Source organism: Streptosporangium sp. NPDC051023, assembly GCF_040689595.1.
Lineage (GTDB): Bacteria > Actinomycetota > Actinomycetes > Streptosporangiales > Streptosporangiaceae > Streptosporangium.
The window spans coordinates 13,954-71,624 of sequence record NZ_JBFBCE010000027.1 but is presented as its reverse complement, the minus strand read 5'-3'; the positions used below and the strand labels follow the sequence as shown (position 1 = coordinate 71,624).

Annotated in this window: 48 protein-coding genes (1 of these 48 running past the window's edge); 19 read left to right on the top strand and 29 right to left on the bottom strand. The window is 68.6% G+C overall.

What is annotated here, in order from left to right:
• On the bottom strand, nt 1-178 hold the 5' portion of the coding sequence (locus AB0395_RS19540; protein WP_366282359.1) for a glycerophosphodiester phosphodiesterase family protein. It extends 1,046 nt beyond the left edge of the window; 178 of the gene's 1,224 nt are visible here — the first part of the coding sequence; its start codon is at nt 176-178; its stop codon lies off the left edge, out of view.
• Between the two features lie 167 nt (nt 179-345).
• Here AB0395_RS19540 and AB0395_RS19535 point away from each other — a divergent pair, with 167 nt between their 5' ends.
• Nucleotides 346-1,134: a GNAT family N-acetyltransferase gene (locus AB0395_RS19535; RefSeq protein WP_366282358.1), complete on the top strand. Its 789-nt coding sequence runs from the start codon at nt 346-348 to the stop codon at nt 1,132-1,134.
• A gap of 97 nt (nt 1,135-1,231) precedes the next feature.
• Nucleotides 1,232-2,014 (top strand): methylenetetrahydrofolate reductase, encoded by a 783-nt coding sequence (locus AB0395_RS19530; protein WP_366282356.1) that lies wholly within the window; start codon nt 1,232-1,234, stop codon nt 2,012-2,014.
• On the opposite strand, the gene AB0395_RS19525 is transcribed toward AB0395_RS19530, so the two are convergent.
• Complete coding sequence (locus tag AB0395_RS19525) at nt 1,965-3,437, bottom strand: MFS transporter (RefSeq protein ID WP_366282355.1); 1,473 nt, start codon at nt 3,435-3,437, stop codon at nt 1,965-1,967. The two genes, AB0395_RS19530 and AB0395_RS19525, sit on opposite strands and share 50 nt — an antisense overlap.
• Nucleotides 3,438-3,589: 152 nt before the next feature.
• On the opposite strand from AB0395_RS19525, the gene AB0395_RS19520 reads away from it, so the two are divergent.
• The gene (locus tag AB0395_RS19520; protein ID WP_366282353.1) at nt 3,590-4,609 is read left to right on the top strand and encodes an AraC family transcriptional regulator; all 1,020 of its coding nucleotides are present in this window, start codon (nt 3,590-3,592) and stop codon (nt 4,607-4,609) included.
• Here the strand turns inward: AB0395_RS19520 and AB0395_RS19515 are convergent.
• A complete protein-coding gene (locus AB0395_RS19515; RefSeq protein ID WP_366282351.1) occupies nt 4,592-5,554 on the bottom strand; it encodes a threo-3-hydroxy-L-aspartate ammonia-lyase in 963 nt (320 codons plus the stop codon). The genes AB0395_RS19520 and AB0395_RS19515 overlap by 18 nt on opposite strands.
• A 382-nt stretch (nt 5,555-5,936) precedes the next feature.
• On the opposite strand from AB0395_RS19515, the gene AB0395_RS19510 reads away from it, so the two are divergent.
• Nucleotides 5,937-6,857, top strand: a complete 921-nt coding sequence (locus tag AB0395_RS19510) for a carbon-nitrogen hydrolase family protein (RefSeq protein WP_366282349.1) — start codon at nt 5,937-5,939, stop codon at nt 6,855-6,857.
• A gap of 189 nt (nt 6,858-7,046) precedes the next feature.
• On the opposite strand, the gene AB0395_RS19505 is transcribed toward AB0395_RS19510, so the two are convergent.
• From AB0395_RS19505 to AB0395_RS19495, 3 genes are all read right to left on the bottom strand, one after another.
• Nucleotides 7,047-7,457, bottom strand: a complete 411-nt coding sequence (locus AB0395_RS19505) for a S8 family serine peptidase (protein WP_366282347.1) — start codon at nt 7,455-7,457, stop codon at nt 7,047-7,049.
• Between the two features lie 218 nt (nt 7,458-7,675).
• Complete coding sequence (locus AB0395_RS19500) at nt 7,676-8,560, bottom strand: class F sortase (protein ID WP_366282345.1); 885 nt, start codon at nt 8,558-8,560, stop codon at nt 7,676-7,678.
• A gap of 62 nt (nt 8,561-8,622) precedes the next feature.
• Nucleotides 8,623-9,861, bottom strand: a complete 1,239-nt coding sequence (locus tag AB0395_RS19495) for a hypothetical protein (protein WP_366282344.1) — start codon at nt 9,859-9,861, stop codon at nt 8,623-8,625.
• Nucleotides 9,862-10,277: 416 nt separating this feature from the next.
• Here AB0395_RS19495 and AB0395_RS19490 point away from each other — a divergent pair, with 416 nt between their 5' ends.
• Nucleotides 10,278-11,423 carry an acyl-CoA dehydrogenase family protein gene (locus tag AB0395_RS19490; protein WP_366282342.1) on the top strand — a complete coding sequence of 382 codons (1,146 nt, stop codon included), beginning with the start codon at nt 10,278-10,280 and terminating at the stop codon, nt 11,421-11,423.
• Nucleotides 11,424-11,530: 107 nt separating this feature from the next.
• Here AB0395_RS19490 and AB0395_RS19485 read toward each other — a convergent pair whose 3' ends face one another.
• Together AB0395_RS19485 and AB0395_RS19480 are read right to left on the bottom strand one after the other, a co-directional pair.
• A complete protein-coding gene (locus tag AB0395_RS19485; RefSeq protein ID WP_366282340.1) occupies nt 11,531-12,073 on the bottom strand; it encodes a hypothetical protein in 543 nt (180 codons plus the stop codon).
• Between the two features lie 196 nt (nt 12,074-12,269).
• Nucleotides 12,270-13,166: a helix-turn-helix transcriptional regulator gene (locus tag AB0395_RS19480; RefSeq protein ID WP_366282338.1), complete on the bottom strand. Its 897-nt coding sequence runs from the start codon at nt 13,164-13,166 to the stop codon at nt 12,270-12,272.
• A 118-nt stretch (nt 13,167-13,284) separates the two neighbouring features.
• Here AB0395_RS19480 and AB0395_RS19475 point away from each other — a divergent pair, with 118 nt between their 5' ends.
• Nucleotides 13,285-14,295 carry an aldo/keto reductase gene (locus AB0395_RS19475; protein WP_366282336.1) on the top strand — a complete coding sequence of 337 codons (1,011 nt, stop codon included), beginning with the start codon at nt 13,285-13,287 and terminating at the stop codon, nt 14,293-14,295.
• Nucleotides 14,296-14,372: 77 nt separating this feature from the next.
• Here the strand turns inward: AB0395_RS19475 and AB0395_RS19470 are convergent, their stop codons facing one another.
• From AB0395_RS19470 to pdxH, 5 genes are all read right to left on the bottom strand, one after another.
• Nucleotides 14,373-15,146 (bottom strand): alpha/beta fold hydrolase, encoded by a 774-nt coding sequence (locus AB0395_RS19470; RefSeq protein WP_366282334.1) that lies wholly within the window; start codon nt 15,144-15,146, stop codon nt 14,373-14,375.
• A gap of 81 nt (nt 15,147-15,227) precedes the next feature.
• On the bottom strand, nt 15,228-17,456 hold the full coding sequence (locus AB0395_RS19465; RefSeq protein WP_366282333.1) for a SpoIIE family protein phosphatase: 2,229 nt from the start codon (nt 17,454-17,456) through the stop codon (nt 15,228-15,230).
• Nucleotides 17,457-17,576: 120 nt separating this feature from the next.
• Nucleotides 17,577-18,281, bottom strand: coding sequence for an iron dependent repressor, metal binding and dimerization domain protein (locus AB0395_RS19460; protein ID WP_366282332.1), 705 nt, complete (start codon nt 18,279-18,281; stop codon nt 17,577-17,579).
• Nucleotides 18,282-18,440: 159 nt separating this feature from the next.
• A complete protein-coding gene (locus tag AB0395_RS19455) occupies nt 18,441-19,688 on the bottom strand; it encodes an MFS transporter (RefSeq protein ID WP_366282330.1) in 1,248 nt (415 codons plus the stop codon).
• A 59-nt stretch (nt 19,689-19,747) separates the two neighbouring features.
• The gene (gene pdxH / locus AB0395_RS19450; RefSeq protein WP_366282328.1) at nt 19,748-20,401 is read right to left on the bottom strand and encodes a pyridoxamine 5'-phosphate oxidase; all 654 of its coding nucleotides are present in this window, start codon (nt 20,399-20,401) and stop codon (nt 19,748-19,750) included.
• A 168-nt stretch (nt 20,402-20,569) separates the two neighbouring features.
• Here pdxH and AB0395_RS19445 point away from each other — a divergent pair, with 168 nt between their 5' ends.
• Together AB0395_RS19445 and serC are read left to right on the top strand one after the other, a co-directional pair.
• Complete coding sequence (locus AB0395_RS19445; RefSeq protein ID WP_366282326.1) at nt 20,570-21,676, top strand: citrate synthase 2; 1,107 nt, start codon at nt 20,570-20,572, stop codon at nt 21,674-21,676.
• Nucleotides 21,677-21,879: 203 nt separating this feature from the next.
• Nucleotides 21,880-22,989 (top strand): phosphoserine transaminase, encoded by a 1,110-nt coding sequence (gene serC / locus AB0395_RS19440; protein WP_366282325.1) that lies wholly within the window; start codon nt 21,880-21,882, stop codon nt 22,987-22,989.
• Nucleotides 22,990-23,104: 115 nt separating this feature from the next.
• On the opposite strand, the gene AB0395_RS19435 is transcribed toward serC, so the two are convergent.
• From AB0395_RS19435 to AB0395_RS19380, 12 genes are all read right to left on the bottom strand, one after another.
• The gene (locus AB0395_RS19435; protein ID WP_366282323.1) at nt 23,105-23,962 is read right to left on the bottom strand and encodes a UTRA domain-containing protein; all 858 of its coding nucleotides are present in this window, start codon (nt 23,960-23,962) and stop codon (nt 23,105-23,107) included.
• 109 nt (nt 23,963-24,071) lie between these two features.
• On the bottom strand, nt 24,072-24,716 hold the full coding sequence (locus tag AB0395_RS19430) for a rhomboid family intramembrane serine protease (RefSeq protein ID WP_366282321.1): 645 nt from the start codon (nt 24,714-24,716) through the stop codon (nt 24,072-24,074).
• A gap of 145 nt (nt 24,717-24,861) precedes the next feature.
• Nucleotides 24,862-25,626, bottom strand: a complete 765-nt coding sequence (locus AB0395_RS19425) for a crotonase/enoyl-CoA hydratase family protein (RefSeq protein WP_366282319.1) — start codon at nt 25,624-25,626, stop codon at nt 24,862-24,864.
• A gap of 9 nt (nt 25,627-25,635) precedes the next feature.
• Nucleotides 25,636-26,409: an SDR family NAD(P)-dependent oxidoreductase gene (locus tag AB0395_RS19420; protein WP_366282318.1), complete on the bottom strand. Its 774-nt coding sequence runs from the start codon at nt 26,407-26,409 to the stop codon at nt 25,636-25,638.
• Nucleotides 26,410-26,442: 33 nt separating this feature from the next.
• Complete coding sequence (locus AB0395_RS19415; protein ID WP_366282317.1) at nt 26,443-26,796, bottom strand: STAS domain-containing protein; 354 nt, start codon at nt 26,794-26,796, stop codon at nt 26,443-26,445.
• Between the two features lie 320 nt (nt 26,797-27,116).
• A complete protein-coding gene (locus AB0395_RS19410; RefSeq protein ID WP_366282316.1) occupies nt 27,117-27,848 on the bottom strand; it encodes an ABC transporter ATP-binding protein in 732 nt (243 codons plus the stop codon).
• Nucleotides 27,845-28,633: a cobalt ECF transporter T component CbiQ gene (gene cbiQ / locus AB0395_RS19405; protein ID WP_366282314.1), complete on the bottom strand. Its 789-nt coding sequence runs from the start codon at nt 28,631-28,633 to the stop codon at nt 27,845-27,847. The genes AB0395_RS19410 and cbiQ overlap by 4 nt, the downstream gene beginning before the upstream one ends.
• On the bottom strand, nt 28,633-29,685 hold the full coding sequence (locus AB0395_RS19400) for an energy-coupling factor ABC transporter permease (protein ID WP_366282313.1): 1,053 nt from the start codon (nt 29,683-29,685) through the stop codon (nt 28,633-28,635). The genes cbiQ and AB0395_RS19400 overlap by 1 nt, the downstream gene beginning before the upstream one ends.
• A gap of 69 nt (nt 29,686-29,754) precedes the next feature.
• A complete protein-coding gene (locus AB0395_RS19395) occupies nt 29,755-31,854 on the bottom strand; it encodes a glycosyltransferase family 2 protein (protein ID WP_366282311.1) in 2,100 nt (699 codons plus the stop codon).
• 184 nt (nt 31,855-32,038) lie between these two features.
• Entirely contained in the window at nt 32,039-32,887 is an 849-nt protein-coding gene (locus AB0395_RS19390; protein ID WP_366282310.1) for a hypothetical protein, read from the bottom strand.
• Nucleotides 32,888-33,060: 173 nt separating this feature from the next.
• Nucleotides 33,061-33,588 carry a hypothetical protein gene (locus AB0395_RS19385; protein ID WP_366282308.1) on the bottom strand — a complete coding sequence of 176 codons (528 nt, stop codon included), beginning with the start codon at nt 33,586-33,588 and terminating at the stop codon, nt 33,061-33,063.
• Nucleotides 33,589-33,816: 228 nt separating this feature from the next.
• A complete protein-coding gene (locus AB0395_RS19380; RefSeq protein WP_366282306.1) occupies nt 33,817-34,416 on the bottom strand; it encodes a flavoprotein in 600 nt (199 codons plus the stop codon).
• A 178-nt stretch (nt 34,417-34,594) separates the two neighbouring features.
• On the opposite strand from AB0395_RS19380, the gene AB0395_RS19375 reads away from it, so the two are divergent.
• The 4 genes from AB0395_RS19375 (at nt 34,595) to AB0395_RS19360 (ending at nt 38,511) form a co-directional block, all read left to right on the top strand.
• Nucleotides 34,595-35,206, top strand: coding sequence for a hypothetical protein (locus AB0395_RS19375; RefSeq protein WP_366282305.1), 612 nt, complete (start codon nt 34,595-34,597; stop codon nt 35,204-35,206).
• Between the two features lie 773 nt (nt 35,207-35,979).
• Complete coding sequence (locus AB0395_RS19370; protein WP_366282303.1) at nt 35,980-37,020, top strand: hypothetical protein; 1,041 nt, start codon at nt 35,980-35,982, stop codon at nt 37,018-37,020.
• A 40-nt stretch (nt 37,021-37,060) separates the two neighbouring features.
• Entirely contained in the window at nt 37,061-37,711 is a 651-nt protein-coding gene (locus AB0395_RS19365) for a hypothetical protein (RefSeq protein WP_366282302.1), read from the top strand.
• A gap of 11 nt (nt 37,712-37,722) precedes the next feature.
• A complete protein-coding gene (locus tag AB0395_RS19360; protein ID WP_366282300.1) occupies nt 37,723-38,511 on the top strand; it encodes an inositol monophosphatase family protein in 789 nt (262 codons plus the stop codon).
• On the opposite strand, the gene AB0395_RS19355 is transcribed toward AB0395_RS19360, so the two are convergent.
• Together AB0395_RS19355 and AB0395_RS19350 are read right to left on the bottom strand one after the other, a co-directional pair.
• Nucleotides 38,485-39,144, bottom strand: coding sequence for a DUF1045 domain-containing protein (locus tag AB0395_RS19355; protein WP_366282299.1), 660 nt, complete (start codon nt 39,142-39,144; stop codon nt 38,485-38,487). The genes AB0395_RS19360 and AB0395_RS19355 overlap by 27 nt on opposite strands.
• Nucleotides 39,145-39,186: 42 nt before the next feature.
• Nucleotides 39,187-40,383, bottom strand: a complete 1,197-nt coding sequence (locus tag AB0395_RS19350) for an SLC13 family permease (RefSeq protein ID WP_366282432.1) — start codon at nt 40,381-40,383, stop codon at nt 39,187-39,189.
• A gap of 75 nt (nt 40,384-40,458) precedes the next feature.
• Here AB0395_RS19350 and AB0395_RS19345 point away from each other — a divergent pair, with 75 nt between their 5' ends.
• Nucleotides 40,459-46,164 (top strand): TIR domain-containing protein, encoded by a 5,706-nt coding sequence (locus AB0395_RS19345; RefSeq protein WP_366282298.1) that lies wholly within the window; start codon nt 40,459-40,461, stop codon nt 46,162-46,164.
• Nucleotides 46,165-46,223: 59 nt separating this feature from the next.
• Here AB0395_RS19345 and AB0395_RS19340 read toward each other — a convergent pair whose 3' ends face one another.
• Nucleotides 46,224-46,622 carry a RidA family protein gene (locus tag AB0395_RS19340; RefSeq protein WP_366282296.1) on the bottom strand — a complete coding sequence of 133 codons (399 nt, stop codon included), beginning with the start codon at nt 46,620-46,622 and terminating at the stop codon, nt 46,224-46,226.
• Between the two features lie 448 nt (nt 46,623-47,070).
• Here AB0395_RS19340 and AB0395_RS19335 point away from each other — a divergent pair, with 448 nt between their 5' ends.
• The 3 genes from AB0395_RS19335 to AB0395_RS19325 all read left to right on the top strand — a co-directional run bounded on the left by AB0395_RS19335 (nt 47,071) and on the right by AB0395_RS19325 (nt 49,512).
• Nucleotides 47,071-47,346, top strand: coding sequence for a hypothetical protein (locus AB0395_RS19335; protein WP_366282294.1), 276 nt, complete (start codon nt 47,071-47,073; stop codon nt 47,344-47,346).
• Between the two features lie 370 nt (nt 47,347-47,716).
• Entirely contained in the window at nt 47,717-48,880 is a 1,164-nt protein-coding gene (locus AB0395_RS19330; RefSeq protein ID WP_366282292.1) for a PQQ-binding-like beta-propeller repeat protein, read from the top strand.
• Between the two features lie 167 nt (nt 48,881-49,047).
• On the top strand, nt 49,048-49,512 hold the full coding sequence (locus AB0395_RS19325; protein ID WP_366282291.1) for a GNAT family N-acetyltransferase: 465 nt from the start codon (nt 49,048-49,050) through the stop codon (nt 49,510-49,512).
• Between the two features lie 149 nt (nt 49,513-49,661).
• Here AB0395_RS19325 and AB0395_RS19320 read toward each other — a convergent pair whose 3' ends face one another.
• Nucleotides 49,662-52,859, bottom strand: coding sequence for a S8 family serine peptidase (locus AB0395_RS19320; protein ID WP_366282290.1), 3,198 nt, complete (start codon nt 52,857-52,859; stop codon nt 49,662-49,664).
• A 344-nt stretch (nt 52,860-53,203) separates the two neighbouring features.
• Between AB0395_RS19320 and AB0395_RS19315 the strand changes: the two genes are divergently transcribed.
• The 3 genes from AB0395_RS19315 to AB0395_RS19305 all read left to right on the top strand — a co-directional run.
• Nucleotides 53,204-53,668, top strand: a complete 465-nt coding sequence (locus tag AB0395_RS19315; protein WP_366282288.1) for a hypothetical protein — start codon at nt 53,204-53,206, stop codon at nt 53,666-53,668.
• Nucleotides 53,669-53,746: 78 nt separating this feature from the next.
• The gene (locus tag AB0395_RS19310; protein ID WP_366282287.1) at nt 53,747-54,409 is read left to right on the top strand and encodes a methyltransferase domain-containing protein; all 663 of its coding nucleotides are present in this window, start codon (nt 53,747-53,749) and stop codon (nt 54,407-54,409) included.
• An 816-nt stretch (nt 54,410-55,225) separates the two neighbouring features.
• Nucleotides 55,226-57,671 (top strand): tetratricopeptide repeat protein (locus AB0395_RS19305; protein ID WP_366282286.1); only part of this gene is annotated, 2,446 nt, incomplete at its 3' end.

The window sequence follows — 57,671 nt, the reverse complement described above, 5'->3', positions numbered from 1 at the left end:
CGTCTGTAGCTGCGTCTGTAGCTGTGTCCGTCGCCGTGTCCGTCGTGCCCGTGCCGCCCGCCGTACCGGCCGGGCCCGGCACGCTCGCCGGCTGGAGCCCGGCGAACGCCGCCCCTCCCACGAGCACGGCTCCCACGAGTACGGCGGGCACACCGGCCCACGCCATCTTGATCAACACCTGGGTACCCCCGCCGCTTTCCGGTCTCGCGGGGGGCACGCTGAACATCGCCATATGTACCCGAATGGGCAGGAAAGACTCTTGCCTCCACACTCCACTCTCGAAGGCGTGACTACCACTACCAATCGGGAAAACCTATGGACACGGCCCATAAGGTCCCCTTTGTGATGAGTAGCGATGCCCTGCTTGCGACCTACGACGAGCAGGTACGAGGAATCTGGCCCACTCCGCTCCCGGGCGTCACGCACGAACGGGACGGCTCGCTGCTGCGCATCGTCAGCCGGTTGCGCGGCGTGGTCATCGCCCCCCGCGACGTGGGGGTGCGGGGAGCGGAACTCGACCGGCTGATCGCCCGGCAGCGTGACCGCTTCGCCGAACGAGGGCAGGACGTCGAGTGGAAGACCTGGGGTCACGACGAGCCCGCGGATCTCGTCGACCGCCTCCGTGACGCGGGCTTCGTCCCCGAGGCGCAAGAGACGGTGCTCATCGGGCTCGCGGAGGAACTGGCCGGTGAGCCCGTCCTGCCGGACGGCGTTGTGCTGCGCGAGGTCACCGCGCACGACGACCTGCGCGCGATCGCCGCCATGGAGTCGGCCATCTGGGACGAGGACCTGAGCTGGATCGGCGAGCACCTGATCGAGCAGGTCACCCACACACCCGACGAGATCACCATCCTGGCCGCCGACGCCGGAGGTGTGACCGTCTCCGCGGCGTGGCTCGCCTACAGAGCCGGAACCGAGTTCGCCGGGATGTGGGGCGGCTCGACGTTGCGCGAATGGCGGGGCAGGGGAATCTACCGCGCGCTGGTCACCCAGCGCGCCCGGCGGGCCGTCGCGCGCGGCGTCCGGTACCTGCACGTGGACGCTTCGGACGACAGCGCCCCGATCCTGCACCGCCTGGGTTTCCAGGCGGTGACCACCACCACCCCGTACGTGTGGACCCCGCCGCGGCCCTGACCCGGACTGCACACTCCGACCGGGGCCGCGTCGTGCCCCGAGGAGCGAACCTCGGCATCCGATGGAAACCGTCCCGAGGATTTTCTAGATTTGCCCCATGACCAATCGCCCGTTCCAAGTGATCTGCGAGATCGAGCCGCCGACCCGGCCCGACCTGATGCACGTCCGGCACCAGATCGGGACCCTGAGCAAGGTGGCCGACACCTTCCTTGTGCCCGACAACCACATAGGCCGTGCCACGGTCTCCAGCGTGGCGGTCGCGCACGAGGTCGAGGCAATGGGAGGCCGCAGCATCGCGTGCCTCAACTCCCGCGACCGCAACCTGCTGGGGTTCCGCCGCGACCTGCTGACCGCCGCGGCGTACGGCGTCGACCGGTTCCTGTTCGTCTACGGGGACAAGCCCGCCTCGGGCAACCGCACCGGAGACCTGAACGTGCGGGCGATGATCGAGGAGGTTCGCACCCTCCCGCAGGACGCCGCGTTCGCCGGCACCCCGCCCTTCCAGGTCGGCACGGCCGCGGGACTGCGTCCGCTGCCCGCGTGGAAGCGGGCGGCGGACTTCGTGTTCGTCCAGGTCAGCTTCTCCCTGGAGGCCCTGCTGAGATGGCGGGAGGCCAACCCCGTCGATGTCCCCGTCTACGCGGGCGTGATGGTCCTGGCCAGTGAGAACCACGCCCGGCGTCTCGCGGCCGCCATCCCGGACATCGACATCCCCGGTGAGCTGGTGGAGAAGGTCGCCGCCGACCGCGACGCCGGGGTCGAGGCCACCTGCGAGCAGATTCTCCGGATCAGGGACTCCGGAGCGTTCGACGGGGTGCACCTGATCCCGGTCACCCGCTACCGCCAGGTGGCGGCCCGGCTGGAACACCTTCTTCGCTGACAACGGCGGCGGCGGTGGCGGTGAGCAGGAGGCCGACGCCGACGGCGAGGGCGGTGAGCAGAAGCCCTGTGCCGACGGCGAAGGCGAGGTGGTAGCCGTCGTTGAGCGCGGAGACGGCGTCGTGCCCACCGGCGGTCAGGGTGCCGGTGTGGCCCGACGCCAGCGCGGTCAGGACCGCGAGGCCGAGCGCGCCGCCGACCTGCGCGCCGGTGCCCGCCAGCCCCGAGGCGAGCCCGGCATCCCCGGGCTCGACGCCGGACATGGCGAGCGTCATCACCGCGGGCATCGCCAGCCCCGCGCCGAAACCCAGCAGCGCCAGCGGGGGCAGGACGTCCGTGAGGTATCCGCCGTCCACCGGAGCCCGGGTGAACAGCGCCAGGGCCGCCGTGACGAGGACGAGCCCGGCGAGCAGCACGGGGCGCGGACCGAAGCGGGTGTTCAGCCTTGGGGACAGGCCCAGCGAGACGAGCGCCAGCACCAGCGCGATGGGCAGCCCCGCCAGACTGGTCTCCGCGGGGCCGTACCCCAGGATCCGTTGCATGTACAGGATGGTGAGGAGCTGGAATCCGGACATGCCGCTCACCATCAGCACCTGGACGAGGTTGGCGCCCGAGAGGTCGCGTGACCGGAAGATGCGCAGCGGTGCCAGGGGGGTCCGCGCCGTGGCCTGCCGTACGACGAACGCCGCGAGCAGGGCGAGGGACACCCCGCCGAAGCCGAGCGTGTGCGCCGAGCCCCAGCCGTGCCCCTCGATCCCGACGATGGTGTAGACACCGAGCATCAGGCCCGCGGTGACCAGGAAGGCGCCGACGACGTCGGCTCCCGCACCGAACCCGAGCCCACGGTCGGCGCCCAGCAGGCGTACGGCCAGCACCGCGGCCACGACCCCGACGGGCACGTTGACGAAGAAGATCCAGTGCCAGCCGACGGCCTGGGTGAGGACGCCTCCGGCGACACCGCCGATCGTGGCGCCCGTGGCGGCGACGAAGCCGATCGCGCCGATCGCCCTGGCCATCTCCCGTGGCTCCTTGAAGATCGTCACGATGATCCCCATGACCACGGCCGACGCCATGGCGCCGCCCGCGCCCTGGAAGAACCGGGCGGCGACCAGCATCTCCTGGTTCACCGAGACGCCGCACAGCAGAGAGGCGACGGTGAAGACGACCAGGCCGAGGACGAACATGCGCTTGCGCCCGATCAGGTCGCCCAGACGCCCCGACAGCAGCAGCAGGCCACCGAAGGCGATCATGTAGGCGTTCACCACCCAGGCCAGGCCCGCCGGCGAGAAGCCCAGATCGGACTGGATGGCCGGAAGGGCCACGTAGACAATGCTGGAATCAATAATGATCATCATCTGCGCGGCGCTGAGCACGGCGAAGGCGCTCCAGGGCGAGCCACGACCGGATGAGGAGGGAGGGGTCATCTGCGAGATCTCCTGCTGTCCGAAGAGTACGTTTCCGCCGCGGAAGCGGATGTCTCCGACCGTACGGGGCACGCTGGAGATGCTTAATACTGCGAAATCCTCTTCTCATACGTGATCGTCTCTCTATCAGGATGGCACGATATGTTTCTGACATGGATGTGCTCAGCGATGTGATCACGACCATGCGCGTCGGACACCCCGTCTCCGCACGCGTACGGCGCCAGGCCCCCTGGGGGCGGCGCTATCCGGCACGGTCGGGAGCCGCCTTCCACGTGATCCTCCAGGGCACGTGCTGGCTGCTCAGACCGGGCGACGAGCCGATCGCGCTCGGCCCGGGCGACGTCGTGTTCCTGCCCAGGGCGGTCGACCACGCGCTCGCCGACGCTCCCTCCTCCCCGCTGACCGAACCCTCCTGCCCGCCGGGAGAGGACGGCGTCCATCTGGGACAACGTGAAGAACTCCCGCCGGAGGGGGCGCCGCGGGGCTCGGGTGTGCCCAGCGTGACCCTGTGCGGCGCCTACCAGCTCGATCCCGCCCACGCGCATCCGCTGCTCGGCGACCTGCCGGAGATCGTCCACCTGCCCGCCAGGCTCGGCCGCCATCCGGAGTTGCGCGCGGCCGTCGACCTGCTGGGCGGCGAGCTGGAGAACGCCCGTCTCGGGGCGGGCGCCGCCGTACCCGCCCTCCTGGACGTGCTGCTGCTGTTCATCCTGCGTGCCTGGTTCGACGACCACGCCGACCGCGACGCGGCGACGGGCTGGGGGGCGGCGCTGGGCGACCCGGCGGTCGCGGCGGCGCTGGCCGCCATCCACCGCGACCCCGCGCGCCCCTGGACGGTGCGGGAGCTGGGCGCGCAGGCGGGGCTGTCCCGCGCGCCCTTCGCCAGGCGCTTCACCGCGCTGGCCGGTCAGCCCCCGCTCGCCTACTTGACCTGGTGGCGCATGACCATTGCGGCGCGGCTCCTGCGCGAGTCGGACGCGCCGCTTAGCGGCATCGCCAACCAGGTGGGCTACGCCTCCGAGTTCGCCCTGGCCAACGCCTTCAAACGCCGGTACGGCACGGCCCCCGGCAGATACCGCAAACAGGCCCGCGCGAAAAGCCCCGCGGCCGGGGCGGCGCTCCCGGAACGGCAGACGCCCGCGGACCCCGCGTTGTCAGGAGGCCAGCAGTGACGCGAAGCGGCTGAGGTCGACGTTGCCGCCGCTGATGATGACGCCGACCCGTTTCCCGCCCAGACGGGCGGCGAGTTTGCGGACGGCGGCGAAGCCGAGGCATCCGGTCGGCTCGACGACGATCTTCATGATGGACGCGAAGATCCGCATGCCTTCGACGAGTTCGGCGTCGGTGACGGTGAAGATGTCGTCGACCTCGCGGCGGATGACGGCGAACGTGTGGGTGCCGAGGTGCTGGGTCTGCGCGCCGTCGGCGATGGTCTCCGGGGTGTCGATGTGGACGATGGCGTCCTTGCGCAGGGACCGCAGGCCGTCGTCTCCCGCTTCGGGCTCGACGCCGTACAGCCTGCAGGCGGGTGACAGCGCCCGCGCCGCCAGCGCGGTGCCGGACAGCAACCCGCCGCCGCCCAGGGGCACGAAGAGCGCGTCGAGGTCGCCGACCTCCTCGAACAGCTCCATGGCCGCGGTGCCCTGACCGGCGATGACGTCGGGATGATCGTACGGCGGGACCAGTGTGAGGCCGCGTTCCGCGGCCAGCGCGCGGCCGATCTCCTCGCGGTCCTCGGTGTAGCGGTCGTAGACGACGACCTGGCCGCCGTACCCCTTCGTCGCGGCCACCTTCGCGGCGGGCGCGTCGTGCGGCATGACGATCGTGGCGGGGATGTCCAGCAGCCGGGCGGCCAGGGCGATCGCCTGGGCGTGGTTGCCCGAGGAGTAGGCGACCACACCGGCACGTCGTTGCTCGGGGGTGAACCGCGACAGGGCGTTGAACGCGCCACGGAACTTGAAGGCGCCCATGCGCTGGAAGTTCTCGCACTTGAACACCAGGTCGGCGCCGACGCTCTCGTTGACCAGGCGTGAGCGCAGAACCGGGGTGCGGTGGGCGTGGGACGCGATGCGGGCGGCGGCGCTCAGGACGTCGTCGTAGGTCGGTGACTGGGGCATTGACCGGTTCCTTCTGGTTCGTCGGAGCGGGCAGGGTGATCGGCCGAGAGCCGGGTTCGGGTTCTGCGGGAACATCCATGATCTGTGATGGACGTCCGAGCGGAGGCATCCGGGGTCCGGGGCCCGGGGTCCGGAAGACCCTGGTCCGGGAGAACTCGGGGTGAGAAGACCCAAGGGCGGGAGAACCCAGGCGGAAAGACTCGGAGTCGGGAGAACTCGGAGCGGACAGCTCAGAGCGGGAAAACCCAGAGCCGGGAGAACTCAGAGCGAGACAACTCGGGGCGAGACAACTCGGGGCGGAAAAGCTCGGAGCCGGGAGAATCTCGGAGCGGGAAGGCTCCGCGCTCTGGGAGAGGCGGGTGCCTTCTGGGAAGATCGCGGCATGCGTATCGCCGCCGCGCAGGCCCGCTGCCCCTGGCTCGACCCGGCCGCCGGAACCGCGAAGGTGCTCGACCTCCTCGGCAAGGCCGCCGCCGACAACGTGGAGTTACTGGCGTTCCCCGAGACGTTCCTGTCCGGCTACCCCTTCTGGGTCGAGCACACCGGAGGAGCGAGGTTCAACGACCCCGAGCAGAAACGGGCCTACGCCGCCTACCTGGACGCAGCCGTCGAGCTGGACGGCCCCGAACTGCGAACCGTCACCGAGGCCGTCCGGGACCTGGGCGTCTTCACCTACCTGGGCATCACCGAGCGGGCCAGGGGCACGGTCTACTGCACGCTGGTCGCGATCTCCCCTGAACAGGGCGTCGTCGGCGCCCACCGCAAGCTGATGCCGACCCACGAGGAGCGGCTCGTCTGGGGTTCGGGTGACGGTCACGGGCTCCGGGTGCACCGCGTCGGCGGGCTCAACGTCGGAGGCCTGAACTGCTGGGAGAACTGGATGCCGCTGGCCAGGCAGGCCCTCTACGCCCAGGGTGAGGACGTGCACGTCTCGGTCTGGCCCGGCTCGACCCGCCTGACCACCGACATCACCCGCTTCATCGCCATGGAGGGCCGGGTCTACTCGCTCGCCGCGGGCGCCCTGTTCTCCTACGCCGACCTCCCCTCCGGGTTCCCCTTCCGCGACGAACTGGCCGAACGGGGATCCCGCTGCGACGGCGGCTCGGCCATCGCCGGGCCCGACGGGGAGTGGATCGTGCCGCCGGTCTCGGGCGAGGAGCGGCTGGTCATCGCGGACGCCGACCCGGCCGTGGTGCGCGGCGAGCGGCAGAGTTTCGACCCGGTCGGCCACTACTCGCGCGGCGACGTCTTCCGCGTCGAGGTCGACCGCAGACGTCTCAGCCCGGCACGCTTCCTGGACTGACCCTGCCCTCCGGGAGGCCGCGAGACGCCTCCCGGAACACCCTCCCTGGGGGGACAGACCAAGTATGCCGGAAAGGGCTAACAGGGCTGGTCAGGCGGTGGAGGCGGAAGGCGAGGTTTCGGCTGTGGATGGCCGTGTCCGGCGTGGGGCCGGATTGGTTCCCGCAGCGGTCTTACTGCGCTGACCTGGTCAGACGCCGTTACGTGACCGGACAGAGTTGACGTTCTGTCCGGCCAGCTCCCTACTTTGCCCCTGGCCGTAGCTTCGGGAGTCCTGGCCCTCAGGGGCGCTCGTCGACGGGTTCTGCCCTGAGGGGGATCCCACGCAGAGTGAGCAGTATGAGCAGAACACCGCCCGCGACGAGCGCGATATCGGCGACATTGCCGACAACACGTCGACGCCGGGGGCGGTGATGTCCGGTTTGGACAGCCCGCCGACCGGACCACGGCTGCTGAACAGAGGCACCCGCCTCTTCTCGTCCACCCCTCCGACGGTGAACGCGTCGGCGTAGGAGAGCGGGAGGAAGATGCGAGCGGAGCCCCTCCCGTGGGGCAGCCGTTTCGATTCTGAGCATGCGGCCAAAGTAGGGATCGCCGTCATTCGACGACATGAGCCAGATATCCCGGAAAAAGGGTGGGGCGGTCCTCACCATCGATCCGGGACGAAAATCAGCCGATGTCCCGGCCGTGCCGCGAAACGCCGAGGGCCCGGCGCGGCCACCGGCGTTCCGCTGCCGGGCGGGACCGCGCGTTCAGCGGACGCGGTCCTCTCGGATGTCGGCGAGGGGGCCGGTGGGGTGCCGGTGAGGAGGAGCGCGATCAGGCTTTGCGGGTGGCCGACAGGGTCGCGTAGACGATGATGTTGTCGGTGTAGTGGTGGGTCTGGCGGTTGTAGACGCCACCGCAGGTGATCAGCCTGAGGGTCGCCTCTCCGGTGTTGCCGTAGACCCGCTTCGACGGGAACGACTTCTTGCTGACCTGCTCGACGCCATCGACGGTGAACTCCACGATGGTCCCGTCGGACCGGGAGACTTTGATCTTGTCTCCGCGTCTGATCTCCTTCAGGCGGCTGAAGACGGCCGCCCCGCTCCGGGTGTTCACGTGCCCGAGCACCACCGAGGGCCCCTGCTGGCCCGGGATCGGGCCGTTCTTGTACCAGCCCGCCAGGTTCGGCTTGCTCAGTGGCGGAGTCTGGATCTCCTTCTTGGCGTCGACCCCGAGCGCCATCAGCGGAGCCATCAGACCGATCTTGGGAATGGCCAGCTTGTTCGGCCGCACACCCGCGCTCTTGAGCGGCGCGGGCGGCTGGACGACGGGCAGCGGCGGAGGCGCCGTGGGGGCGGCGGCGGTCAACGGCACATCAAGCCCGCCGGGCCCCACGCTCGACGGCAGCGCCACCGGGTCCTGCTGCTGTTGCTGCTGATCCTGGGGCTGCTCCGGCGGCGCGGTCTGCGCTGCCTGGGCTCCCGGCGTCGGGACGTCCTGCACGATCATGGTGTTCGCCGCCTGCGGCACCGGAGGCCCGTACGGCTCCTCGTCGGCGACCGGCGTCAGATAGGTCAGCAGCCCCGCCATGACCGCGGCCACCCCGCCGAGCGCCCCGACCACCAGCAGCGCGGGCAGCAGCAGGCCGCCCTTGCTCCTCGGCGGACGGCCGTCGCCGTAGTAGGGGTCCGGACCGCCCTGCGAAGGCCCTGGATACATCCGGCGCCCTTCCTTACCTGTCCCCGAGCACGCGCACGCGCCCTACCTTGCCCCTGACTTCCCTATTCGTGACCACGGGCGTGCGCCGCCCGCCGCCTCTTCAACGCCACGCCACCGATCACGCTTCCCAGCACCATCGCCGTCCCGCCGCCGATCAGCCCCATGCCCGATGAGCTCTTCTCGTCCGGAGCCTCACCGGTCTGCGCGCCGCCGGTGGGCGTCACGACCACCTGGGGAGCGGTCGGCGTCGGCCGGGTCGGGGTCACGGTCGCGGTGACGGTGAGGGTGGGCTTGGGGGTCGCGGTGGTGGTGCTGGTACCGGGCGGGACGGTCGTGTAGACCGTACTGGGGGTCACGGTCGGCGTCCTGGTGGGCGTGGGGGTCGGGGTAGGCGTCGTCGGTGTTGAGGTCGGTAGTTTTTCGACGGTGACCTTCACCGGGGGGACAGGCGCACCGGTAGCGAGCTGGCAGTCCACTCGATACGGGGACGGCACATCATGCGTCACCGTCGAGGAGAGGACCCTGAACGCGTCCACCCGCATGGGCTTGTCTTCGTTGTTCGTCAACTTCAGCACGTGCTTGCCATACCCCAGGGAACTCGGCGACCTCCACAGGGTTTCCTTCACGTAGAGCTTCGGAGCCTCCGTGGAGGTGGGACTCGGAGTCGGAACCGGAACCCCGTCCTTCTTGAAGGGTTCCACCTTGTCCGTGATCACATCGGAATTGAAGATCGGGTCCGGAGTCAAGGAGACCCCAACCTCCCCCAACCCGATCGTCCGTTCACCGATGTACTCGATACCTGTGCCGATGAATTCGACCGCAGCTGTCGAGTTCTTCTTGGAAGCTTCTTGAATCTCGTTCCCATAGGCCTGTTCGACAGAATTCACCACAGACTTTTCAATGCTCTTCCAATCGTTGGAAGGACTGTAGAGAACTCTATGTAGAGAATGAGTGGGGTCAGGGATGTCGGCGCTGTTGACCAGGCGCTGGGACGGGATGAAGTCGACAGCGATTTTCTCGGGAACGATCGTCGCGCTACCATCTCTCGGCGCGTCGACCTGCCCCTTCAGATCCGGAACAACGATAGGCTTCGGGGTTCCCGTGTAAGACGGGAGATCGGTTCGACTTTCCGAGGGAAGAATGAGAACCGCCTGTCGCTGCTCCCACAGCCCGTCGATTCTCGACGTTGCGGTGGCCAGAAGATGTCCACCGGCCAAAAAGTCTGGATTCGCGTTGAGGGCGAGCTGGTTCAGCGTCCAGTTCACGATCAGCGGCTTGCTCGCATAGACGGGTGTCGCCACAGACACACCCACCGAAACGGGCACGTCCCCCGTGACTCCGGGCCCCTTACATATATACGAGTAGGGCTGGACCTGGGTGTTAGCCCTCGATGCGTTCGAAGGAATCACGACCAGCCCGGCACAGGAAAACCCCAAGGCTGAGGCGACAACCGTCCTACGGAGCCCTGCTCCCCACCGCACCACTGGACGCTCCGATCATCGCGATCTGGCCACAAAACCGGTCATCGAATCACAACTCGGTCCGGATCGTACTGCCCCACACCCCCCTGACGCAGGAAGATGACAAGACCCCCAGGAGACTGTGGCGGACTTGTGATGCGGTCACCTCCCCCGCGAGAGCGGTACAAGGCTCGCCAACGTGGTGTACCTATGAGTAACAGAATTGTATTCTGTCATCGTATCCAAGGAGGCAGTCCATGCAGCGAGACCTCTTCGAGGAGGAGCACCTGCTCTTCCGGGAGACCGTGCGCGAGTTCCTGGCCCGCGAGGTCCTCCCCCATCACGACCAGTGGGAGAAGGACGGCATCGTCCCCCGCGAGGTGTGGAAGAAGGCCGGGGAGATCGGGATGTTCGGCTTCGGGGTGCCGGAGGAGTACGGCGGATCCGGGATCAAGGACTTCCGCTACAACGCCGTCATCGTCGAGGAGGTCATGAGGATCGGCGCGACCGGTCTGGGCTACTCCCTGCACAACGACGTGATGGCGCCGTACTTCGTTGACCTCACGAACGACGAGCAGAAGGCCCGCTGGCTGCCCGGCTTCGCCGCGGGCGAGCTGATCACGGCCGTCGCGATGACCGAGCCCGGCGCGGGCAGCGACCTGCAGGGCATCAGGACGACCGCGGCACGCGAGGGCGACCACTACGTCCTCAACGGCCAGAAGACCTTCATCACCAACGGCATCAACTCCGACCTGGTCGTCGTGGTCGCCAAGACCGATCCCGAGGCGGGCTCCCGGGGCATCTCACTGCTCGTCGTCGAGCGGGGCATGGAGGGGTTCGGCCGGGGCCGCAACCTGGAGAAGATCGGCATGCACGCCCAGGACACGGCGGAGCTGTTCTTCGACAACGTCAGGGTTCCCGTGGCCAACCTGCTGGGCGAGCAGGAGGGACAGGGCTTCTACCAGCTCATGGCCAACCTGCCGCAGGAACGGCTGTCGATCGCGGTGATGGCCGTCGCCGTGGCGGAGAGCGTCCTGGAGACGACCATCGAGTACTGCCGATCCCGCAAGGCCTTCGGCCGCAGCATCGGCGGCTTCCAGAACACCCGGTTCGTGCTGGCCGAGCTGGACACCGAGGTCGAGATCGCCCGCCACTACGTGGACAAGTGCATCCTCGCGCTCAACGCCGGGACGCTGAGCGCCGTGGACGCGGCCAAGGCCAAGTGGTGGACCACGGAGCTGCAGAACAAGGTCGTCGACCGCTGCCTCCAGCTACACGGCGGCTACGGATACATGACGGAGTACCCCGTGGCCAAGGCCTGGATGGACAGCCGCGTGCAGACCATCTACGGCGGCACGACCGAGATCATGAAGGAGATCATCGGCCGCTCGTTCGGTTTCTAGCACCGCGGACGGGCTCAGGGCTCCGACTGTTCGGGAAGCCGGACCATGCACGCTTCTCCCGCGCGACAGCGGTGACTTCCTCATCCGGCCGAGCCGGTCGAGCCGGATCAGTCCTTGACGATCTCCTCGACCTTCACCGCCTTGCCGTCCGAGATCAGCACCTTGGCCTCGAACGAGACGCCCGCCTTGAGCGCCTTGGCCAGTTGCGCGGACGTGCACCTGTGCGGGACCGCGCCCTTGTCGCAGACGCTCCCCTGCACATCGAGCACGATCGTGTCGGCGGTGAGCGCCGCCTCCCGCGTCCCCTTGCCGGTGTCGACCACGATCGAGCCGTTCCCCAGCAGGCTGAGCGTCCCCGTCACATCGTCGTCGATCTGCAGGCGTGTAGGCTCCGCCTCCGGCGTCTCGGCGGCGGAGGACGACGGGGAGCCCGAGGGCTCCACCGGCGCGGCCGTCGGGGTCTCCGGTGCGGCCGTCGGGGTCTCCGTCGCGGCGGACGAGGCGGCCGGGCCGCTCGTCGAGGCCGTTGGCCCCGGGGAGGCGGCGGACGAGTCGCCTCCGCCGGAGCAGGCGGCCAGCGTTGCGACCAGTGCGACGGCCAGCGCGGGGACCCGCACGGCCCGCTGCGGGAACGAGGGAACGCGTGTCACTTTCAACCATCTACTCACGGGCAGCAACCATTCCACGAGACACGACATCGCGGTTAATCGCCGCAAGATCCTTACGGTCGACGCATACTGGTCACCGTAGGCTCCCCCTGAGGCGGTGTTGATGGACAGCGGACTGATCCTGCTGGTCTTCCTGGCGTTCCTGTTCGCCTGGGGGCTCAACCGGGTACGGCGGGCCCTAAGGCTCAGCACGGTCGCCTACGCGGGCGTCATGATCGTCTTCATCCTGGTGATGCTCGCCCTGTGGGGACAGACGTTCCGTTAGCGTCCAGCTCGCCAGCAGCCGCAGCGCGGTCTCCGAGTCCGACCCCGGTTCCGCGGCGTAGGTGACCAGCACCTGGTCGGCCGCGCCGACCACCGCGAACGTCTGGAAGTGCAGGGTCAGCTCACCCACGACCGGATTGCGGAACCGCATGGTCCCCTTGGTCTTCTCCTGCACGTTGTGGTCGGCCCACCAGCGGCGGAACAGCTCGCTCTTCATCGACAGCTCACCGACCAGCGCCGCGAGCCGGGGGTCGTCGGGGTACCTGGCGGCGTTGAGCCGCAGGACCGCGACCGCGGCCCTGGCCTTCCGCTCCCAGTCGGGGAAGATCTCCTTGGTCCGCTCGTCCAGGAAGCAGAGGCGTCCCCAGTCGCGGCCCTCCTCGGGAACCGCCCCGAAGTCGAGGATCAGCGCGGAGGCCAGCCGATTCCAGGCCAGCATCTGCATCCGATGGTCGATCACGTAGGCCGGGACGCCCTCGGCCGCCTCGAGCAGGAACCGCAGCGGCGCCGCGACCTCCCGATGGGCGCGTCGTCCCGGCTTGCGGGGACGGGCGAGGTCGAACAGGTAGGCGCGTTCGTCGTCGTCCAGCCCGAGAACCCCGGCGATGGAGGCGAGCACCTCCTCGGAGACGCCGCCGCCGCGCCCCTGCTCAAGGCGTGTGTAGTAGTCGGCGCTCATTCCGGCGAGCTGGGCGAGCTCCTCCCTGCGCAGCCCGGCCACCCGGCGCCGCCCGCCGTACGTGCGCAGGCCGACGTCCTCCGGACTCACCCGCGCCCGCCGGGATTTCAGGAAATCGCCGAGTTCGTTCATCCTTCGAGTATCCACCTCCGGGACCCGCGCAGCCTGGCCCTGCCATTCCCAGGCACCGCCGTCCCCAGGCATCGGAGGGTACTGGGTAGGGCCGGTCGCGGCCCCCAGACTCGGTGTCATGAACATCGCGGACATGAACATCAGCAAGGTTGGTTTCGGCGCCTGGGCCATCGGCGGCGCGGACTGGCGGTTCAGCTGGGGCGCGACCGACGACTCCGAGTCCGTCGCGGCGATCCACAGGGCCGTGGAGAGCGGGGTGAACTGGATCGACACCGCCGCCGTCTACGGCCTCGGCCACTCGGAAAAGGTCGTCGGCAAGGCGCTGGCGTCCCTGACGGACAAGCCCTACGTCTTCACCAAGGCCGGGCTCGTCTGGGACCCGGCCGATCGGGGGGCCGCGCCGTACCGGAGCATGAGGCAGGTCAGGCGCGAGGTCGAGGACTCGCTGCGGCGGCTCGGGGTCGAGCGAATCGACCTGTACCAGGTGCACTGGCCCGACACCGGAACCTCCCTGAGCTGGGGCGGGACGGCGGAGGAGGTCCTCGCCGAGCCGATGCCGCTCGAGGAGTACTGGCAGGTCATGGCGGACCTGAAGCGGGAGGGCAAGGTCCGTGCCATCGGCCTGTCCAACCATGACACCGCCCTGCTCGAGGCGGCCGAGCGCGTCGCGCACGTCGACGCCGTCCAGCCCGCCTTCTCCGCCCTGAACCGCACGGCCGCCCCTGAGGTCGCCTGGGCTCGGGAGCACGGCAGCGCGGTGATCGCCTACTCGCCGATGCAGTCGGGTCTCCTCACCGGCGCCTTCTCGCGGGAGCGGGCCGCCGCCCTGCCTCAGGACGACTGGCGTCGCGATCACCCGGACTTCACCACGGGCCTGGACGCCAATCTGACGGTCGCGGAGGTCCTGGGGAGGGTCGGGGCCCGCCACGGCGTCTCCACGGCCTCAGCGGCCGTCGCGTGGGCCCTGGCCTGGCCCGGGGTGAGCGGTGCCATCGTCGGCGCCCGCACACCGGACCAGATCGGCGACTGGGCCGGCGCGGGCGAGGTGCGCCTCACCCCGGACGACCTGACCGAGGTCGCCGAGGTGCTGCGCCGTACCGGGGCGGGGCAGGGCCCGATCGCGCCGTAAGCCGTTGCCGGGGCGCGATCCGGCCGCGCCGTAAGCCGTTACCGGGGGCGGGGCGGAGGTCGCGCCGTAGGCCGCCGTTATCGGGACCCCCGCAGCAGCACCTCCGCCACCAGCTCCGGGGCATCGCTCATCGGCAGGTGCCCACACCTCCGCAGCAGCTTCACCCGCTGCCCCGACCATCTGGCGGCCCGTACGGCCTGCCGCCGCGGAAACAGCCGGTCACGCTCGCCCCAGGCGATCGTGATCGGCGCCTTCGGCGGGGCCGGGGGCATCAGCCAGACGAACGAGTCGAGGGTGTCGTCGAACCCCGGGGCCTCCCGCATCGCGTGACTGGACGCCAGCAGCGCCTCTGTGGAGAGCCTGGACGGGTGCGCGACCAGCATGCCCGCCGAGATCAGATGGCCCAGCGGGTCCGCCATGACGGCCGCGGCCCGTTCCGGCGTCAGCGCCGTCGCCGACGCCCTGACGGCCCTGAGCACCGCCCGCGCGTAGACCAGCTCACTCCGGTTCCAGAACCCGGCGGGGGAAAGCGCGGTCGCCGTACGGACCACGCCCCTTGAGGCCAGTTCGAGGGCGACGTAGCCGCCCAGGGAGTTCCCCGCGACGTGCGGCTCGCGGATGCCGTGCACCGCGCAGAACGACTCGACCGCGTCGGCGAGGGTCTCCGCCGTGTACGGCGAGCCCGGCGGCAACGGCGGGGAGGCGCCGAAGCCGGGGAAGTCGACGGCGATCACGTCCCGCTCTGCGGCGAGCCGGTCGAGCACCGGCGACCACGCCTGCCAGTGGTGCCCGATTCCGTGCAGCAGGACCAGGGGTTCTCCTGTCCCGCGACGTTCGAAGGCCAAATCCATGCCACGAGTGAAGCACCAAGCGCGGGCATCTTCTATGACGACCGGGCGGGGAAAGCGTGCCGTCGCAACGGGCGAAAGGGGTCAGCGAGACTTGGTGGGAATCTCGAACCAGACGGCCTTGCCCTCCCTGGTCGGGCGGGAGCCCCAGCGTCTGGCGAGCTGGTCGACGAGGTAGAGGCCGCGCCCGCCCTCGTCGTTCTCCCCCGCGCTGCGGATGCGGGGAAGGCGGAGGTCCTGGTCGAAGACCTCGACCCAGACCGACTCACCGCCCCTGCGGATCCTGAGGGTGAACTCCTTCTCGCTGATGACCTCGTCCTCGAAGCCGGGGATGTCCCAGGACTCGTCGAACGTCATGGGGGTCGTGGTGTCGATCACCAGGTCGCGGCGCGGGACGCTGGCGTTGGCTGCGTGCAGCACGACGTTGGTGACCACCTCGGAGACCAGCAGGCAGGCCAGCTCCGCGCGCTCCTCGGGGACGTTCCAGCCGCCGAACGCCTCCGCCGCCATCCTGCGGGCCTCACCGACCATGATCGGCTGGGCGGGGAACGTGCGCTCCTCGACGTCCAGCTCGTCGCGGGCGGACCTGACGACCAGGATGGCCATGTCGTCGTCGATCTCGCCGGGCACCGCGACCGTCGCGGCGTCCGCGATGTTCTCGACCGAGTCCTCGGAGATCTCGATCAGCTTGCCGAAGAGCGTCGCGAGGGTCTCCTCGTCGCTCGGCGGCTTGCCGTCGGCGTCGCGCAGGGGACGGCGGTCGACGAGGCCGTCGGTGTACAGCAGCAGCGCGGCCCCCGCGGGCAGCGTCCGCGTCTCCTCCTTGTAGACCAGGTCGGCGTTTATGCCGCGGGCCCGGACCCCGAGGGGCTTACCGACCTCTTCGATCTCCAGCTCGGTGCAGGTGCCGTCGACCAGGAGCAACGGCGGGGCGTGCCCGGCGTTGGCGAAGGACAGCTGCCGGGACCAGGCGTCGTAGACGAGGTACTGGCAGGTGACGATGGGCGGGACGCTGATGTCGGCGCCGCTGTCGTCCCACTCGGGGGTTGCGATGCTGTGCGTCCAGTCGTCGAGCCTGGCGAGGATCTCCGCGGGCGGCTTGTCGTCCTGGGCGAAGGCCCGCAGCGCGGCCCTGAGCTGGCCCATGACGGCGGCTGCCTTCGCTCCCCTGCCCTCGACGTCGCCGATGACGATGCCGACCCGACCTGCGGACAGCGGGATGACGTCGTACCAGTCGCCGCCGACCTGGGTCTGGATGCCCTGGCCGTGCGAGGCGAGCGGCGCGGCGGGGTAGTAGCGGACCGCGATCTCCAGGCCGTCGAGCTCCGGCAGCGGCGCGGGCGGCAGCAGGTTCTTCTGGAAGGACTCGGCGGTGTGCCGCTCCTCCTCGAACAGCAGCGCGTTGTCGACCGCGAGCGCGACCCGGGTGGCGATGGCCCCGACGAAGTCGCGGTCGAAGGCGTCGTAGTGCGGGCTGCGCCGGTCGGTCAGGTTGGACAGGCCGAGGTACATCAGGCCGAGGATCTCGCCGCGCACACACAGCGGCGCCACGATGGCGGAGGTCATCCCGATCTCCGCGGCGAGGCGGGTGCTGCCCTCCCCCGGGCTCGGGTAGTTGGTCTGGGAGAAGTCCTCGACGAGGATCGTCTCCTGGCGCCGCAGCGCGATGTCGGCGTAGTGCCCTGCCGGGTAGCTGATCTCCGCGCCGAGCGGCGCCCAGGTGTTGGGGGGCGGGCTCCAGCCCTGGACGTGGCTGGAGACCTTCCTGATCAGCCTGCCGCCGTCCATCAGCTCGATGAAGCAGTGGTCGGCGAACTGCGGGACGAGCATCTCGGCGACGCGCTTGAGCGTCTCCTCGACGTACAGCGAGCCCGCGAGGCGTTCGCCGATCCGCTCGAGCAGGCCGTAACGGTCCTTCTCCCGCTCATTGCTGCGCATCGCCTCGCGGGCGGTGATGACAATGCCCGTGACCGAGCCCGATTGGTGCCGGAGCGGCACCGCCTGGGCCCGGACATAGATGATCGTGCCGTCTCCGCGTTTGACGTCGAAGGTGCCCTCCCAGACGCCGCCCTTGAGCACGTGCTTGGCGAGCTCGATGGCGAGCGGGTGGTCCTTCTCCATGATGCCGAGAGAGCGCGACTGGTCCCGGGCCGACGGCCCCGGCCTGCCGAACAGCTTCTCCGCGAAGGGGTTCCAGTAGACGACGTTGCTGAAACGGTCGGTGACGACCACCGCCATCTCGGCATGGTCGAGGACCGAGCTTGCCGAAAGGTGGTCGGCGGCGTCCTGTGAGAGATCCCCCCACCGTTTCATCCGGTGACCACCCCTTGAGGACGGCTGTGCGCAAAGCGAACCACGGTTGCTCCTGCTGCGGTCTCGGCAGGGGAGTGGAGGGTCTCCCGGGGGGAATTCAACCAAGCAGAGGGGTCTTGGTCATCGGGTGGAGACGAAAACGTGCGCGGCGATGTCTCGCGGAAGATCCGCCAGAGTATTCTCCGCCTCGTCGTCACCTGTCACCCGCACACCGTCGTCGCTCGCCGCGAGCGTCACCTCGCGTCCGGGTTGTATCCCAACTTGCTTGAGTTTAAGCATCACAGCCGGATCACTTTGCACTTGTTCGCTAATTCGGCGTACGACAACGGGTATATCCCTGGGTCCGGCCAGAGCCGCCATCGAGGGCAGGGACTGCCAGGCACCGCCCGTAAGGCCCGCGACGCCCAACTCCTCCAGCCCCGGGATGGGGTTGCCGTGCGGGTCCTCCGTCGGGTTGTTCAGCAGGCTGACCAGCCTGGCCTCAACGGACTCCGACATGACGTGCTCCCAGCGGCATGCCTCAATGTGCACCTCCTCCCAGGGCAGGCCGATCACCTGGGTGAGCAGGCACTCGGCGAGGCGATGCTTTCGCATGACGCGCGTCGCGAGCGTGCGGCCCAGATCGGTCATCGTCAGGTGCCGATCTCCCTCGACCCTGACCAGGCCGTCGCGCTCCATACGGGCCACCGTCTGACTGACGGTGGGACCGCTCTGCTGAAGCCGCTCGGCGATTCGCGCACGGAGAGGGGTGATCCCCTCCTCCTCCAACTCGAAGATCGTGCGGAGGTACATCTCCGTGGTGTCGATCAGGCCGTGTGCGGTCAAAGCTCCTCCCGTCCTACCTCGTTCCAGGGTCCGTCGCGGTGTCCTCCCCGAAGGGCAGCGCGGGACCGGAAAGTCCTCTGACTCCGACCCTATTGTGAGATCCACCCACGGCGGCCAAGGACGGCAACATCTGAGGCAGCGAAATCCTTCCCAACCTGCTCAAACGCTACGTACGGCAGCGCGGTAACTCCGGAACGCCGGTACGGCCAGCCCGACGGCGAGCACCACGACCGCGCACGCGATCCCACCACCGACCCAGGCGGCCGTCGCGCCGAACCAGACAGCCGTCGCACCGGCCCGCAGATCGCCCAGACGGGGACCGCCCGCGACCACGACCATGAACACGCCCTGCATCCGCCCGCGCATGTCGTCGGGCGCGTGGGTCTGCAGGATCGTCTGCCGCCACACGGCGGAGACCAGGTCGGCCGCGCCGCCGAGCGCCAGCAGGGCGACCATCAGCCACAGCTGGTCCGCCAGCCCCGCCAGGGCCACGCTGACCCCCCAGGCGGCGATCACGAACGTCAGGGCCAGGCCCTGGCGCTTGACCCGGCCGACCCAGCCGGACAGCAGGCCGCCCGCGACCGAGCCGATCGAGATGCTCGCCAGGAGCCAGCCGAACGCGAGCGGCGAGCCGCCGAACCGCTCGGCGACGACCTCGGGGAACAGCGCTCTCGGCAGTGCGAACGCCATGGCGATGATGTCCACGACGAACGACATCATCACCACGGGGTGGCCGGAGATGTAGCGCAGGCCGTCCACGACGGAGCGGAAGCCGGGACGGGTCACCTCGCCGACCGGTTCGAGGCGCGGCAGCCGGAACGCGGCGTAGAAGCCCGCGCCGAACAGCACCGCGTCGAGCAGGTAGGCGACGGCGACGCCGCCCTGGGAGAGCACGACCCCGGCGGCCAGCGGGCCGACCACGGTGCCGAGATTGGCCACCAGGAAGTTCAGGGTGTTGGCCGCGGGAACGAGCTCGGCGGAGACCAGCCTGGGGATGATCGCCCCTCTGGTCGGCCCGGTGATGGCGAACCCGGTGGCGTGCACGGCGATGGTGGCCAGCAGCAGGCCGATGTTCGCCACGCCGAGGGCCGCCTGGGCCAGCAGCGCGAGTGTCGCGGTCCAGGCGATCAACGAGCCGGTCAGGAGCAGCCTGCGCCGGTCGACCGCGTCGGCCACCGCCCCGCCCCACAGGCCGAAGACGACCAGGGGGATCAGGTTGGCGGGGCCGAGCATGCCGACCCAGAACGACGACTTGGTGATGTCGTAGATCTGCACGCTGACCGCGGCCGAGGTGAGCTGGAAGCCGATGAACGAGACACCCTGCCCCGTCCAGAGCCGCCGGTATGCCGGGACCCGCAGTGGACTGGTGTCCACCGCGAGTCGCCGTACGAAGTTCCCGAACGCCACACATCCCCCTCAGCCCGCCGGACATATGGGGATATATCAGTACTGGCCGGGTAGCGGTGTCAGGGGGCCAGGCGTTCGACGGTCCAGGAGGCTCCCGAGCGACGGTAACGGAGGCGGTCATGCATGCGGTCGAGCTGCCCCTGCCAGAACTCCACTTCGGAGGGCACGACCCGGAACCCGCCCCAGAAGTCGGGAACCGGCGGGTCCTCCGGCCAGCGCGCGGCCAACTCCGCGTAGCGGTCGTCGAGCTCCTGCCTGGAGTGCACGACGGCGGACTGCCGCGAGGCCCAGGCTCCGATGCGAGATCCGTAGGGGCGGGACCTGAAGTAGGCGGCGGACTCCTCCCGCGACAGCCGTACCGCCTGTCCCTCGATCCTGACCTGACGGCGGATCGAGTGCCAGGGGAACAGCAGGCTGGCTCGCGGGTTCTCCGCGAGGTCGCGGCCCTTGCGCGACTCGTAGTTGGTGTAGAAGACGAACCCGTTCTCGTCGTAGCCCTTCAGCAGAACGGTCCTGGCCGTGGGCCTGCCGCCCGCCGAGCACGTCGCGACGATCATCGCGTTCGGCTCGGGAAGCTCGGCGGCCACGGCGTCGGCGAACCACCGGGCGAACTGGGAGACGGGGTCGGATGCGAGGTCCTCCTCAAGCAGAGGAAGACCTTCGTAGGTGCGGCGAAGCCCGGCGAGCGAAGGCGGGCGCGAGGTGGCATCCACGGGAAGGTATTCTCCCGTGCTTGACGGAGAGCATGCGCACCGCCCCCACCTGGGACGATCGCGTTCTGGCGGGTCCGGCGGCACACCACCGCGCCCAAGGGGGTTGAATAAGACCCGCCGGTATCTCGACATCAAGGCTTTGACTTCAAGAAAGGGAGGCGGCCGAGAATGTCCGACTTCAAACCCGGGCTCGAAGGCGTAGTAGCCTTCGAGACGGAGATCGCGGAACCGGACAAAGAGGGGGGCGCCCTCCGTTACAGGGGCGTCGACATCGAAGAGCTGGTCGGTCGCGTTTCCTATGGACACGTGTGGGGCCTGCTCGTCGACAACAAGTTCCAGCCGGGTCTTCCCCCGGCGGAGCCGTACCCCATCCCTGTCCACTCCGGTGACATCCGCGTCGACGTGCAGAGCGCGCTGGCCATGCTGGCCCCCGCGTACGGCTTCCGCCAGCTGCTCGACATCGACGAGGAGCAGGTCCGCGCCGACCTGGCGCGCGCCAGCGTGACCGCCCTCAGCTTCGTCGCCCAGTCTGCGCGTGGCCTCGGCCTGCCGATGGTCCCGCAGAGTGAGGTCGACAAGGCCAACAGCATCGTCGAGCGGTTCATGGTCCGCTGGCGGGGCGAGCCCGACCCCAAGCACGTCAAGGCCATCGACGCCTACTGGACGTCCGCGGCTGAGCACGGCATGAACGCCTCCACCTTCACCGCCCGGGTCATCGCCTCCACCGGCGCCGACGTCGCGGCGGCGCTGAGCGGTGCGATCGGCGCCATGTCCGGCCCGCTGCACGGGGGCGCCCCCGCCCGCGTGCTGCACATGATGGAAGGCGTCGAGAAGCTGGGCGACGCCAAGAAGTACGTCCAGCAGGAGCTGGACAGCGGCCAGCGTCTCATGGGCTTCGGTCACCGGGTCTACCGCGCCGAGGACCCCAGGGCGCGCGTGCTCCGCCGTACCGCCAAGGAGCTCAACGCCCCGCGTTACGAGGTCGCCGCTGCCCTGGAGCAGGCCGCCCTCGACGAACTGCACGCCCGCAAGCCCGACCGGGTGCTCGCCACCAACGTCGAGTACTGGGCCGCGGTCATCCTGGATTTCGCCGAAGTTCCCTCCAATATGTTCACCTCGATGTTCACCTGCGCCCGCACCGCGGGCTGGGCTGCCCACATCCTGGAGCAGAAGCGCACGGGCAGGCTCGTCCGCCCCAGCGCCAACTACGTGGGCCCGCCCCAGCGCTCCATCAACGACGTCCCCGGCGCCGCCGAGGTCATCGACTCCTTCTGATTCACCCGACCGTGCCTGTACGGCTGTCGCGCGACCCCCTCGCGCGACAGCCGTTTCGCGCGTCCCCATCCCCTTCGTTTCGCGTTCACAAATCCCCCGCAAAGCCGCATTGAGTGACTTTCCAGTCTCGCCGGGAACGCCACGCCTGTCTCAAAATCCGGACCCCGGGTTGGAGGGAACGGCGGGCTCAGTAGGCTGGTCAGGTGGCTGACATCGTGATTCCCTCTGACATCAAGCCCGCCGACGGTCGTTTCGGCTGCGGGCCCTCGAAGGTGCGACCTGAGCAGCTCTCGGCTCTGGCCGCCTCAGGCTCCAGCTTGCTGGGCACCTCTCACCGCCAGAAGCCCGTCAAGTCGCTCGTCGGGCGCGTCCGCGCCGGCCTGCGGGAGCTGTTCTCCCTCCCCGAGGGATACGAGGTCGTCCTCGGCAACGGCGGCACCACCGCGTTCTGGGACATCGCCGCCTTCGGGCTCGTCCGCGAGAAGTCGCAGCACCTGCACTTCGGCGAGTTCTCCTCCAAGTTCGCCTCCGTCGTGGCGAAGGCCCCGTGGCTCGGCGAGCCGACCGTGATCAAGTCCGAGGTCGGCAGCCACCCCGAGGCCCGCCTCGAGGAGGGCGTCGACGTCTACGCGCTCACCCACAACGAGACCTCGACCGGCGTCGCGATGCCGATCAAGCGGGTGGGCGAGGAGGGCTCGCTGGTCCTGGTCGACGCCACCTCGGGCGCGGGCGGCCTGCCCGTCGAGGCGAGCGAGTTCGACGTCTACTACTTCGCCCCGCAGAAGAGCTTCGCCTCCGACGGCGGCCTGTGGCTCGCCCTGATGTCCCCGGCCGCGCTGGCCAGGGTCGAGGAGATCTCCGGCAGCGGCCGGTACGTCCCCGAGTTCTTCAGCCTGCCGGTGGCGATCGACAACTCCGTCAAGGACCAGACCTACAACACCCCGTCGGTCGCCACGCTGTTCCTGCTGGCCGACCAGATCGAGTGGATGAACGGCAACGGCGGCCTGGCCTGGACCACCGCCCGCACCGCCGACTCGGCCCAGCGGCTCTACACGTGGGCGGAGAAGACCTCCTACACCACGCCGTTCGCCGCCCCCGAGTTCCGCTCGAACGTGGTCGGCACCATCGACTTCGCCGACGAGGTCGACGCGGCCGAGGTCGCCAAGGTCCTGCGCGCCAACGGCATCGTGGACACCGAGCCCTACCGCAAGCTCGGCCGCAACCAGCTGCGCATCGCGATGTTCCCGGCCGTCGACCCCGATGACGTCGAGGCCCTGACGAAGTGCATCGACCACGTGGTCGAGCGCCTCTGACCTTCCCGTTGGGAACGTTCTACCGGCCCGGTGCCGCCCACAGGCGCCGGGCCGCAAGCATGTCACCGCCCGCCCTATCGGCACCGGGACCGCCCGGCCGCGGAACGGCGGACAGTCAGAACTCGTCGGCGCCCGTGACCTGGGTGATGGGGAAGACATGGCGGGAGGCCGCGCAGATCGTCTCCAGCGTGTGGACCGGCGTGCCGTCGTCGCCGTAGCTCGCACGCAGCACCTGCACGATCCACTCGCCGGGGTCGAGCAGCAGGGTCCCGGCCTCGAACCCGGTCGGCGAGCGGGCCACCAGGTACTCCTCCGCGTGGCCGAAGCGGTGGCCGAGGGCCTCGATCCCGGCCTGCAGGGTCGGCCGCACGAAGTCGGGGTCACAGATCGGTGTGCCGGCGAAAACGTCCAGGCGGAAGTAGCTGGTCGCGATCCGTACCGGAACGTCGTCGGCGAGCAGCAGCTTCCTGCGGGCCAGCACCTCGGAGCCCGGCTCGACGCGCAACGCGGTCGCGACGTGGTCGGCGGCCGGTTCCCGGCCGACGCCGAGCATCCTGCGCCCCGGCCGGACCCCCTGCGCGGCGGCCTCGGTCATGAAGAGCGACGCCGAAGCGCGCACGGCGGGCTCCGTCGGCAGCGCGCGCCGCACCACCACCCGGGGCCCTCTGCGGGCCTCACGCCCCCTCCGAGGGGAAGGGTCGGCTACATTCTGGGATTCCGCCCAAAGTCCCTCTGTGGCGTCTCTGGCACCGGCAGAGGCCATCTGTGACACCCGTCCCGGGGTCACCCCGAGCCGCCGTGCCATCGCGTCCTGCCTGACCCCTGCCGCCCGCGCCTCGATGATGGCCGCGCGACGCAGCCGGGCCAGCTCGGCGACCAGTTCCTGCCTGTCCGCCATGGCGTGGCTGATCGACTGGGCGCGCTCGACCGGGTCGGCGATGGCGGCGAAGTCGTCCAGCGGTTTCTCGTGCACGGTGTCCGTCTCCCAGTCTCACATCGACGGTCGTCGGACAACTTTAGCGCCCCTAAAGAAGAACGCCGGCGAGCCGGAAGGGTCTCACGCCTGCGACGCGGGATCGCGATCAGTAGGCCGGAAGGGCCTCGCGCTTGCGGCGCAGGACCCAGGCCGCCAGGATGCCGCCGACCAGCCCGAACAGGTGTCCCTGCCAGGAGATGCCCGCCTCGCCGGGGAGCACACCCCAGATGATCGAGTAGTACGCGACCGCGACGCCGATGCCGATGAGGATGTCGAGGATGCGGCGATCGAACAGGCCCCTGGCGAGCACGAAGCCGAAGTAGCCGAAGACCAGCCCGCTCGCGCCGACCGTGACCACGTACGGCGAGCTGGTGAACCAGACGCCGAGACCGCTGATCACGATGATGATCAGGCTGGCGAGCAGGAAGCGGCCGAGCCCGCGCAGCGCGGCGAGGAAGCCGAGGATCAGCAGGGGCAACGAGTTGGCCATGAGGTGGCCGAAGCCCGCGTGCAGGAACGGCGCCAGGAAGATGCCGCCCAGACCCTCGACGTTCCACGACCTGATGCCGTACTCGTTGAAGTCACCGGGAAGCACGTAGTCGGCGATTTCGATCGCCCACATGCCCGCGACCAGGACGATGACGAGCATGGCGGCGCCCGCCGCGCCCGCCGCCAGGTTTCCCGCGCTGCGCTTGAGCCGCTCGCCCGTGGACCGCTCGGTCGGGGGGATGCGGGTCCCGTGGTCGTTCAATGCACTCTCCTGCGCCCTCGGAGCGGTCGACTGGACGTCACGTGCCCCCGCCGCACCTGTCCACACCTTTACCGTACGCACTTCGGGCAGGAAACGCGCCGGGTGCGATCACTTCGATCGCACCCGGCGCGAAGCTGCTGTGGGGCTACTCGCCCTTCCAGACGGGAGCGCGCTTCTCCGCGAAGGCCGCCGCGCCCTCCATTGCGTCCTTGGAGCCGAACACCGGGTCGATGATCTCCGCCTGCCTGCGGAACATCTCCTCCCCGCTCCAGTCCGCGGACTCGACGATCACGCGCTTGGTCGCGGCGAGCGCCAGCGGGGCGTTGCCCGCGATCCGCCGAGCCAGCTCGACCGCCCTGGCCAGCGCCTCGCCCGCGGGCGTGACGTGGTTGACCAGGCCGACCTCGTGGAGTCTCGAGGCCGGGAAGTGGTCGCCGGTCAGGGCGATCTCCATCGCGACGTGGTACGGGATCCGCCTGGGCAGCCGCATCACGCCTCCGGCCGCCGCGACCAGGCCGCGCTTGGGCTCGGGCAGCCCGAACACGGCCGTCTCAGCGGCCACGATGATGTCGCAGGCCAGCGCCAGCTCGAACCCCCCGGCCAGGGCGTAGCCCTCGACCGCGGCGACGATCGGCTTCTTCGGCGGCGCCTCGGCGATGCCGCCGAACCCCCTGCCCTCGACGTACGGGAGGTCACCCTTCAGGAAGCCCTTCAGGTCCATGCCCGCGCAGAAGGTGCCGCCCGCTCCGGTCAGGACGTACGCGGCGACGTCCCCGCGCTCCTCCAACTCGTCGAGCGCCGCGGCGATGCCCCTGGCGACCACGCCGTTGACGGCGTTCTTCGCCTGGGGGCGGTTGATCGTGATGATGGCGACGCCGCCGTCGATCTCGACCAGAACCTCGTCAGACACCGATGCCTCCTACTTGGGCTGGAAGCGGATGCCGCCGTCGAAGCGGACGGTCTCGGCGTTCATGTAGTCGTTCTCGATCAGCGAGCGCACCAGGTGGGCGAACTCGGCGGGCGTGCCCATGCGCTTGGGGAAGACGACGGGGGCGACGAGCTTGGCCTTGAACTCCTCGGCGTTGGCGTTGAAGCCGTAGATCGGGGTGTCGATGATGCCGGGGCAGATCGTGTTGACGCGGATGCCGACGGCGGCCAGGTCGCGCGCGGCCGGGAGGGTCATGCCGACGATGCCGCCCTTGGACGCCGAGTAGGCCACCTGACCCGTCTGACCCTCGAGCGCCGCCACGGAGGCGGTGTTGACGACCACGCCGCGCTGGCCGTCCTCGTCGACCGGCTCGGTCTTGGCGATGGCCGCGGCGCCGATGCGCATGAGGTTGAAGGTGCCGATCAGGTTGACCTCGATCACCTTGCGGTAGGAGGCCAGGTCGTGCGGCGAGCCGTCACGGTTGACCGTACGGTTGGCCCAGCCGATGCCCGCGCTGTTGACCACGACACGCAGTGGCTTGCCGGTCGCGACGGCGGCGTCGACCGCCGCCTGCACCTGCTGCTCGTCGGACACGTCGGTCTTGACGAAAACTCCGCCGATCTCATCGGCGAGGGGCTTGCCGCGCTCCTCGTTGAGGTCCGCGACGATCACGGTCGCACCGTGCGCGGCGAGGTCACGAACCGTGGCCTCGCCGAGGCCGCTGGCACCGCCAGAGATGATTGCTGCTGCTCCGTTCAGGTCCATGAGCGGACTTTAACGCGGCTACCGAATGAAGTTCTACTCGGGGGTGGGGTAGATCTCCCCGACGGCGCTGCCCACGTCCGGATAGACCTTGATGCGCCGATCGAGGCCCGTGGTGCGCAGGATTCTGGCCACCGGAGGCTGGGGGGCGGCCAGGCTGACCCCTCCCCCCTCCCCCGTGGCCAGCCGCCACGCCTCGATGAGCACGGAAAGGCCGCTGGAGTCCATGAACGAGAGTGCGGTGAGATCGAGGATCAGCCGGGCGCCGTCGAGCTTGATGGCGTCACGGACCTCGTCCCGCAGAAAAGGCGCGGTGAACAGATCGAGTTCGCCCTCGACGGCCACCACCACGGCGTCACCGACGGCACGGCGAGCCAGCCGTAGCTTCATCAGTCCTCCTCGCCCATGAGGCAGACCCACTTTACTTCGCCATCACCGTATGTGAGGACCTGCAACTCTATGATCATTAGCACGCAGGGGAGGTGGCGCCACGAACACCACATATCGCCCCCGCCCCGTTCGAAATCGCGGCATGTGAAACCGGGGTTGCCCTGGCCCGGCGGGCCCTCGTCCCCCTCTTCCCACCGTTCCCGCCTCCACACCACGCCGATTTATACCGGAAAAATCATAAATAACACGTGTCAGAGGGCATATAAATCTAGATCTCGGCGTGTCGCCACATATGCGGGATATTGCGAAGGATGTCCTGATTACCGGAGTGCGAAGCCGTACGGCAGCTCGAGCCGATGAGCGGCGAGCAGGTCCGCGTCGGCGAGGATCTTCCTGGTCGGCCCATCGGCGGCGATCACCCCGCCGGACAGGATGAGCGCCCGGTCACACAACTCCAGCGCGTACGGCAGGTCGTGGGTGACCATCAGCACCGTCACGTCGAGCCCTCTGAGGATCTCGGCCAGCTCGCGGCGGGAGGCCGGGTCCAGGTTCGACGACGGCTCGTCGAGCACCAGGATCTCCGGCTCCATGGCCAGCACCGTCGCCACCGCCACCCGGCGGCGCTGACCGAAGGACAGGTGGTGCGGCGGCCTGTCGATCGCCTCCAGCATGCCGACGCGGTCCAGCGCGCCCTTCACCCTGCGCTCCAGCTCCTCGCCCCCGATCCCGAGGTTCGCCGGGCCGAAGGCGACGTCCTCCCTGACGGTCGGCATGAAGAGCTGGTCGTCGGGGTCCTGGAAGACCAGCCCGACCCGCCTGCGGATCTCCTTGAGCGACTTCTTGCCGACCGGGAGCCCGGCCACGGTCACCGTGCCGTGTCCCGCGGTCAGGATGCCGTTGAGATGCATCACGAGCGTCGTCTTGCCCGCGCCGTTCGGGCCGAGCAGCGCGACTCGCTCCCCGCGCCCGATCTCGAAGTCGACGCCGAACAGCGCCTGCGTGCCATCCGGATAGGCGTACGCCAGACGACGCACCTCAAGCGAGGATGTCATGCCAAGCCCCCGTTCACGAGCAGTGTCCCGCACAGTGTCCCGAGCAGCACCACGAGCGCCGCGCCGGGCAACATACCCGCTGTGAGCCACTGACGCGACGACGCGGACAGGTCCTGAATGACCGGCATCGAGCCGCTGTAGCCCCGGCTGAGCATCGCCAGGTGCACCCGCTCGCCGCGCTCGTACGAGCGGATGAACAGCGCCCCCGCGGACCTGGCGATCACCGGGATGTGCCGCACGTCCCTGGCGACGAACCCCCTCGACTCCCTGGCCACCCGCATCCGGCGCATCTCGTCGACGATCACGTCCATGTAGCGGAGCATGAACATGGCGATCTGCACCAGCAGCGGCGGCAGCCTGAGCCGCTGCGCGCCCAGCAGCATCAGCCTCGGCTCGGTCGTGGCCGCGAGCAGCACGCTCGCGACCACTCCCAGCGTGGCCTTGGCCAGGATGTTCCAGGCCGACCAGAGCCCTTCGACGCTGAGCGAGACCCCCAGGAGGGGCACGCGCTCACCGAGCCCGATGAACGGCAACGCGACCGCGAACACGACGAACGGCAGCTCGATCACCATCCGCCGCAGCACGAAGACGAGCGGGACACGTGCGGCCAGCGCGACCACGGCCAGCAGCACGGCGTAGAGCCCGAAGGCCCAGAACCACTCGCGCGGGGTCGCCACGACCACCAGCGCGAAGGCCGCGACCGCGGCCAGCTTGCACTGTGGCGGCAGCCGGTGGACGAGAGTGTCGCCCGCCCGGTAGAGCTGGTGGTTGTGGCCCGCTCCCACTACGCGGAGACCTCGTCCCTGGCGGACGCCCCCGCACGCCCGGTACGGCGCCGCACCGCGAAGAACAGCCCGCCGCCGACCGCGAGGGTCACTCCGACGCCGATCAGGCCCGCGATCCCGACCGGGATGCCGCCCGCCTCTCCGTAGTCGGCCAGCGGCTGGCCCGCCAGGGCGTGCTCCGCGCTCTGCCCGATGAAGCCCTTGTCCGTGGCGACCCGCTCCAGGCCGTCGGGCGAGGAGGAGGCGTAGAAGCTGACGATCCCCGCCAGCAGCGCCGCGACCACGATGCCCGCGGGCAGGAACCAGCCGAGGCGCCGCGGGGCGACGGGGGTCACACTGGTCGTGGGAAGGCCGGCCTCACGGGTGACCGTGGCGTCGCCGTCCGCGCCCCGCAGGACCAGCGGCGCGGTCAGGCCGCGCGCGCCGTACACCAGGTCGGGCCTGACCGCCAGCACGGTGCTGACGGTGACCGCGGTGATCAGGCCCTCACCGATGCCGATGAGCACGTGCACGCCACCCATGGCGGCGGCGACCGTGCCGACCTCGATGGGCGCGGTTCCGCCGATCCAGAACAGCAGGGCGAAGGCGAGCGCCGCGACGGGCACGGAGATCAGGGCCGCGACGAAGGAGGCCGCGACCACCGTGCCCCTGCCACGCGCCCTGCCCGCGACCAGGCGGAAGACGGTCCAGCCTGCCACGATCGCGACGATGCCCATGAGGGTGATGTTCACCCCCAGCGCGGTCAGCCCGCCGTCGGCGAAGAAGAAGCCCTGCACGAGCAGGACGACGGCGACGCACAACACCGCTGTGTACGGGCCCACGAGTATCGCGGCGAGCGTGCCGCCGAGCAGGTGCCCGCTGGTGCCCGCCGCGACCGGGAAGTTGAGCATCTGGACGGCGAAGATGAAGGCGGCGACCAGGCCCGCCATGGGCGCGGTCCTGTCGTCGAGCTCTCTGCGGGCGCCACGTAGGCAGACCCCCACACCGGCGGCCGCGACGGCCCCGGCCGAGATTGAAACGGCTGCGTTGAAAAAGCCATCGGGTACGTGCACGACAAGCCTCCGAAGTGCGAAATCCTTCCCACTTTAGGCCATCAGCTTGCACTTGCAAGAGAGTGGCAACTAACGGAAGACCCGCCGAACGAACGACCTGGGGGTGAAGGTGCGCACGACCGTGCTGAGCCTCCCCTTGCCCGCGGTCGCGTAGGGCCTGACGTTGCGCCTGACCAGCCCGCGCCACCAGGTGCGCGGTGGCGCGATCGTCTCCGCCGCCGCCTCGATCCTGAAGCGCGCGGGCGGCCCGCCCAGATCCAACTCCAGGTAGGCGTCCCAGGTGCCGGGTCCCAGTCTGCCAAGCGCCTGTCTGACGGCGAACGCGCCCCCCGCCTCGACCTCGACCGGCTCGCGCCGCTCCCGTCCCGACCACCGCTCCCGCCACACCAGGTGGCGCACCGCGCGCACGCCCGGCGTGACCGCGCCGACGCTGACCTCCCCGTCGAGCACCAGCCTGTGCCCGATCGCCCAGCGGGCGCGGGTCAGCCGCACGCTGCCGGGGACGGCCACCACGTGACCGCCGACGTCGAGGCTGAGGTTGCCGTGCGGCCTGGTGAAGTACGGCAGGGCGACGACGCCGCCGATCACGCGGGGCACCGGCTGGACGATGCGCCCGTCGCGGTCGGCGCCGAGCCTCGCGAGACGGGTCACGCCATCGCACTCGACGTTCAGATAGACGTCCCAGACCCCCGAGGGCAGTCTGGCGACGTCGACGACGCCGGTGAACCCCTCGTGGTCGCCGGTGACCGGGAGCACCAGCTCGACGGGGCGCCCTGTCCCCCCGCGCGGGCCCCCGTCGCCCTGGCCCACACCGCCCTGGCTCACACCGCCCTGGCCCGCCCCGGCCCGCCCGGCACCGCCCGCCCCTGGCCGCCCGGCACCACCCGTGCCGTCACGCCGCTCCGCGCCGCCGTTGCGCAGCCGCAGCACCAGGCTGAGGCCGTTCGCGACGAGCTCGGGACGATCGCCCCGCTCCAGCGCGCCCAGCGCGACCCTGCCCGCGACGACCAGGCCGCCCTCCTGGCCCCAGTGGAGCTCGGTCAGCTCCCTGCGGACGACGGCCGACTCGATGTGCGCGAGCCGTACCAGACGGTCGATGTCCTGGAGGGCGGCGATGCGACCGCGGTCGATGGGGTTGAGGCGGTCACGGACCCCGTCGGTCAGCCACCGCTCGCACATGTCGGCCACCTCGGCGGCGATCTCCTTGCGCTGGACCTCCTCCGCCTCAAGGAACGGCCTGCCGAGGTTGCTGAGGGCGTCCATCCTGAAGTGACGCCTGAGCAGGTGGTCGCGGAGCGCTCCCGGGCGCACGTGACGGACCATCAGCTCGATCGAGCCCTTGATCATCCGCAGCCAGGAGACCGGGTCGCGGCTGCCCGGCTGCTGCATGATGCTGCTGCCGTCCGGCCTGGCGACCAGGTGGTAGCAGTCGTAGTCGGCGACCACCGAGATCACCCCGGCGTGGCAGTAGGCGTGGGTGGTGAAGAACACGTCCTCACCGACCAGCAGCGTCTCGTCGAAGCGGATGGCGTACCGTTCGAGCATCTCCCTGCGAAACAGCTTGAAGCAGCTCAGGCTGTTGTAGACGGCGCTGTCGCCCAGCGCGACCCGCTCCGCGTTCTCGCGGAACATCGAGGCGGGGGCCCTGCGGTCGTGCCCGACGATCTTCCCGAGGACCATGTCCGAGCCGTTGCGCTCCGCCATCGCGAGCATCCGCTCAAGCGCCTCAGAACCGAGATAGTCGTCCGCGTCACAGAAGAACACGTACTTGCCCCGGGCGTGGGAGAGCCCCACGTTGCGGGGACGCCCTGCGCCGCCCTCGTGCTCGAGACGGACGACCCGGATGACGCCGCGATGATAGGAGGCGTAGAGGTCGAGCAGCTCCGCGCTGCCGTCGGTCGAGCCGTCGTCCACAACGACGATCTCCCTGCTCACCCGCTGCACCAGCAGCGAGGTCAGGCACCTGTCGAGGTAGGTGCGGCAGTTGTAGACGGGAACGATCACACTGACGTCTATGTCGGGGCGGTTCGCCTCTTCCCGCGCGGCCCCGTGCCCCTCCCCCGCAACCTCGCCTTCCCTCTCGGCCTCACACTCCCCCGCGGTCCAGCCTGCCCGCGTGATCTGGCCGCCCTGCCCCGTGCGGACTGGCTGAAGGATCGTCCCCGTCACCGCCGTGCCCCTCGTCGGTCACTCAAAGTTACGTAGCGTTTCAGTATGTGACGAAGAAGCGCCCGCGCGGGGCCGATCCACTTTCTTCGTCTCTCCGCCTTCACTCCGAGTTCACTGCGACCAGTGGAAAACACCAGGTTGGTATGGCTTTTTCGGGCAACGCACAGCCGCGCCCCCGGTCCGCCTACGCCTCGCCGTCCCGCCGGGGGCCGTCCTCGCCGGAGTCGCGCAGCGACTTGGCCGCGCCGAGCAGATGCGCCTGGTAGCGGCGGCGGCCCAGCCGTACGAGGAGGTAGAGCGCGATCACCATGCCCAGCAGCAGCCCGGCCAGGTGGAAGGGGAAGATCACCAGGGTGGCGCTCCGGCTGGACACTCCCGCCGATCCGGAGAGCGAAACCTTGGCGTGGCAGATGCACATCAGCGGCGGATCCGTCCAGCGGACGGTGATGTCCCTGCTGGTCCCGCGCAGCACGGTGAAGTCGGGGAAGGGGACCTTCTCCCCGTTGACCTCGACGTTCAGGCCGTCGCTCCCGAAGAAGTCACGGTGCACGGTGCCCGGGTTGTCGACGGTGACGCCGAACTCCACCGGACCGCTCATCGCGAACGCCGAGGAGCGCAGGCCGCCGATTCGCACCGAGGTGTCGACGGGCCCGGGGACGGTGACGTAGATCGGCGTGCCTATCGCCCGGTTGAGCTTGATGTTGTCGGCGCCGGTCTCGGAGCCGGGAGGCGCCACGAAGAGCACCGCGACCTGGTGCTCGCCGTTGTCCGGCTGCTCCGGAGGGTCGATCCGCACGATGACCGGCCGCCCTTGCCCCGGAGCCAGATGGAAGTCCGCCGGGCTGACCTCGATCCAGTCGGCCGCCGAGTAGGGGGCGTCCTCGTCGAGGACCATCTTCCCGTCCTGGCCCATGGTGAAGCTCGCCTTGTTCACCACGATGTCGACCGGCAACCGTCCTCGGTTCGTGACCTGGAACGTCTGAGCCTGGTCGAGATGCTCGGGCCCCACGATGAGGCGCGTCGGACTCACCATCAGCGAGAAGTCAGGCTTGGGGGCTGCGCCTGACAGCCCCGACGCTTCCGGGCCCACCGTCAGTGCCGCGCCACCTATCGCAAGAGATGCGACGATTATGCGCTGAAGCCTTCCGGCCACTGCGCAGCCCCCCATTGCGCTCGTTGGATGAGTGATCGACGAAAGAGAACGGGTTACAGGGTGGTCGCGACGTAGTTGAGCGTGCCGCTGTAGGTGTCAGGACGGACGAAGGGAATGGTGATCCGGTAGCTGTTGGTGATGATGTCGCCGTCCGGGTCCGACCGCGTGCCCTTGCGCGCCACCTCCAAGGGGGCCGCGGAGTCCAGCGCGGTGAAGTTGGTCTGGGCGGGCCCGAGGACCTGCAGCAGGCTCGACGAGACGGTGTCGGTGTTGCCGGCGATCGCCCCGACGAGGGCTGCCGCGGCCGGCTGGACGGTGACGGTGTAACCGGCGAAGTTGTTCGTCGTCACCCTCATCGTGACGGGCAGGCCGGTGCCGGTCGACACCGTCTCACCGGGGTTTCCCTGCAGGATGAACGAGTCGGTCAGATCGCTCAGCGTGATCGACAGGCCCACCTGGACGTTCGCCACCGTGCTATCGCCGTCGGCGTCCGCCATGGCCGGCGACACCTGGCAAGAGAGCCCTCCGACCGTCGCCCCCGCGACCACCAGAGACATCAGGAACGGTTTGATTCTGGACACTGCTGACATGAAGATCAGTGACATACAAGATCCCCCCCAAGATCTTTTTCACTGATAGTAGTTATGAGACAACGTGGAGTGCAAGCTCCGTGGAGGTCGTGTTCTCGCCCTAGCGAGCGCCTTGTAGGCATGTGTCCGTAATTGCGGCTAAATGCGGAGCCTTTTGGGAAGGGAAAAAATCCTTATCCTTCGCCTCTTGTGTTATTTGTTCTGCCGCATCGGTCTGTCCTATCCGCCTTCCGCGACACGTAGCGCCTCGATCTCGTCCAGCGCCGCCCGCCACGGATCCGGGGCGCCGCCCTGGTGGCCGTCTCCCGGGTCGGAGGCGCGGGGGTCGGGCTCCACCTGGCAGAAAAGCACGCGGACCCCCTCCGCGCACAGCGTCTCGACGCTGCGGCGGAACGGAAGCCGGGAAGCGAGGGCGGCGTTGACGAAGGGCACGACGACCACCGGGATGCCCAGGCCCGGGGCCTCCGCGAGCAGGCCGAGGGCATAGGTGTCGGCGACCCCCTGGGCGAACTTGTTGACGGTGTTGTAGGTCGCGGGGGCGACGACGATCGCGTCGGCCCTGGGAGGCTTCGGCTCGTCCGGCCTGCGGTACCGGCTCCGGACGGGACGCCCGGACAGTCTCTCCAACTCGGGCACGTCGACGAAACCCAGCGCCGAAGGAGTGGCGACGACCTGGACGGCCCACCCCACCTCCCGGGCCATCGTGATCAGGCCTGCGACACCGGGGGCTGCGCCCGCCGCGCACACGATCACATAAAGGACGCCTCTCGGCCGAGCCTGCGCAGACGCGGACGAGGAGGAGGACGGGGAGAGACTCATGGGGACAAGTCTCGGTCATCCCGGAGTTACGACACGGCCCCGGAACACGGGCGCCGCCCCCGCCGATCTCTTCTCGCCGAAACCTTGGGACCTGCGTGATCGCGCCACGGGAAGATTGGCGTCGGCATGATCACGTCATGAGATTGCTTTGTGGCCGATCCGGTGAATGACCCCCGGTATGGCTGGCAATCCAGGTCTCGGGGCCGCCCTGGCGTTCATGGTGGCGTGCGGGCTGCTCGCCGCGTCCCACGTGTCCACCCCGGCGGCCCACGGGCCCAGGGCCCGCTCCGGCGGCTCGAAAGCGCATCTGGGCTCCTGGCGGGTACGGCCGGGCGCCCTGAGAGCACGCTCCGCCTCCGCCCCGCCCTCCCGCTTCGGGCTGGAGGCCGCCAGCAGTTCGAGTGAGGCCGTGCAGGAAGGACGCGAGGCCCACGGGCGGTTCACGGTGCGGGTGACCGTGCGGAACCTGAACGACGAGCCGGTGACGGTCTTCGGGATCGGCAGGAGCGGGCCCGGTCTGAGGCTGCTGTCCACGAGGAGGCCCGCCCCCCACTCTCTCGGGCCGGAACGGGCCACGAGCTTCGACCTGAAGTACCGAGTCACCGACTGCGGAGCCGTACCGAGGGGAAACTGGCCCATCCCGGTCCGGCTGGAACGGAACGGCGCCCCGGAGGTCGCCTACCCCTCCATGCGGATGACCGCCGGGAACTCGACAAACACCGGCACGGGCCCCGAATCCTGGCAGAGTGTCCTGTCCAACGAGATATGCGACATATGGCAGAGCCACTAAAGCCCTCGCCCATTCGGACCACCGCCTCCCGGCGGGGCCGGAGGTTGTGACGGCCCGGCGGGGCGGGCAATCCGTCGACGTACGCCCCGGCCTGAGCGACGCCGTACGCCCCGACGGAGCGCGGGAGACGCCTCCGGGCATTCGTTGAATTCGCGGCACTCGGCGACGCGGCGTCCATCAACCCGGCGTTCACCAAAACCGCTGCCGGAGAAAGCAGCGCTTTCCGCTTTCATGCCGTTCTGTTATGACGGGTAACCCGAGTGGCCGGCGAGACGTCCTCTCTTGCAGGAGGAGACGTGGCAACACTCGACGACCTCGTAGACGCGGACCTCCGTCTGGAGCTGCTTCTCGTCGAGGCACTACACGCGGAGGCCGAGCAACTCACGGCCGACTAACAGACCGGCCCCGACTCCGGCGAGGGGAGCCGGGGCCCTTAACACATGGGAAATCCCCACGCGCCGAACCTGTGACCAGGCACCCCGATTAGATGGCGCACGCCCTACCGTGCCCCGCCATCTGCCCGTTAGCGCGGGCCGACGGGCTCCCCTGAGTCGACAGCCGAGTTGACTCCCGAAAAAACACGCCTTAAACGCATTTTATGGCGTCAACAATCGTGGCGTTCACCAAACCCAGCTGACCCACCGATAACATCCGAGATCGAATTATCCATGCTCGCCTCAGCAAATAGGTGGCGGAATTCAACCGCAACATGGACAATGCATGCAGGGGAAAGCCAGAATCCGCTCCCTACACGTGCCACAGGGATGGGTTTCATGTCGATCGCGAACAACGGAGACGATTCCAGCGAATTGAGCTGGAAACAACGTCTGTCCTGGCTGCGCAACGAGCCCGAAGCGGGGATCGCACTTCTGGTAGCCGTGGGCGCGGCCGTGGTCGATCTGATCCCCAACGTGTCCAGCTCCACGATGCAGTCGATCGTGGCCAAAGCCACTCTCGTCGTCCTTGCCCTGGTGTCCGCAACGCTGATCCGCAATCGGCTGCGCACCGGTGCGGTCGAGGTCGAACTCCGCCGGTTGCTGGCCGACTCCGGGGGCACGCTCAAGCAGCTGCCCTCGCGGTTCGACGAGGTCACCGAGTTACTCGGCCAGAGCAGGCAGGCGATCGACCAGCTGTCGGTCGTCTCACTTCTCGCGGGTTCCCAGGTGCGGACCGAACTGGTGGCAGCGACCCAGAACACCAACACGTGGATCTTCAAAGGCGGCACCGGCACCTTCATCCGCGCGTTCACCCTGCCGGAATGTGTGGAGAACTGCAGGATCGCCAGACGCCAGCTCCAGATGCAGCTGGAGATCATCGACCCGGAGAACCCCACGGCCTGTGCGGTGTACGCGCGGTTTCGCCAGTCCCTCGTCACCGGCCGTGCTGACCCCTGGTCCGCGGATCGCACCCGCAACGAGTCCTACGCGACGATTCTGGCCGCCAGCTGGTATCGCAAGCACAATGATTTTCTCACCATCAGAGTCGGCCTGTCGTCGACGATAACGACCTGTCGCTGGGATATGGCCGCCTCACGGGTGATCGTCACCCGTGAGGACCCCACCGCGTCAGCCATGATGGCCTACCACGGCAAGCTCTACTACTCCTGGTGCGAAACCGAGCTGAACAGCAGTTACGGTCAGTCCAGGAAGATTTCGATCGAACGCGCGCTGACAGTGCCGCTCAGCGGCGAACCATCCGTCGACGAAGTCCGTGACCTCTTCCAGGTGCTGGGTCTTCCCCTCGATTCCCTCGAAGACACCGAGGTGGTCGATGTGACCCGCCGCGCGCTCCAGCCCGCAGACCCGTACCGGTGAGGAAATGAATGCGGCAAGGGGCATCCAGCTGAGGAGCGACATGCGCTACTCGGATCTACAGAACGAGATCGACCGGGGGACAGCCGTCTCGACGATACCGGCATGGGCCGGTTCCGTGCTGCGGGCGGTCGCGGACGGCACCCTGCGCATCACGGCGGTACGGCATCCGCTCGGATTCTTCTGCCTGCCCGTGGAACGCAGCGGCGAGCTGGGGGTCTGCCTGCACTTGTGGTCGCCCCAGCTGACCACCTCCGGCAGCAGCACATCCCAGATCCATTGCCACAGCTGGGATTTGCTGAGCTTCGTCCTGTATGGACAGGTCTCCAACGTGCTGGGCCGGATCGAGGACGGAACGATGCACCGGATCTTCGAGGTGACCAGTCTCGGCGACCATGACGCGATCCGGGCCACCGACCGAATCGTCGGCTACCGGCCGGAACGACTGGATCGTTATGGCGCGGGGGAAACCTACTCCCTGCCCGTTGGGGCTTTCCACAGCACTGTGATCGAAGGTTCGGGTGAGGCCGCAACGGTCGCGCTCGGGCGGATGATCAGGTCGCGGTCGGATCTGTCCCTGGGGCCGCCCGAGGTCCGCAGTCACACCCAGCGCCGTCATCTGTGCGGCGACGCGGAGTCAGCCAGGGCTGCCACGGTGGCGACCGCCGGGCTGGCCGCCCAGTACACCTACTGAGGAGGTCTGGCGTGGATGTCTCGGAGGAACTGGCGGTGGCGGTTGCCGCTGCGGAGGCGGCGGGCACGCTCCTGCGGCGAGAGCCCACGTGGATCTGGGCCAAGGGAGCGGGCGGAGATCTGAGCACGGACCTGGACCTTCGATCGGAGGAATTGATCGTGAGCCGGGTCCGCGCCGCGTATCCGAACGATCAGATCGTCGCCGAGGAGTCGGGGGTCGCGGGTGCGGACGGCGACCGGGTCTGGTTCGTCGACCCGCTGGACGGCACCAACAACATCGCGATCGGATTGCCGGTGTACGCGGTGGGCATCGCGTTCTGCGTGGACACGCGGCCCGTGGTCGGGGTGGTGCACGACCCCCTGAGCGGCAACACCTGGTCGGCCGTACGCGGCGGTGGCGCGCGCGGCCCTGGTCTGTCAGAGGTGGAGCCGATCGAGCGGCCGTTGCTGTTGGCCTGGACTCAGGGACACGCCGTGGGCGGGGGTGATCCGATCGCATCCGCGTTGCGGACCACACTGGAGTCGCGAACCAGTCGGCTGTTGCAGTTGTGGGCGCCGCTAGTCGCGTGGATCATGCTGGCCCGAGGGCAGATCGACGGCCTGGTCGGCTACCGGGCCGAACTCGTCGATTTCCCTGCGGGGGCGTTGATCGCGGCGGAGGCGGGGGTGACGCTCTACCGGTTCGACGGGAAACCGTTCGATCTGCGTGTGGATCTCCCCGAGTCGGAACGAAACTTCATCGCCTGCCGTTCCCAGCAATTCGCCCGCATCCGGTCAGGACTGCCGGTCCCGGAGCGGTGAGACCAACTCAAAGGTTTCAACGACCTCGGTGCAGGTGCCGTGCTCACCCATCACGCACAGGGCGAGGGTGCGGTAGACCTCGCCGAACGACTCCGCCGGGGGGAGTAGATCGGCCGGGACCTGCTGGTCGCGCTGCTGGAACCGGGTCATGGTGATGTGCGGCCGGAACAGCTCGCCGATCTCGTCGTAGCCATGCCGGTCGAGGTTGGCGCGGGCGACGGGGGGCGCGACGAGGCGGTGGTCGGCCAGCACACGACCGAGCGGGTCACGCTCGCGCAGCCCGACGCGCAGCGGGTCGAGCCTGGCGATGACGTCCTCCTGGAGCCGGGCGACCGCTTCGGTCTTGCGATAGAACAGCTCGAACATACCTTGATCGTTTCCGGCGAAATGGTCGGCTTCGAGCGCGATCTCCGAGGTCCGCTCACTGACCTGCTCCAGCGCTTCCAGCACTGCCCCAAGCTGCGCCGACGCGAAATTCGCCATGTACAGCGAGATATGTGGATACAGCTTGTCGGCCCGCAGGACGAATTCGGTCAGGGCTAATTTGGCACACCATTCGCTCAGCCGCACCGAACGCTCGTTGACGTCCGCGCCGGGCAGGAGCACCGCGTCGTATATCGGAAGATCTTTCATGGCCTCAGTGTAGACAGGTAACGGCTGCTTTCCGGGGCGGATTCAGCTCAGCAACAGCACGCCGACCACCGCAGGCAGCAAACATGCCGCGAGAAGCGCACCGGTCAGCATGAATTTGATTAGCGGCACCCGGACGCCCCGGCGGCGGCACCATTCGAACCAGAGCAGGGTGGCGAGCGAGGCCCACGGCGTGATCACCGATCCGACATTGGTGCCGGTCAAGAGGGCCAGTGATTGGTCGTGATTGGTCAGGGGAATCACTTGCTCACCCGCCACATAGGCGGGCAGATTGTTGACCACATTGGACAGGCCCGCACCCGCCGTGGCCGTGCGGATCAATCCGTCGAACCCCTCTTCTGCGCCGATGAGCGAGGTCATCAAATCGTTCAGGCCATGCCGCATCAACGTCGGCACCACGAGAAACAGCCCGGTGACGAAGACGAGCAGCTGCCACGGGATCAGCGAGGGGCGCAGCGATCCCCGGTCGCGGATCAGGTAGGAGGTGATGGCCAGGGCAGCCGCGACGATCGCCGCGATCTCGATCTGCAGGCCCGCCAGGATGGCCGCGATGAACAGCACGCAGGCCACCGCGGTGCCCCAGAACAGCACTCTGTCCTTGATCGGCTCCGGTTCCGCGGGTTCGTAACGGTCAGCACCCCGCGCCCCCCGGCGCCAGTAGAACATCCAGAGCAACGCCATGGTGATCGCGATCGAGACCGTTTGCGGTAGCCACATGCGAACCGCGAACTCCGGCGCGGAAAGGCCCACCTTGTTCAGCGCCAGCAGGTTCGTCAGGTTGCTCACCGGGAGCAGGAGACTGGCTGTGTTGGCCAGCCAGACGGTGGTCATCGCCAGCGGCAGCGGAGCGATCTTCGCCTTCGGCGCGAGAGCCAGCATGACGGGAGTGAGCAGGACCGCCGTGGTGTCCAGGTTAAGGAAGATCGTCGTAGCCGAGGCGAACGCGACACACAACAGGAAGAGCGCGGGATAGGCGCCCCGGCCAAACAGCGCCAGCCGCGCCGCGATGACGTCGAACACCTGAGCCTGTTTGGTCAATTCGGCCAGCACAATAACGCTGGCCAGAAACAACATCAGGGGAGCTATTCGCTCGATACTCGCCCGGGCCTCCGCAACCGGCAGCAAACCCGTCAGCACACAACCAACTCCGGCGACCAGCAGCGCGATACGAATCCAATCGAGTACGCTTGGCGCTAGTACGGCCCGCTTCCACAAGGGCACGGACGGTGACCCTTGGTCGTCCACAGTTGAAAGTATCATGGCATCAATCCGGCGAGGGTGGGTGATACTAACGTCATGGAGCGGCCGATCGACATTTTCATCAGCTACTCTCCCGCTGACGAACGCTGGGCGTCGTGGCTGGCCTGGGAACTTGAAGCAGCAGGATACCGCACGATGCTGCAGGCCTGGGACTTCGTGCCCGGCACGAATTTCGTCGACTTCATGGATCGCGGCGTCAAAGAGGCCGCGGTCGTGCTGGCCCTCCTCACCAAGAACTATTTGGGCTCGCGATTCGGAAAACTCGAATGGCAGGCGGCACTCCGCGCCAATCCGGATAATCCAGAAAACAAACTCATCACCGTGCGTATCGAGGACTGCCGGATCGATGGGCTGCTCTCCAATATCACCTGGGTCGACCTGGTCGGGGTGACCGCTCCGGACCACGCTCGCGGGCTGGTTCTCACCCGCATCCGGGAGGCGCTGGCCGGGCGGGCCAAGCCCGAGCAGCGCCCCGCCTTCCCTTCCGCAGCGATGGTGACCCACCCGCTGCCGCTGCTCAGCTCGCCACGGCCCACCTTGATGACCGGGCAGCGCCGCGCCCGCCGCGTCCCCGTGGTGCCCCCGGGGTATCCAGCCAACTTCGAGCCACCCGCCCGGCGGGGCAGCCTGAGCGTGCTGCATGTAGGCGGCCCGAGGTTCGGCCGGACGATGGGGCAGGATCCGCCGCTCAGCCCCGACGAGCTCCAGGCCCGGATCTTCGCCGAGTTGATCCGGCTGACCAACGAGGGCGTGCCCCGGCCTGAGCTGATGGTGGTCTCCGGCGATCTCACGGCGGCGGGCAGCCGCAAACAGATGGCCACCGCGCTGACCTTTCTCACGGGGCTGCGCGCACTCGCCGGGCTGGAACCGCAGCGGGTGATACTGGTGCCAGGCGCCAGGGACGTCAACCTCGCCGCCTGTGAGGCCTATTTCAACGACTGCAAGGCCGACGACGAGCGGCCCGAATCGCCCTACTGGCCGAAGTGGCGACACTTCTCCTCGCTGTTCCGGGAGTTCTACCAGGGCGTGGACTCGATCATGTTCGACAGCGCACAGCCCTGGACGCTGTTCGCGGTGCCGGAGCTCAAGGTCGTGGTGGCCGGGCTCAACTCCACGATGGCGATCAGCCACCGGACGGAGCACCGGTTCGGCCTGGTGGGCGAGTCGCAGACCGCGTGGTTCGCCGAGCGGATCCGTGCCTTCGAGCGGGAGGGCTGGCTCCGGCTCGGCGTGCTGCACCACAGCCTGACGCCGGGGCAGACCGACTCGCTCACCGACCGGGCCAGCGTGGAGGGCCTGCTCAGCGGCAAACTCCACACGATCCTGCAGGGCAGCGGCCGGGACGAAAACCCGACGACGCTGGGCCAAGGCGCGCTCTGCCTGCCCCGGCTTGAGCCCGGCCGGCAACAGGTGCTGGAATTCACCGCAGACGCCCTGATCGTGCACCGGAGCGCCGCGCCCGCCGACCGGATCGAACGGCGCTGGGTGTCGGTCGGCGGCATCTTCCCGATGTCCGGGACCGCGATAGAGCCGATCGCCGTGGGCGGTCCCGAGCCTGACCACCAGCTGACCGCGCAGGTGCAAGGGCCGCGTGGCCGACTCCTCGACCGGATCGCCGAAGCGTGCGAGACGCGGTTCGACCGCACCGTGATCAGGACCGTCGACACCAACCCGCCGCACCTCAGGGTGAGCTACCGCGACGGCGGGTTCGTCCGGGAGTTCTGGGTGGGTGCGGTGGTCGGCGAGCCGACCGCCGATGACGTCGACGACTTCGTCAGGCATGTGCACGCGGGTCACATGGAGCAGTCCGCCGAGCTGGTCTACCTCGGCGCGACGCCCCCTCGCAGCCTGCGCGAGGAGTCGGCCCGGCGTGGGGTCCGGCTGCGCAGCCTGATCGAGTTCCAGGGCCTGGTCGACCTGTCGGAGTACGTGGCAGCCCAGACCAAGCAGCTGAACGAGGACCCGACCTACCCCGCCAGCCTCTACGTCACCCAGGATTTCCGGGAGCTGGACCGGGCCGGCGGCGAGGTCCGTCATGATCTGGCCGGTGAGCTGATCTCCCAGCTCACCGGCGACCAGGGCAAATTCGTGCTGGTGCTGGGTGACTTCGGCCGGGGGAAGACGTTCGTTCTGCGCCAGGTGGTGCGGCGGATGGCCATCGAGACGCCGCACCTGATCCCGATCCTGATCGACCTGCGCACGCTGGACAAGGCGCACTCGGTGGAGATCTTGATCGCCGCGCACCTGGCCAACCAAGGCCAGGAGCAGATCGACCTCAAAGCGGTTCAGTACATGCTCCGGCAGGGCCGGATCGTGCTGTTCTTCGATGGGTTCGACGAACTGGTCACCCGGGTGACGTACGACCGGGCGGCCGACCATCTCGAAACGCTACTCCAGGCGGCCCAGGACCAGGCGAAGATCGTCGTGGCGAGCCGGACCCAGCACTTCAAGTCGGACGCTCAGGTCTTCACCAAACTCGGGGAGATGGTGGGGATCCTGCCGCAGCGGCGGGTGTTCAGCATCGAAGGTTTCTCCTCCGAGCAGATCCTGGCCTACCTGGTCAACGCGTACGGCGACCGGAGACTCGCCGAAGAACGACTCCAGCTGCTGCGCAGTATCCAGGATCTGAGTGGGCTGGCCCGCAACCCCCGGATGCTCAGCTTCATCGCCGAGCTGGCCGATGACCGGCTTCGCGCGGTCGCGCACGCCCGCCGGACGGTCAGCGCCGCCACGCTCTACCAGGAGATTCTCAGCACCTGGTTGCGGCACGAGCAGCTTCGACTGGGCAACCAGCGTGGCGCGCAGGCCGGGCTGGAAGAAGCCGATCTCTGGCATGCGGTGCGAACCCTGGCCATGCGCCTGTGGGAGACCAACGAGCCGTACCTGCGCCTGGCCGAGCTGTCCGAGGTGGCCGACACGCTGTCTGGGCTGGCCGACGGGCGGATGTCCGGTGAACAGGCCGCCCACACCGTGGGCACCGCCAGCCTGCTGGTGCGGACCGAGGACGGCCTGTTCGGCTTCATTCACGGATCGGTGGCCGAGTGGCTCGTCGCCCACTACATCGCCGACGAGTTCCGCGAAGACCGGACGAATCCCACTGCCCTGACCCGGCGTGTGCTGTCGCAGCTGACGGTGGACTTCCTGTGTGACATCGCCGAGGCCCAGGACTGCCAGCGCTGGGCCGACCGGGTTCTCGCCGACCCTGAGGCCGGGAACACCTCGCGCAAGAACGCCCTCAAGATCATTACTCGGCTGCGCACGCCCGCCCAGACGAGCCTGCGCGGCGCGCTGTTACGCGGAGAGGACCTCTCGCATCGCGATCTCCAGGAGGTCGACCTCACCGACGCTGATCTGACCGACGCCCGGCTGGTGGGCACCAACCTGTCCCGCGCGATCCTGCGGGGCACCAAGTTGGCCGGCGCCTGGCTGGACGAAGCCAGGCTGACCGGCGCCGACCTGCGCGGAGCCGATCTCACCAGGGCTCGGCTGGCCAGAACCGACCTCCGTGACGCGGTCATCTCCGGCAGCCGGTGGACACGCGCCACGCTGATCAATGTGACCGCGGCCGACCGGCTGCTGCGCTCCTCCGAACTGCGCGACGCGGCCGTGGTGCCGGGGCGCTCCATCGAGGCGCAGCTCGCCCCCGCCACGGTCGGCGTCCCGTACGGGTTCGACCCCTTGACCACCAGGCTGCCCAACCCGATCGCGTACAACATGGACGGGCAGATCTTCGCGGTGGGCAGCGACGACGGCGGGGTGCTGGTGTTCGAGGCTCCCTCTGGCCGGCCGATACGCACCCTGCAGGGCCACCGAGGCCGGACCTATGCGCTGACCTTCGGCGCCCAGGACCTGCTGGCCACCGGCTCGGCCGACGGGGACGTCCGGATCTGGGACACCGCGACCGGGGAGTGCGCGCACGTCCTGCCGGTGCACCCCAAGGGAGTCTGGCCGCTGCTGTTCAACGAGGGCGGCACGCTGCTGGCCGCGGGTTCCGCCGACGGCACGCTACGGGTGTGGGAAGCCGCCTCCGGCACGTTGCGCTGCGAGCTGCCCGGCCACACCTCGCCGATCTATACGGCGGTTTTCGGCCCGGACGGGACCAGTCTGATCACGGGCGACGCCTCGGCCAATGTTCGGGTCTGGGACTTGACCACGGGCAGCCTGCGTGCGGTGTTGTCGGAAGGCACCGGGCCGGTGTACCGACTGGCGCTCAGCCCGGACGGGACGCTACTGGCCGCTGGTGACCATTTCGGGCTGATCCGCCTGTTCGAGACCGGGACCGGTCGCGTCCTCCACGAGCTGGAGGGCCATCCCGGCCGGGTGTACGCCATCGACTTCCATCCCGAGGGCACTCATCTCGCCACCGGCGACACGATGGGCACGATCCGGGTCTGGAATCTACGGGCTCCGCTGGTGCCGCGCCAGCTGGCCGGACACGCCGGTGCCGTTTACCAAGTGTCGTACACGCCTGACGGAAAGAATCTGATCAGCGTGGACAGCAACGGGTCGCTACGGGTGTGGCAGGGTGAGCTGGGGCAGCCGAGACAGGGCCTGTCCGGGCACCGGGGCTCGATCTGGCCGTTCGCGATCCATCCCGACGGCACACAGCTCGCGACGACCAGCAACGACGACTCGATTCGGTTGTGGGATCTCGGCACCGGTCAGATGACACGCACCCTGCGCGGGCATGGTCGGCGGGTCAGCTCCGTCAACTTCAGCCCAGATGGCACGATGCTGGCCAGCAGCGGCAACGATGGGATCGTCCGGATCTGGGAGCCGCCAACGGGGCGCCTGCTCAAGGAGCTCACCGGCGTGGGCGACCAGCTCACTTCGGCCGTGTTCAGCCCGGATGGCGAACGCATCGCCACGGCTACCAACGACGGCGGGGTGCATCTGCGGCAGACGGCCGGGTGGGACTTCGAACGCGAGCTCGACATCGACACCGACTACGTGTGGGCTCAGGCGTTCAGCCCGAACGGCGAGGTGCTGGCCACTGCCAATGACGACGACTCGGTCCGGCTCTGGTACCGGACCAGCAACACGCTCGCCACCAACCTGGCCGAGCATCGTGGCCGGGTGCGCTCCATTGACTTCAGCCCGGACGGTCGGCTGGTGGCGACCGGATGCGACGATCGCCTGATCCGGGTCTGGGACGCCGGCACCGGCGAATGCCTGCGCACGATGGCCGGCCACACCGACCGCGTCTACAAGGTCGCCTTCAATCCGGCCGGGACCGCGCTGGCGAGCATCAGCAACGACGGCCTGGCCCGGATCTGGGATCACACCACCGGCCGTGAGCTGCAGGTGCTTGACCGGCATGTGGGACGCCTGTGGACGGGCGACTTCAGCGCCGACGGCGCGACCCTGGCGACCGCGGGTGACGACCTGGTGGTCCGCCTCTGGGATGTCGCCACCGGCCGTCATCTGCACACGCTGCCGGGTCATTCCCGCCGCGTCTTCTCGGTCGCGTTCAGCCCGACCGAACCCCTGCTGGCCTCGGCCGGCGACGACGGCACGATCATCCTGTGGGATCTGTCCACCGCCGAGCCGACCCGCAAGGTCACCCTCCTTGGCCTGCCCGGCGGCTGGGCCGCCTTCGCCCCCGACGGCCGCTACAAACAGGACGGCAACGTGCACGGCGAGTTCTGGTTCGCGATCGCCATGTGCCGATTCGATCCGGGTGAACTCGATCCGTATCTGACCGATGTCATCCGCCGCCTTGTCACCCAGGCGGAATTCTGATCACCGCCGCTCCCGGGCAACCGCGCGACGGCCTTCTGCCGGATGGGCGGGACAGCACGTCAGGGAACCGCGGCGACGACGGTGATCTCGACAAGCTGGCCCGTGTATCCCAGACAGGAGACACCCAACAGGGTTGAGGCGTGCGGGCCCACGGCCAGCTCGGAACGGCGCACGACGTCCCAGACCCGGCCAAGATCTTCGGGGGTGTCCGCGACGACGTACACGGTGCTGGACAGCACCTGGCTCAGATCGCTGCCGACCGCTTCCAACGCGGTCCGCAGGTTGGCGAGGACCTGCCGGGTTTGAGCCACGGGGTCATCGGCCCCGACGAGGTCACCGTTCCCGTCCAGGGGGACGGCGCCGGCCATGAACGCCAGGCGCCGACCCGCTTCGACCACGACCGCATGCGCGTAGTCCGGCGGCGGAAACAGACCCTCGGTGATCATCCGGTGAACCATCGCGTTCCTCCTCGGTGAGTCGATGCAGCGATGATCGCTGTGCCCGGCCTGGTGTGTCATCCGGGTTTTCCGGTGCGAAGCCTGACGGCACAACCACCCAGGAGTACGGCCGGAGCCGCGTTCGGACCGCCGCGTTCTACGTTCTCCCAACGTGTGCGCCCGTCGCCAAAGAACACCGCGCGCCACGCAAAAAACATCCGTGATCAGACCGAAGGGTCCCGTGCCATCATCGCCGCCACCGCCCGAGCCCGTCTCCGCCTCGCCGCAGGTGGGACACAGGACGTCCGCCCCCATGCCGTCGGCACAGCACAAAGCAACCCCGTCCACAGCCTGGAACGCAGACCATGCAGCCGAAATATGAGGAAATGCGAGCTCCTCGCGCTCGGCGATTCATGGTCATCTTGAGGTGCTCTCCCCATCCCAACGGATTTCGTGAGGAGCCCCCACAGTGAACATCCGCAGACTGCCCGCCATAACGGCGCTCGCGGCGGCGCTGACCATCGGCGCCCTGGCCGGCGCCGCGCCCGTTTCCGCCACCGCTCAGGCCAGCTCCACCACCGCTCAGGCCCGCCTGCGCGTGGAGCGGCCGGGCCCCTTCGCCACCCTGGAGGAGTGCCAGACGAGGCGGAACTACGTTCTCACGCACGTTCCCTACTACTCCATCACCTCCTGCCAGTACAGCAGCACAGCGCCCGCCGGCTACTACTTCACCTTCACCTACTGAGCCAGCGAGCGGACGGGCATCCGGCTCGGGCTGCGGTCAAGCCTTGGCGGCTTCCGCAGCGCCGGCCGGGCGCCTCCGCTCCGCCACTCCTCCACTTTTCCGCTACTCCTCTCCGAACCCGCGACCACACGCCCCGCTCCTCCGGCGACCGCCCTGCGTCACCCCGCCATATCCTGGTTGCGCGGTCAACGACATATGGTCATGCCTCGAAAGGCAATTCACCGCTGAACACTTCGGAAAACATATCCCGGCCTGAGTTCATCGCGTGTCACATAGCATTCAGCGTCTCCCAAAAATGTCGCGTTCCCCTTCCGTTGCGATCCGATCACGGCTCCTTGCATTCGAAATCGGCGACATCAGAATGAAAGGTGTGCGCTGGCCTCACTGGAAAGGGTCGCGATGGGCGGCCACCGGACTGGCGATCGGTTCCGCTCTGGTGCTCGTCTACCTGGCCGGCCCCTCTTCCGGCTCACCCAAGCCACGCAACACCGCCGCCGGTCTGTGGACCTTCAGAACCGACGGCATCCTCAGGACCGCTCCCGCAGTCGCCGACGGCGTCGTCTACGTCAGCGACGGTCACGGCACGGTGTACGCGATGGACGCCGCGACCGGCGACGAACGCTGGAGCCGGGAGATGGACTTCATGTTCTTCTCCAGTCCCGCGGTCGCCGACGGCGTCGTCTACGTCGGCGGCAACGGCGGCAGGGTGTACGCCATGGACGCCGCGACCGGCGACGAACGCTGGACCCACAAGCTCCGCGACCTGATCTTCTCCAGTCCCACGGTGGCCAACGGCGTCGTGTACATCGGCGGCGGCGAGGACGACCGCCAGCTGCACGCGCTGGACGCGGCGACCGGCGACGAGCTCTGGGCCCACAGGATGGAGCAGATGATCGTGTCCAAGCCAGCGGTGGTCGACGGCATCGTGTACGCCAGCAGCACGGACGGCAACGTGTACGCCCTGGACGCCGCGACCGGCGCCATACGCTGGACCCACGAAACCGGCGACTGGATCGGCTCCAGTCCTGCGGTGGTCGACGGCGTCGTCTATGTCGGCAGCTACGACCGCAAGGTGTACGCCCTGGACGCGACGACGGGCCTGGCACGCTGGACCCACGGAATCGGCGACGTGACCAACTGCAGCCCGGCGGTGGCCGACGGCGTCGTGTACATCGGCGGCAACGACGGCAAGGTGTACGCCCTGGACGCCGTGACCGGCGCCGAACGCTGGACCCACAAAACCGGCGGCCCGACCAATTCCAGCCCGGCGGTGGCCGACGGCGTCGTCTACATCGGCAGCAGCGACAACAAGGTGTACGCCCTGGACGCCGCGACCGGCGCCGAACGCTGGAGCCGTCCGACAAACGACCGGGTCAGGACGCCCCTGACGGTGTCCGGCGGCGTCGTGTACGTCACCAGCGAGGACGGCACGGTGTACGCCATGGAGGCGAAAACGGGATTCGGCACGCCGCGCACCCCGCCCGCCACGGGCCCGCGCCCGATGGGCCAAGCCGTGACGCCACCACGGCGATGAACACCTCACCGCCTCCGCGAGGAGACCTTGGCCTGTGGCCCCTCCCCCGGGTCCGCATCGCCTCGCGCGAGGTCGCAAGGCGGGCCTCGTGCTTCTCGAACCGCCGGAGCCGATGCCGGAAGACGCCCGCCGGAAAATGTCGGTGGCCGGTGTAAAACTCACTCGACATGAGCGACGATGTGCGACTGAGGGACGTGGAAGAGACCGACCTGGAGCTGTTCCTGGAGCACGAGCACGACCCGGAAACGGTTCGGCGATCGAAGTTCGCTCCTCGGGAGCGGGAAACCTTCATGACTCACTGGGCCACGAAGGTCCTCGGGGACCCCACCGTCCTGGTGCAGACGGTCACCGTCGACGGTCAACCGGCCGGCAACATCGTGGCCTGGTGGGAGCGGGACAGGCGCTTCATCGGATATGTGTTCGGCCGCCCGTACTGGGGGCGGGGCATCGGCACCAAGGCAATGACGCTCTTTCTCCAGCGGGAAAAGGCCCGCCCGCTCTACGCCGACCCGTTCACCGAAAACACGGCCTCGGTGCGGCTGTTGGAGAAATGCGGCTTCCGGCCTGCCGGAAAGGTCCAGCACGGCGAGCACGAGCACGAGCACGTGATGCTCGTGCTCGACGAGGACTAGCGGGCCGGGAACTCGCTTCTGCCGTGAACGGCGACGTCCGCGCCGGTGATGGAGGAGGCGAGGTAGCTCGCCAGATGAAGGGGATGCCGGTACGGCGGTGCGGGATCAGATCCCGGCCTCGCATCGCGCGAGGCCGGGACCGGTTCCGTTTACCCGACGGCGTAGGCGCGGGTGATGGTCTGGGTGAGGCCGGTGCCCGAGGCGCCGGTCACGGTCGCGCGCAGGGAGACGAATCCCGGCGTGCCGGGGTTGCGTACCGTGGCGGTCCAGCCGGTGGTGGTCCTGACGGCGGGGACGCGCTGCCAGGTGGCGCCGTCGTCGGTGGAGATTTCCAGTTTGGTCAGCGCCGTTGCCGTCTGGGCGGCTCCGGGGTTGCGCTCGATGCGGATCGGCAGCTGGGTCAGCGAGCCGGGCTTGGCACGGTTGAACTCGTCGAGTCCGGCGGGGATATAACGCACCGCGCTCAGCGGCAGAGGCTGGGCCTTGTCGGTCCTGGCCGACTGGAAGGTCCAGACGGTCTCGACGGCGGTGGACAGGGTCGAGTGCGGCACCTGCCTGCGCATCGAGGTGGTGAGGGTGTAGGCGGCGTTCTCGGCGGGCAGGTCGGCGTCGAGCTCGCAGACCTGCTCGGTCGCGCAGCCGGTCAGATCGGTCTTGGCGAGGGTCTGCCTGTCGCGGGTGAGGGTTGCGGTGCCGGTGGCGGCGTCGTCGGCGCCGATCCTGCCGGTGACGCCGTCGGCGAAAAGGTTGCCCGCGGGGAAGGTCAGGTGGTCGCCGGTGCGTTCACCGCCGGGGACGGTGAAGGAGGGGCCGCTCACCGCGGCGTTCCACGTCTCGTGGGTGTGCCCACGCCTGGCGTTTCTGCCATTGTCCTGCAGCCATGATGTGCCGACCCGGAGCGCGCTGTCCCATACCAGCCCGGGGGTGCGGTAGTAGGTGAACGTGCCCGGCAGGTTCACCTCTCCCTGGCGCTGCGAGAAGTCCAGGCCGTGGAAACGGGGGCCGGAGTATGAGACGCCGGTGGCCGTCACGCCGGAGGCCGGGTAAGCCGTCGTGACCTTCGCGAGGTCGTGCCGCTTTGCCGTGTAGGTGGGGCTGTCCGGGATTCCGCCGCTGCGGTGGTCGGCGAGGTCGTAGAGATACGGGGTCTGCGAGCTCTTCGCACCGTCCCAGACGGTTCGCATTATGTACTCCAGCCCCGCCTTGCGGACAGGAACGAGGAAGACTCCCTCGTTGGCGTTCAACGTGGGATCCCACTCCATCTGGTTCCAGGCGCCCTCGGCAATCCCGAAATCCACTCCGGGGCGGAGCACCGCAGCGGGGTCGTCGATCGCATGGCGGGCCTGTTTGCCCTGGCGGGCGTCCACCGTGATCCGCTGGTCGGCGCCGTCGACCTTCAGCGTGGTGTGCGCGATCGTGATCCCGCTCCCTTGCTGGGAGATGGATGTGTGCAGACCCCACTCTCCCTCGGGCACCCGGAGCGTGGCCGTGCCGTTCTCGAAGGAGAGCAGGCGCAGGTCGCCGGTCTTCGGGTCGTACAGCTGCGCGGAGCCGTCGGAGGGTTCGCCGTCCCTGCCCAGGAGGGTGACGGTCACGTCGTAGGACTCCGGCTCGACGTAGGCCCCGGCCAGCGCACGTACCACGGTCTGGCCTGACGTGGCGGTGATGGTCCCGGGATAGTCGCCCGGTGCTTTGCCGGTAGCGTCGAGGGTGAGGGTGACCGAGGCTTTTCCGCCCGCGGGCACCTCCAGACGCTGGGTCGACAGTTTGAGCACCTCGCCCTCTGCGGTCAGGTCGAGGGTGACCGGTGAGTCACCGGAGTTGGTGTAGGTGATGGTCTTGGTGTTCACCCGCTCGGTCTTCCAGGGGAAGGCGGCCCACACGTTGCCGGGCTCCGCGGTGACCTGCTGGGCCAGGGCGCGCACCAGGTCGATGCGGCCTGCGCCCTGCTGGTAGGCCGTGGCGCCCGCCGCGGGGGCGGCGCTGCCGATGAGGGCGGCCTTGAGCTGTTGTCCGGTCCATTCGGGGTGGCGCTGGGCCAGGATCGCCGCGGCCCCGACCACGTGCGGGGCGGCCATGGAGGTGCCGGACCTGGTGACGTAGGGGCCGTCGGCGGTGCCCGCGGCCGCCGCGGCCGTGATGTCCACGCCCGGCGCGGTGACGTCCGGTTTGATGGCGTGGTCACCCTGGCGCGGCCCCGCGCTGGAGAAGCCGGCCACCTTGTCCTGGTGGTCGACCGCGCCGACGGTCAGCGCCGCGTCCGCGCTGCCGGGGCTGGCCATTGTGGGCTTGCCGTTCCCGCGGTTGCCCGCGGCCACGACGAACAGTGTGCCGGTCCGCTCCGACAGCGTGTTCACCGCCTGCTCCAGCGGGTCGAGCTCCGGGGTGTCGGTCGACCCGAAGCTCATGTTGACGATCTTGGCCTTGACCTCGACGGCTGCCCACTCCATGCCCGCCAGGATGGCGGAGTCGGTGCCGCCGTCCCTGCCGCCGAGCTTGCCGATGGCGAGTTTGGCGTCCGGTGCCACGCCCCGGTACTTCTGCCCGGCGCCGGCGATGATCGAGGCGATGTGGGTGCCGTGGCCGAACGTGTCGCGAATGTCGGGTTCGTCGCTGAAGTTGCGTTCCTGGGTCACCACGCCCTTCAGATCGGGGTGGGTGGGATCGTAGCCGGTGTCGAGTATGGCGACGGTGACACCTTTGCCGGTCAGGCCCTGCTGCCAGGCCTGGGGGGCGCCGATCTGCTTGACGCTCCGGTCTAGGGTGAAGGAGCGGCGGCCGTCCAGCCAGAGTTTGGTCCTGCCCGCGGACAGGGCGTGGGGTCCGCCGGTCAGGTCCTTCCAGGCCTGGGCGGTGTTCGCCTTGGGTACTCGCAGGGCGGTCATGCCCAGGTCGGCCAGAGGCCGGGTCTGCAGAGCGCCCTGCGGGGCGGCGGGAGCTTGCTCGCCGGTGGTCTGGGTGATCAGCGGGATGTCGGTGCGGTCGGCGTCGCCGTACCTCCACTCCAGCAGCTGGGTGATGTCGAACAGTCGCCGGTCCAGGGTGCCGTCGGCGATCAGGGGGCGGGCGTCGGACGGAATCACGTACAGGTGACCTCCGAGCACCTGTCGGGTGAAGCCCACGTTCCTGCCCGGGCCGGGTTCGATGTGGTATCCCCTGCCGGCGATGGTGACCCGGTCGCCGGTGATCAGGGTCACGCCGTTCGTTCCGCTCGCACCCGAGGGGCCGTTCGTTCTGCCCGTGCCGGAGGGTTCAGCGAGGGCGGGTTGCGCCTGAAGCGGGGCGGTGCCGAGGGCGCACGCCAGCAGGGCGGCCATGGGTAAGGCCGCAAATGATCTTCTTGGCATGGGGAAGACCGTACTTCGCGCAATGAAGTAAGAGCAATGACTTCGGTAAAGCCCTGATTTCTGATGGCTACTCGCGGCATTCCTGATACTTGCTCGAAGCATTTCCGATGGCTGCTCGAAACATTTCCGATGGCTGCTTCCGAGCTTGAAAGGCCGGCGTTACCCGGGGCGGTCGGTGATGGACTGTGGCGATCGGTTATCCCGGAGGTGCGCCGAGGGCGGCGGGCTGACCGCCGCGGAACATACTCAACGTGAGCAGCTACGCTTCGAGATCGCGGAGTTGTTCACGCAAGGACTGCCCGCGCCGCGGGGGCAGGCCAACGAGCTGGGTGAAGGAGCCGCTGATGACCACCGACGCAACGATGACCCGGATCGGCCAGGGGGTGGAGTTGCATCACCACCAAGGTCAGCGTGAAGCCGCTCGCGACTTGTTCACGCAGATCTGGGACGACATCGGTGGCGAGCAAGGCGACCCGCTGCATGTTTGCGTCCTTGCCCATTCGATGGCCGACGTGCAGGACGATGTGCACCAAGAGCTGATGTGGGATCTGCGAGCGCTTGCCGCCGCCGATCTGGTCACCGATGAGCGGGTAGGCCAAGCTGGGGTGACGCTTTCAGCGGCCGGCTTGTATCCGTCGTTGCACCTCAACGTGAGCGAGTGCTATCGCAAGCTGGGCGATCTCGGCCGCGCCCGTGAGCACCTCCAGCAGGCGCAAGCCAAGATCGGCGCACTTGGCGACGACGGGTACGGGCAGCTCATCAAGGGTGGCCTGAAGCGGCTGGCCGAACAGTTGGGTGACGCCGTCTGACTGCGCCCGGCGAGTGGGCGGGAGGGAAGGTCGTGATTCTCTCGGCTCGCCCCGGGGCCAGGAACTACTGTCGCGAGCATGGTCGAACACGATGCCCTCAGTGCCACCCGCGAGGCTTACGACGCTGCTGCCTCCACCTATGCGCAGCTGTTCCGTGATTCACTGCGTGACAGTCCCCTGGACCGCGCGATCTTGGGTGTCTTCGCCGAGGTCGTCAGTGCGAGTGGGGACGGTCAGGTCGCGGACCTGGGGTGCGGGCCTGGCCATATCACCGCTTATCTGGACGAGCTGGGGCTAGCGGCGTTTGGTGTCGATGCCTCTCCTGCGATGATCGAGTTGGCTCGACAGGCCTATCCGGGCCTGCGGTTCGACGTGGGCTCGATGGCCGCGGTGAACATCGCTGACGGCGTACTGGGCGGCGTACTCTCACGTTGGTCCATCATCCACACTCCGCCGCAGGAACTCCCCGTCATCCTGGCGGAGTTCCACCGCGTGCTGGCACCTGGCGGCCACCTTCTGGTCGGCTTTTCGGCAAGCGATGATCCGTCTCACCCGACGCAGGTCTTCGATCACACAGTCGCGCCGGCCTATCGGTGGTGGCCTGATCACCTCGCCGCGATGCTGCGCGAGTCCGGGTTGCCCGAGGTGGCCCGGATGGTTCGGGAGCCTCAGCCCACCGACCGGCGACAGTTCCAGGAGATTCACCTGCTCGCCCGCAAAGCCTGGGCAGGGGCTGCCTGACCGAACACATGACCGCATCCAACCTGCCGCGCGGGGAGCCGTCAGGCTCCAGGCATCAACTCATGATCAGGACTTACCGCCCGTTCGAGCTCCGATGTGGTCGAACGAGGGGACTCCGAAAAACACCCTCGATGACCTGCGCTCCTGGCGGGCATCGAGCTGGGCGATCTTCTCTTCTGCCCCAGCGAGGCTGATCCGTAACCCTTCGACCTCGCCGAGCCGGCCTTCGCGTTCGGCCTCGGCGGTGTGGCCCCCCGCGGCGGTCGATGGGCGAGTGCGGCGGCGGAAGGGTGCTGGACGACTCCCCCAAATCGCGGGCCGGTCGCGGGCCGGTCCCGGGTGGTCGCCGGGTGGTCGCCATCCCTCCGGGGATCATTCCTGAGCTGCGGGTGCATCTGGAGATGTTCGCCGAAGCTGCTGCATCGCAGTTCAGAGGCGATGATGCCCTATCCGCAAGTATCCGCGATTCCCTTTTGTTCCCCGACATTACCGGCACGGGAGTGGTACGGCATCAGCTCCCCCACCCAAACCGCATTAGCAGCTCGGGGCACCGCCGTTCAGGAAAGTCCCACCTGGGCCAACGCCCCGATGGTCTTTCTGGAACGAGCCGGCACGGCGATGAACTGCAACTGGGATTGCAACTCAACGCCGGGACCATCAGATCGACGGATGCCTGCTCGACAACACCTGGGGTGAATCGGTACCGCTTTTGAGGTGTCCAACCGGTTGCGGAGTGGCGCCTGGTCCTGTCCAGTAGTGACAACGCCTACATGGTTCTCCAGCCTGTGAGACTGGTAACGCGAAGGAGCGTCGTTAATGGATGTGGGGGCGACCGCGGCGGCGGTGGCGATAATCGCGGGGACCGGCGCGGGGACCGGTCTGGGAGAAAAAGCGGCGCTGACGCTGGTGGGCACCATTCGGGCGCGGATCCGTGCGGTATTCGGGGCGGATACGAGATCGGTGGACGTACTGGAACAGGTGCAGGAGCAGCCCGAGGACGACAACAGGATCAGGGTGTTGGCGGCGGCGCTGGCCTGGTATGCCTGGCGTGACCCGCAGTTCGCGACGGAACTGGAGGGGTGGACGGAAAAGCACGCACCGCCCGGGTCGGTAATCCAGCAAATGATCGCCGATCGCGATATCTACGTCGCCGGGCATGACGTGTATCTGAACCAGACGCCTCCGCCCGTGCCCGTACGGCCTGAGGGCCAGGTGGTATCGGCGGACATTCCACGGGAGCCGAAGGCGTTTCAGCCGCGTCCGGAGTTGATGGAAGCGTTGCGGCAGGCGGCGCAATCGGGTCAGGCTGCGGTGATCTGCGCGTTGACCGGTGCGCGCGGGGTGGGCAAAACGCAGATCGCAGCAGCGTATGCGCGGCACTGTGCGCGGCAGGGGTGGCCGCTGGTCGCGTGGGTGCACGCCGAAACGGGTGATCAGCTGGTGGCCGGGCTGGATGCGGTCGCCGCCGATCTGGGCATCACCGTACCCGGGGAGGACGCCGCGGCCGGGGCGCGCCGGTTGAAGAAGTGGCTGACCGGCCAGAGCGAGCGGTGCCTGATCGTGCTGGACAACCTGAGCGACGCCGATCTGGTCGCGCCCTGGCTACCGCCGCTGGGAACGGTACAGGTGGTGATCTCCAGTAACTACCGCAGCGTGGAGCTGCTCGGAACCGCGGTGCGGGTGGATGTCTTCACCGACGCTGAAGCACTGGCGTTCCTGCGCGAACGCGCCGATCGGCCGTGGAGGGCCGACGCCGAGGCACAGGCGCGAGCGCTCGCGCAGGAGGTGGATCATCTGCCGCTGGCACTGGCTGCGGCGGCGTATGTCATCAACCGGCAGTCGCTGGGCTATGACACCTACGTCGAGCGGTTACGGGCGACATCTTTGCAGGAGGCGTTTCCGAAGGTTCCCGGTGACGAATACCCCGTCGGTGCGGCACAGGCGGTGCTGCTGGCATTGGCTGAGTTCGCCTCCGGTCACGCTACCGGGGTTGAGCGGGGCCTGCTGGAGGTGATGGCGGTGCTTTCCCCCGCGGGGGTGCCGCGTGCCTGGCTGCATCGGGCTGCCGCTGATCGGGATCTGCTAGGGGATATCACCGAGGACGGGACGGTGCGGGTGGATGCGGCGATCAGGACACTGACCGATGCGTCGCTGCTGGTGCTGAGCCAGGATGGGGCGACGGTGAGCATGCACCGCTTCATCCAGCGCGTCACACGCGACACAGCTCACAAGCAACGCCGACTGGAGAACGTGGTCAGCGCGGCAGTGGCCTGGGTTGAGGCGTGCGGGCCGCCGATCCATCGGGTGGTGTGGGATCGGCTGGACCGTGAGGCGCTCATCGACCAGGCCTCGACCTTGCACCTGCATGTCTGTTCCGTGGAATCCCTCGGGTCGTCATCACTGATCACGGCGGTTTTAGGTTTGCAGAACCAGGCGGGACAGTACTTGGAAGCCGCAGGGGATCTGGGGCGGGCCATCCCGCTGTACGAACAGACCCTCACCGACGCCATCCGAATCCTGGGCACCGACCACCCTGACACCCTGGCCAGCCGCAACAACCTCACGGGCGCCTACGAATCGGCAGGGGATCTAGGGCTGGCCATCCCACTGTACGAACGGACCCTCACCGACTTCATCCGAATCCTGGGCACCGACCACCCCCACACCCTGACCGGCCGCAACAACCTCGCCTACGCCTACGAATCGGCAGGGGATCCGGGGCGGGCCATCCCACTGTACGAACAGACCCTCACCGACCGGACGCGGGTCCTGGGCCCCGACCACCCCGACACCCTGGCCAGCCGCAACAACCTCGCGGGCGCCTACCGAGCGGCGGGGGATCCGGGGCGGGCCATCCCACTGTACGAACAGACCCTCACCGACCGGACGCGGGTCCTGGGCCCCGACCACCCCGACACCCTGACCGGCCGCAACAACCTCGCGGGCGCCTACGAATCAGCAGGAGATCTAGAGCGGGCCATCCCGCTATACGAGCAAACCCTCACCGACCAGACGCGGGTCCTGAGCGCCGACCACCCCGACACCCTGACCAGCCGCAACAACCTCGCCAGCGCCTACGAATCAGCAGGAGATCTAGAGCGGGCCATCCCACTGTACGAACAGACCCTCACCGACCAGACGCGGGTCCTGGGCCCCGACCACCCCCACACCCTGACCAGCCGCAACAACCTCGCCAGCGCCTACGAATCAGCAGGAGATCTAGAGCGGGCCATCCCACTGTACGAACAGACCCTCACCGACC

What these genes read in the sequence shown, in the direction of transcription:
- AB0395_RS19535 (WP_366282358.1), top strand. Translation starts at nt 346, where the DNA reads ATGAGTAGCGATGCCCTGCTTGCGACCTACGACGAGCAGGTACGAGGA.
- AB0395_RS19530 (WP_366282356.1), top strand. Translation starts at nt 1,232, where the DNA reads ATGACCAATCGCCCGTTCCAAGTGATCTGCGAGATCGAGCCGCCGACC.
- AB0395_RS19525 (WP_366282355.1), bottom strand. Translation starts at nt 3,437, where the DNA reads ATGACCCCTCCCTCCTCATCCGGTCGTGGCTCGCCCTGGAGCGCCTTC.
- AB0395_RS19520 (WP_366282353.1), top strand. Translation starts at nt 3,590, where the DNA reads ATGGATGTGCTCAGCGATGTGATCACGACCATGCGCGTCGGACACCCC.
- AB0395_RS19515 (WP_366282351.1), bottom strand. Translation starts at nt 5,554, where the DNA reads ATGCCCCAGTCACCGACCTACGACGACGTCCTGAGCGCCGCCGCCCGC.
- AB0395_RS19510 (WP_366282349.1), top strand. Translation starts at nt 5,937, where the DNA reads ATGCGTATCGCCGCCGCGCAGGCCCGCTGCCCCTGGCTCGACCCGGCC.
- AB0395_RS19505 (WP_366282347.1), bottom strand. Translation starts at nt 7,457, where the DNA reads ATGACGGCGATCCCTACTTTGGCCGCATGCTCAGAATCGAAACGGCTG.
- AB0395_RS19500 (WP_366282345.1), bottom strand. Translation starts at nt 8,560, where the DNA reads ATGTATCCAGGGCCTTCGCAGGGCGGTCCGGACCCCTACTACGGCGAC.
- AB0395_RS19490 (WP_366282342.1), top strand. Translation starts at nt 10,278, where the DNA reads ATGCAGCGAGACCTCTTCGAGGAGGAGCACCTGCTCTTCCGGGAGACC.
- AB0395_RS19480 (WP_366282338.1), bottom strand. Translation starts at nt 13,166, where the DNA reads ATGAACGAACTCGGCGATTTCCTGAAATCCCGGCGGGCGCGGGTGAGT.
- AB0395_RS19475 (WP_366282336.1), top strand. Translation starts at nt 13,285, where the DNA reads ATGAACATCGCGGACATGAACATCAGCAAGGTTGGTTTCGGCGCCTGG.
- AB0395_RS19470 (WP_366282334.1), bottom strand. Translation starts at nt 15,146, where the DNA reads ATGGATTTGGCCTTCGAACGTCGCGGGACAGGAGAACCCCTGGTCCTG.
- AB0395_RS19465 (WP_366282333.1), bottom strand. Translation starts at nt 17,456, where the DNA reads ATGAAACGGTGGGGGGATCTCTCACAGGACGCCGCCGACCACCTTTCG.
- AB0395_RS19445 (WP_366282326.1), top strand. Translation starts at nt 20,570, where the DNA reads ATGTCCGACTTCAAACCCGGGCTCGAAGGCGTAGTAGCCTTCGAGACG.
- AB0395_RS19420 (WP_366282318.1), bottom strand. Translation starts at nt 26,409, where the DNA reads ATGGACCTGAACGGAGCAGCAGCAATCATCTCTGGCGGTGCCAGCGGC.
- AB0395_RS19415 (WP_366282317.1), bottom strand. Translation starts at nt 26,796, where the DNA reads ATGAAGCTACGGCTGGCTCGCCGTGCCGTCGGTGACGCCGTGGTGGTG.
- AB0395_RS19410 (WP_366282316.1), bottom strand. Translation starts at nt 27,848, where the DNA reads ATGACATCCTCGCTTGAGGTGCGTCGTCTGGCGTACGCCTATCCGGAT.
- AB0395_RS19390 (WP_366282310.1), bottom strand. Translation starts at nt 32,887, where the DNA reads ATGGTGAGTCCGACGCGCCTCATCGTGGGGCCCGAGCATCTCGACCAG.
- AB0395_RS19380 (WP_366282306.1), bottom strand. Translation starts at nt 34,416, where the DNA reads ATGAGTCTCTCCCCGTCCTCCTCCTCGTCCGCGTCTGCGCAGGCTCGG.
- AB0395_RS19375 (WP_366282305.1), top strand. Translation starts at nt 34,595, where the DNA reads ATGGCTGGCAATCCAGGTCTCGGGGCCGCCCTGGCGTTCATGGTGGCG.
- AB0395_RS19370 (WP_366282303.1), top strand. Translation starts at nt 35,980, where the DNA reads ATGTCGATCGCGAACAACGGAGACGATTCCAGCGAATTGAGCTGGAAA.
- AB0395_RS19365 (WP_366282302.1), top strand. Translation starts at nt 37,061, where the DNA reads ATGCGCTACTCGGATCTACAGAACGAGATCGACCGGGGGACAGCCGTC.
- AB0395_RS19355 (WP_366282299.1), bottom strand. Translation starts at nt 39,144, where the DNA reads ATGAAAGATCTTCCGATATACGACGCGGTGCTCCTGCCCGGCGCGGAC.
- AB0395_RS19345 (WP_366282298.1), top strand. Translation starts at nt 40,459, where the DNA reads ATGGAGCGGCCGATCGACATTTTCATCAGCTACTCTCCCGCTGACGAA.
- AB0395_RS19340 (WP_366282296.1), bottom strand. Translation starts at nt 46,622, where the DNA reads ATGGTTCACCGGATGATCACCGAGGGTCTGTTTCCGCCGCCGGACTAC.
- AB0395_RS19325 (WP_366282291.1), top strand. Translation starts at nt 49,048, where the DNA reads ATGAGCGACGATGTGCGACTGAGGGACGTGGAAGAGACCGACCTGGAG.
- AB0395_RS19320 (WP_366282290.1), bottom strand. Translation starts at nt 52,859, where the DNA reads ATGCCAAGAAGATCATTTGCGGCCTTACCCATGGCCGCCCTGCTGGCG.
- AB0395_RS19315 (WP_366282288.1), top strand. Translation starts at nt 53,204, where the DNA reads ATGACCACCGACGCAACGATGACCCGGATCGGCCAGGGGGTGGAGTTG.
- AB0395_RS19310 (WP_366282287.1), top strand. Translation starts at nt 53,747, where the DNA reads ATGGTCGAACACGATGCCCTCAGTGCCACCCGCGAGGCTTACGACGCT.